General features: G+C 69.9%; 55 protein-coding genes and 1 pseudogene (1 of these 56 running past the window's edge). 26 read left to right on the plus strand and 30 right to left on the minus strand.

Annotation, left to right across the window (positions count from 1 at the left end):
• Nucleotides 1-199: 199 nt before the first annotated feature.
• From ACGFJ2_RS52485 to ACGFJ2_RS52500, 4 genes are all read left to right on the plus strand, one after another.
• Nucleotides 200-1306: an alpha/beta hydrolase gene (locus ACGFJ2_RS52485; protein ID WP_393481730.1), complete on the plus strand. Its 1107-nt coding sequence runs from the start codon at nucleotides 200-202 to the stop codon at nucleotides 1304-1306.
• A 145-nt stretch (nucleotides 1307-1451) separates the two neighbouring features.
• Nucleotides 1452-1676 carry a hypothetical protein gene (locus ACGFJ2_RS52490; RefSeq protein ID WP_225300811.1) on the plus strand — a complete coding sequence of 75 codons (225 nt, stop codon included), beginning with the start codon at nucleotides 1452-1454 and terminating at the stop codon, nucleotides 1674-1676.
• A gap of 366 nt (nucleotides 1677-2042) precedes the next feature.
• A complete protein-coding gene (locus tag ACGFJ2_RS52495) occupies nucleotides 2043-3089 on the plus strand; it encodes an MDR family NADP-dependent oxidoreductase (protein WP_393481733.1) in 1047 nt (348 codons plus the stop codon).
• A gap of 17 nt (nucleotides 3090-3106) precedes the next feature.
• Nucleotides 3107-3475 carry a MerR family transcriptional regulator gene (locus ACGFJ2_RS52500; RefSeq protein ID WP_393481736.1) on the plus strand — a complete coding sequence of 123 codons (369 nt, stop codon included), beginning with the start codon at nucleotides 3107-3109 and terminating at the stop codon, nucleotides 3473-3475.
• A 24-nt stretch (nucleotides 3476-3499) separates the two neighbouring features.
• On the opposite strand, the gene ACGFJ2_RS52505 is transcribed toward ACGFJ2_RS52500, so the two are convergent.
• From ACGFJ2_RS52505 to ACGFJ2_RS52530, 6 genes are all read right to left on the minus strand, one after another.
• A complete protein-coding gene (locus tag ACGFJ2_RS52505) occupies nucleotides 3500-4783 on the minus strand; it encodes a hypothetical protein (protein WP_393481738.1) in 1284 nt (427 codons plus the stop codon).
• Nucleotides 4784-4835: 52 nt separating this feature from the next.
• Entirely contained in the window at nucleotides 4836-6050 is a 1215-nt protein-coding gene (locus tag ACGFJ2_RS52510; protein ID WP_393481741.1) for a glycosyltransferase, read from the minus strand.
• Nucleotides 6051-6196: 146 nt separating this feature from the next.
• Nucleotides 6197-6466 carry a hypothetical protein gene (locus ACGFJ2_RS52515; RefSeq protein ID WP_393481744.1) on the minus strand — a complete coding sequence of 90 codons (270 nt, stop codon included), beginning with the start codon at nucleotides 6464-6466 and terminating at the stop codon, nucleotides 6197-6199.
• On the minus strand, nucleotides 6427-7557 hold the full coding sequence (locus ACGFJ2_RS52520; RefSeq protein WP_393481747.1) for an MFS transporter: 1131 nt from the start codon (nucleotides 7555-7557) through the stop codon (nucleotides 6427-6429). The genes ACGFJ2_RS52515 and ACGFJ2_RS52520 overlap by 40 nt, the downstream gene beginning before the upstream one ends.
• Complete coding sequence (locus tag ACGFJ2_RS52525) at nucleotides 7554-10454, minus strand: MMPL family transporter (protein WP_393481750.1); 2901 nt, start codon at nucleotides 10452-10454, stop codon at nucleotides 7554-7556. The genes ACGFJ2_RS52520 and ACGFJ2_RS52525 overlap by 4 nt, the downstream gene beginning before the upstream one ends.
• Entirely contained in the window at nucleotides 10447-12117 is a 1671-nt protein-coding gene (locus ACGFJ2_RS52530; protein WP_393481753.1) for a fatty acyl-AMP ligase, read from the minus strand. Before ACGFJ2_RS52530 ends, ACGFJ2_RS52525 begins: the two co-directional genes overlap by 8 nt.
• 190 nt (nucleotides 12118-12307) lie before the next feature.
• Between ACGFJ2_RS52530 and ACGFJ2_RS52535 the strand changes: the two genes are divergently transcribed.
• Nucleotides 12308-13558 (plus strand): MFS transporter, encoded by a 1251-nt coding sequence (locus ACGFJ2_RS52535; protein ID WP_357957872.1) that lies wholly within the window; start codon nucleotides 12308-12310, stop codon nucleotides 13556-13558.
• A 6-nt stretch (nucleotides 13559-13564) separates the two neighbouring features.
• Here the strand turns inward: ACGFJ2_RS52535 and ACGFJ2_RS52540 are convergent, their stop codons facing one another.
• Nucleotides 13565-14200: a hypothetical protein gene (locus tag ACGFJ2_RS52540; RefSeq protein WP_393481756.1), complete on the minus strand. Its 636-nt coding sequence runs from the start codon at nucleotides 14198-14200 to the stop codon at nucleotides 13565-13567.
• 80 nt (nucleotides 14201-14280) lie between these two features.
• Here ACGFJ2_RS52540 and ACGFJ2_RS52545 point away from each other — a divergent pair, with 80 nt between their 5' ends.
• The 7 genes from ACGFJ2_RS52545 (at nucleotide 14281) to ACGFJ2_RS52575 (ending at nucleotide 20818) form a co-directional block, all read left to right on the plus strand.
• Nucleotides 14281-14910 carry a helix-turn-helix domain-containing protein gene (locus ACGFJ2_RS52545; protein ID WP_357957876.1) on the plus strand — a complete coding sequence of 210 codons (630 nt, stop codon included), beginning with the start codon at nucleotides 14281-14283 and terminating at the stop codon, nucleotides 14908-14910.
• 78 nt (nucleotides 14911-14988) lie between these two features.
• Nucleotides 14989-16158, plus strand: a complete 1170-nt coding sequence (locus ACGFJ2_RS52550; RefSeq protein ID WP_357957878.1) for a homogentisate 1,2-dioxygenase domain-containing protein — start codon at nucleotides 14989-14991, stop codon at nucleotides 16156-16158.
• The gene (locus ACGFJ2_RS52555) at nucleotides 16155-16910 is read left to right on the plus strand and encodes a hypothetical protein (protein ID WP_393481760.1); all 756 of its coding nucleotides are present in this window, start codon (nucleotides 16155-16157) and stop codon (nucleotides 16908-16910) included. Before ACGFJ2_RS52550 ends, ACGFJ2_RS52555 begins: the two co-directional genes overlap by 4 nt.
• A complete protein-coding gene (gene fahA, locus ACGFJ2_RS52560) occupies nucleotides 16907-18010 on the plus strand; it encodes a fumarylacetoacetase (protein WP_393481763.1) in 1104 nt (367 codons plus the stop codon). Before ACGFJ2_RS52555 ends, fahA begins: the two co-directional genes overlap by 4 nt.
• 70 nt (nucleotides 18011-18080) lie before the next feature.
• The gene (locus ACGFJ2_RS52565; protein WP_393481766.1) at nucleotides 18081-19238 is read left to right on the plus strand and encodes an Ig-like domain-containing protein; all 1158 of its coding nucleotides are present in this window, start codon (nucleotides 18081-18083) and stop codon (nucleotides 19236-19238) included.
• A 72-nt stretch (nucleotides 19239-19310) separates the two neighbouring features.
• Entirely contained in the window at nucleotides 19311-19742 is a 432-nt protein-coding gene (locus ACGFJ2_RS52570; RefSeq protein ID WP_357957886.1) for an NfeD family protein, read from the plus strand.
• Nucleotides 19743-19744: 2 nt separating this feature from the next.
• On the plus strand, nucleotides 19745-20818 hold the full coding sequence (locus ACGFJ2_RS52575; RefSeq protein WP_357957888.1) for an SPFH domain-containing protein: 1074 nt from the start codon (nucleotides 19745-19747) through the stop codon (nucleotides 20816-20818).
• A gap of 177 nt (nucleotides 20819-20995) precedes the next feature.
• Here the strand turns inward: ACGFJ2_RS52575 and ACGFJ2_RS52580 are convergent, their stop codons facing one another.
• Together ACGFJ2_RS52580 and ACGFJ2_RS52585 are read right to left on the minus strand one after the other, a co-directional pair.
• Nucleotides 20996-21610, minus strand: coding sequence for a hypothetical protein (locus ACGFJ2_RS52580; protein ID WP_393481769.1), 615 nt, complete (start codon nucleotides 21608-21610; stop codon nucleotides 20996-20998).
• Complete coding sequence (locus tag ACGFJ2_RS52585) at nucleotides 21607-21861, minus strand: hypothetical protein (protein WP_357957891.1); 255 nt, start codon at nucleotides 21859-21861, stop codon at nucleotides 21607-21609. Before ACGFJ2_RS52585 ends, ACGFJ2_RS52580 begins: the two co-directional genes overlap by 4 nt.
• 200 nt (nucleotides 21862-22061) lie before the next feature.
• Here ACGFJ2_RS52585 and ACGFJ2_RS52590 point away from each other — a divergent pair.
• Together ACGFJ2_RS52590 and ACGFJ2_RS52595 are read left to right on the plus strand one after the other, a co-directional pair.
• Nucleotides 22062-22124 (plus strand): annotated as a pseudogene (locus ACGFJ2_RS52590) (hypothetical protein); the annotation flags it as partial.
• Nucleotides 22125-22376: 252 nt separating this feature from the next.
• On the plus strand, nucleotides 22377-22757 hold the full coding sequence (locus tag ACGFJ2_RS52595) for a hypothetical protein (RefSeq protein ID WP_393481863.1): 381 nt from the start codon (nucleotides 22377-22379) through the stop codon (nucleotides 22755-22757).
• A 327-nt stretch (nucleotides 22758-23084) separates the two neighbouring features.
• On the opposite strand, the gene ACGFJ2_RS52600 is transcribed toward ACGFJ2_RS52595, so the two are convergent.
• Nucleotides 23085-23672: a TetR/AcrR family transcriptional regulator gene (locus ACGFJ2_RS52600; protein ID WP_393481772.1), complete on the minus strand. Its 588-nt coding sequence runs from the start codon at nucleotides 23670-23672 to the stop codon at nucleotides 23085-23087.
• A gap of 178 nt (nucleotides 23673-23850) precedes the next feature.
• Between ACGFJ2_RS52600 and ACGFJ2_RS52605 the strand changes: the two genes are divergently transcribed.
• The 4 genes from ACGFJ2_RS52605 to ACGFJ2_RS52620 all read left to right on the plus strand — a co-directional run bounded on the left by ACGFJ2_RS52605 (nucleotide 23851) and on the right by ACGFJ2_RS52620 (nucleotide 26958).
• Entirely contained in the window at nucleotides 23851-24162 is a 312-nt protein-coding gene (locus ACGFJ2_RS52605) for a hypothetical protein (RefSeq protein WP_393481775.1), read from the plus strand.
• Nucleotides 24163-24611: 449 nt separating this feature from the next.
• Entirely contained in the window at nucleotides 24612-25613 is a 1002-nt protein-coding gene (locus ACGFJ2_RS52610; protein WP_393481778.1) for an NADP-dependent oxidoreductase, read from the plus strand.
• A 127-nt stretch (nucleotides 25614-25740) separates the two neighbouring features.
• Complete coding sequence (locus ACGFJ2_RS52615) at nucleotides 25741-26019, plus strand: alpha/beta hydrolase (protein WP_358182095.1); 279 nt, start codon at nucleotides 25741-25743, stop codon at nucleotides 26017-26019.
• A gap of 240 nt (nucleotides 26020-26259) precedes the next feature.
• A complete protein-coding gene (locus ACGFJ2_RS52620) occupies nucleotides 26260-26958 on the plus strand; it encodes an SDR family oxidoreductase (RefSeq protein WP_357957899.1) in 699 nt (232 codons plus the stop codon).
• Nucleotides 26959-27746: 788 nt separating this feature from the next.
• Here the strand turns inward: ACGFJ2_RS52620 and ACGFJ2_RS52625 are convergent.
• Genes ACGFJ2_RS52625 through ACGFJ2_RS52635 form a run of 3 tightly spaced genes read right to left on the minus strand, consistent with a single transcriptional unit; the run spans nucleotide 27747 to nucleotide 30118 of the window.
• Nucleotides 27747-28310 (minus strand): hypothetical protein, encoded by a 564-nt coding sequence (locus ACGFJ2_RS52625; RefSeq protein ID WP_358182098.1) that lies wholly within the window; start codon nucleotides 28308-28310, stop codon nucleotides 27747-27749.
• Nucleotides 28307-28894: an RNA polymerase sigma factor gene (locus tag ACGFJ2_RS52630; RefSeq protein WP_357957905.1), complete on the minus strand. Its 588-nt coding sequence runs from the start codon at nucleotides 28892-28894 to the stop codon at nucleotides 28307-28309. Before ACGFJ2_RS52630 ends, ACGFJ2_RS52625 begins: the two co-directional genes overlap by 4 nt.
• Nucleotides 28895-28924: 30 nt before the next feature.
• Nucleotides 28925-30118, minus strand: coding sequence for a Gfo/Idh/MocA family oxidoreductase (locus ACGFJ2_RS52635; RefSeq protein WP_358182100.1), 1194 nt, complete (start codon nucleotides 30116-30118; stop codon nucleotides 28925-28927).
• Between the two features lie 203 nt (nucleotides 30119-30321).
• Between ACGFJ2_RS52635 and tdh the strand changes: the two genes are divergently transcribed.
• From tdh to ACGFJ2_RS52655, 4 genes are read left to right on the plus strand one after another with little or no spacing between them, the layout of a single operon-like run.
• Complete coding sequence (gene tdh / locus ACGFJ2_RS52640; protein WP_393481783.1) at nucleotides 30322-31350, plus strand: L-threonine 3-dehydrogenase; 1029 nt, start codon at nucleotides 30322-30324, stop codon at nucleotides 31348-31350.
• Entirely contained in the window at nucleotides 31350-32531 is a 1182-nt protein-coding gene (locus tag ACGFJ2_RS52645) for a glycine C-acetyltransferase (RefSeq protein WP_393481786.1), read from the plus strand. Before tdh ends, ACGFJ2_RS52645 begins: the two co-directional genes overlap by 1 nt.
• 20 nt (nucleotides 32532-32551) lie before the next feature.
• Nucleotides 32552-33466: a LysR family transcriptional regulator gene (locus ACGFJ2_RS52650; RefSeq protein WP_393481789.1), complete on the plus strand. Its 915-nt coding sequence runs from the start codon at nucleotides 32552-32554 to the stop codon at nucleotides 33464-33466.
• Nucleotides 33467-33470: 4 nt separating this feature from the next.
• Entirely contained in the window at nucleotides 33471-34643 is a 1173-nt protein-coding gene (locus tag ACGFJ2_RS52655; RefSeq protein WP_393481791.1) for a hypothetical protein, read from the plus strand.
• A gap of 25 nt (nucleotides 34644-34668) precedes the next feature.
• Here ACGFJ2_RS52655 and ACGFJ2_RS52660 read toward each other — a convergent pair whose 3' ends face one another.
• From ACGFJ2_RS52660 to ACGFJ2_RS52705, 10 genes are all read right to left on the minus strand, one after another.
• Nucleotides 34669-36369, minus strand: a complete 1701-nt coding sequence (locus tag ACGFJ2_RS52660; protein ID WP_393481794.1) for a GTPase — start codon at nucleotides 36367-36369, stop codon at nucleotides 34669-34671.
• Nucleotides 36366-38096, minus strand: coding sequence for an ABC transporter (locus tag ACGFJ2_RS52665; protein ID WP_393481797.1), 1731 nt, complete (start codon nucleotides 38094-38096; stop codon nucleotides 36366-36368). The genes ACGFJ2_RS52660 and ACGFJ2_RS52665 overlap by 4 nt, the downstream gene beginning before the upstream one ends.
• A gap of 9 nt (nucleotides 38097-38105) precedes the next feature.
• Nucleotides 38106-38762, minus strand: coding sequence for a response regulator transcription factor (locus ACGFJ2_RS52670; protein ID WP_357957984.1), 657 nt, complete (start codon nucleotides 38760-38762; stop codon nucleotides 38106-38108).
• A 65-nt stretch (nucleotides 38763-38827) separates the two neighbouring features.
• Nucleotides 38828-40249 carry a HAMP domain-containing sensor histidine kinase gene (locus ACGFJ2_RS52675; RefSeq protein WP_358182121.1) on the minus strand — a complete coding sequence of 474 codons (1422 nt, stop codon included), beginning with the start codon at nucleotides 40247-40249 and terminating at the stop codon, nucleotides 38828-38830.
• Nucleotides 40249-40944 carry a response regulator transcription factor gene (locus ACGFJ2_RS52680; RefSeq protein WP_357957986.1) on the minus strand — a complete coding sequence of 232 codons (696 nt, stop codon included), beginning with the start codon at nucleotides 40942-40944 and terminating at the stop codon, nucleotides 40249-40251. The genes ACGFJ2_RS52675 and ACGFJ2_RS52680 overlap by 1 nt, the downstream gene beginning before the upstream one ends.
• Before the next feature lie 14 nt (nucleotides 40945-40958).
• Entirely contained in the window at nucleotides 40959-42149 is a 1191-nt protein-coding gene (lhgO, locus tag ACGFJ2_RS52685) for an L-2-hydroxyglutarate oxidase (protein WP_393481800.1), read from the minus strand.
• Nucleotides 42146-43135, minus strand: coding sequence for an NAD-dependent epimerase/dehydratase family protein (locus ACGFJ2_RS52690; RefSeq protein ID WP_393481803.1), 990 nt, complete (start codon nucleotides 43133-43135; stop codon nucleotides 42146-42148). Before ACGFJ2_RS52690 ends, lhgO begins: the two co-directional genes overlap by 4 nt.
• Before the next feature lie 45 nt (nucleotides 43136-43180).
• A complete protein-coding gene (locus ACGFJ2_RS52695; protein ID WP_357957927.1) occupies nucleotides 43181-43348 on the minus strand; it encodes a hypothetical protein in 168 nt (55 codons plus the stop codon).
• 36 nt (nucleotides 43349-43384) lie between these two features.
• Entirely contained in the window at nucleotides 43385-43822 is a 438-nt protein-coding gene (locus ACGFJ2_RS52700) for a VOC family protein (RefSeq protein WP_393481860.1), read from the minus strand.
• A gap of 145 nt (nucleotides 43823-43967) precedes the next feature.
• Nucleotides 43968-44873 (minus strand): NAD(P)H-binding protein, encoded by a 906-nt coding sequence (locus ACGFJ2_RS52705; RefSeq protein WP_358182130.1) that lies wholly within the window; start codon nucleotides 44871-44873, stop codon nucleotides 43968-43970.
• An 87-nt stretch (nucleotides 44874-44960) separates the two neighbouring features.
• Between ACGFJ2_RS52705 and ACGFJ2_RS52710 the strand changes: the two genes are divergently transcribed.
• Complete coding sequence (locus tag ACGFJ2_RS52710; RefSeq protein WP_357957930.1) at nucleotides 44961-45332, plus strand: hypothetical protein; 372 nt, start codon at nucleotides 44961-44963, stop codon at nucleotides 45330-45332.
• A gap of 57 nt (nucleotides 45333-45389) precedes the next feature.
• On the opposite strand, the gene ACGFJ2_RS52715 is transcribed toward ACGFJ2_RS52710, so the two are convergent.
• A complete protein-coding gene (locus tag ACGFJ2_RS52715) occupies nucleotides 45390-46397 on the minus strand; it encodes a hypothetical protein (RefSeq protein WP_393481807.1) in 1008 nt (335 codons plus the stop codon).
• 7 nt (nucleotides 46398-46404) lie between these two features.
• A complete protein-coding gene (locus tag ACGFJ2_RS52720; RefSeq protein ID WP_393481810.1) occupies nucleotides 46405-47679 on the minus strand; it encodes an MATE family efflux transporter in 1275 nt (424 codons plus the stop codon).
• Between the two features lie 91 nt (nucleotides 47680-47770).
• Here ACGFJ2_RS52720 and ACGFJ2_RS52725 point away from each other — a divergent pair, with 91 nt between their 5' ends.
• Entirely contained in the window at nucleotides 47771-48739 is a 969-nt protein-coding gene (locus ACGFJ2_RS52725; protein ID WP_357957936.1) for an aldo/keto reductase, read from the plus strand.
• Nucleotides 48740-48834: 95 nt separating this feature from the next.
• Here the strand turns inward: ACGFJ2_RS52725 and thpR are convergent, their stop codons facing one another.
• The 4 genes from thpR to ACGFJ2_RS52745 form a co-directional block, all read right to left on the minus strand.
• Entirely contained in the window at nucleotides 48835-49392 is a 558-nt protein-coding gene (gene thpR, locus ACGFJ2_RS52730; RefSeq protein ID WP_357957937.1) for an RNA 2',3'-cyclic phosphodiesterase, read from the minus strand.
• A gap of 22 nt (nucleotides 49393-49414) precedes the next feature.
• Nucleotides 49415-50641, minus strand: a complete 1227-nt coding sequence (locus ACGFJ2_RS52735; protein ID WP_357957939.1) for an MFS transporter — start codon at nucleotides 50639-50641, stop codon at nucleotides 49415-49417.
• 23 nt (nucleotides 50642-50664) lie between these two features.
• Nucleotides 50665-51117 carry a MarR family transcriptional regulator gene (locus ACGFJ2_RS52740; RefSeq protein WP_357957941.1) on the minus strand — a complete coding sequence of 151 codons (453 nt, stop codon included), beginning with the start codon at nucleotides 51115-51117 and terminating at the stop codon, nucleotides 50665-50667.
• A 115-nt stretch (nucleotides 51118-51232) separates the two neighbouring features.
• Nucleotides 51233-52675: an NCS2 family permease gene (locus ACGFJ2_RS52745; RefSeq protein ID WP_357957943.1), complete on the minus strand. Its 1443-nt coding sequence runs from the start codon at nucleotides 52673-52675 to the stop codon at nucleotides 51233-51235.
• Nucleotides 52676-52757: 82 nt separating this feature from the next.
• On the opposite strand from ACGFJ2_RS52745, the gene ACGFJ2_RS52750 reads away from it, so the two are divergent.
• On the plus strand, nucleotides 52758-52973 hold the full coding sequence (locus ACGFJ2_RS52750; RefSeq protein WP_225300771.1) for a DUF2530 domain-containing protein: 216 nt from the start codon (nucleotides 52758-52760) through the stop codon (nucleotides 52971-52973).
• A gap of 91 nt (nucleotides 52974-53064) precedes the next feature.
• The gene (locus tag ACGFJ2_RS52755; RefSeq protein WP_393481815.1) at nucleotides 53065-54615 is read left to right on the plus strand and encodes an alpha/beta hydrolase; all 1551 of its coding nucleotides are present in this window, start codon (nucleotides 53065-53067) and stop codon (nucleotides 54613-54615) included.
• A 2-nt stretch (nucleotides 54616-54617) separates the two neighbouring features.
• Here ACGFJ2_RS52755 and ACGFJ2_RS52760 read toward each other — a convergent pair whose 3' ends face one another.
• Nucleotides 54618-55606, minus strand: partial view of a sacsin N-terminal ATP-binding-like domain-containing protein gene (locus ACGFJ2_RS52760; RefSeq protein WP_393481818.1) — the 3' portion only. 2059 nt of this gene lie beyond the right edge of the window; the window shows 989 of its 3048 coding nt (coding positions 2060-3048); its start codon lies off the right edge, out of view — the gene reads right to left on this strand; it ends in the stop codon at nucleotides 54618-54620.

A 55606-nucleotide genomic window follows, 5' to 3' on the forward strand; every position in this document is an offset into this window, starting at 1 on the left:
CAACATACCCACACGCCGTGGCACCGGGGCAGGCCCGTACCGAACATTCCTCGGGTCTGATTTGTCACGCCGGTGATAACCCCCGGTTTTGTCCGGCAGAGCGCACCCAACGGCGATATTTCGTTGCGTTGGGGCATAGCTGGACCGGTGCCCGGGCCCCTAGCCTCGCCTCCGGTCTCACTTGCGAAGGGGAGCTCTCATGCGATCCCGCGCCCTACTGGCACTGGCGACGACGGTGCTCCTCGTCGGCTCGAACGCCACCCCCGTGCTCGCCGATCCGGGCTGGTCGCTCGTGCCCGACGGAAAATCGACCACCGCGACGAACTACATGCCCGGCCAGAAAGCCCTCCCCGGCAGTGCCCGCGTCGTGCGGGAGAGGTGGCTGAGCCCTCGCATGCTCGACCTCCTCATCTCCTCACCGTCGATCGGCCTGATGACGCCGGTCCGCCTGCTGCTCCCCAAGGGCTGGTCCAAGCAGGCGAACCGTACCTGGCCCGTCCTGTACCTCCTCCATGGCGGCGCCGACAACTACACCTCCTGGACCCGCATGACCGACATCGCCGACTTCACCGAGAACCTGGACGCCATGGTCGTCATGCCGGAAGCAGGCCGGGCCGGTAACTACTCCGACTGGTACAACGGCGGCAAGGGCGGCACACCGGCGTGGGCCACGTTCCACACGTACGAGGTGCGACGACTGCTGGAGATCGGCTACCGAGCGGGCACCCGGCGAGCCGTGGCCGGCCTGTCGATGGGGGCGTACGGGGCGATGAAGTACGCGGCCCGCTATCCGGGGATGTTCCGCTTCGTCGGCGCGTACAGCGGCATCATGGCCACCGAGATCCCCGGCATCCCAGCGATCATCATGAACGCCCAGGCCAGCGAGAAGCAGGACCCCAAGGCCCTGTGGGGCGACCCCATCCGCGACCGGCAGGTCTGGGCGGCCAACGACCCCGTGGCCCTGGCCCCGAGGCTGAGGGGCGTCTCCATCTACATGTCCAGCGGCACGAACAGCTTCATGGGCCCCCTGGACCCGCCCGGCTCCCCCTGGCACCCGGCCCACCTGGGCGAACCCATCTCCGCCTACACGGTCAAAGCCCTGAGCAAGCGCCTGAACAGCCTGGGCATCCAGCACACCCTGAACCTGTACGGCAACGGCACCCACACCTGGCCGTACTGGATCAGGGAGTTCAAGAACTCGTACCCCATGATCTTGGCCGCGCTGGGCCTGCCGGGCGGCGGCCCGCCCAAGCTGGACACGACGGACCGCCAGGGCGACTGGCAGTTGGCCGATCCCCGGCCCTGAGCATGTCACCGCCTGTCCTCAACGGCTTTCCGGACGCCAATAAAACGGGCATAAGGCCGATGTTCCTGGGTATTCACGCCCGAAAACCGAACCACTGCGGCGAATGTGGCGTTCTAAGATCTCGCGGTGGCGCATACTGGAGTAGATGAAGCCACCCAGCGCCGCGACCCGGCGCCACCTGCCCACCAGCCCCTTCAAGCCCCCGCCTCCGGCGCCGCCGGTCGAGCAGTTCAGCATGCACGACCAGGTGTCCCACGACCGCTACGGTCTCGGTCGGGTCATCGGTGTCGAGGACGAGGCCGTCCTCATCGACTTCGGATCACGACAGGAACGCATCACGACCCCATACGCCAAGCTGATCAAACTCTGAAACCGCCTGGCACCATCTGAAGCGGGCAGCGTTCGCCAGAGGGCGCTGTCGGTGTGTGTTGACGCGTGTTTTCGGGCCCGGCCCTGTAAGTATGGTCACCGCCTTCAGGCGCTCTGCGCCGATGGAGCTCGGGCGGTGACAGTGGGGACATGTCCCCGCACCTCCGGCGAGGTGACCTTCCGGCCCTCGTGCTCCCCGGGCCCAAGCCGTCTGGCCAGTTCGTGCTATCGGAAATCCAGCCTGCGGCGTGTGCCCCAGGGCGGCGAGCCACGACCTCCTCATCGTGCGACTTGCCTTTGACGTATGGGTCAAGGGTTAAGGTCGCGACGCCATAAGGGCCCCTTGCCCACCGCTGAGGAGCGTCGCATGCCTGCCCTGCCCCACACGTCCCGCGAAGCCTTGCCCCGTACGTCCCGCGAAGTCCGGCTCGCCAGTCGCCCCGACGGCCTGCCGAGGCCGGAGCACTTCGAGGTCGTCGAGACGCCACTGCCGGTGCCCGAAGAAGGCCAGGTACTGGTCCGCAACCGCTTCTTCCACGTCTTCGCGGCACTCCGTACCCTGATCGGCGGATCGGTGAAGGGCGCGCCGTTCCCGCCTCTCCTCCCCGGTGACACCCTGTTCGGGGCGGCGATCGGTGAGGTCGTGTCAGCGCCCGCGGACAGCGGGCTGCGCCCCGGCGAGCTGGTCTCGCACTGGCTCGGGTGGCGCGAGTACGCGGCCGTGGCCGCCGCCCAATGCACCCCGCTGGGTGACACACTGCCCGACCCTGTCGCTCATCTGGCACAGGGCTGGACCGCGTACGCCGCGTTGACCCTGGGCGCCGAGGTACGGCCCGGAGACACGGTGTTCGTCTCCGGCGGCGCCGGCGCGGTCGGCTCGCTGGCCGGGCAGATCGCCCGGCTGCTCGGCGCGGGCCAGGTGATCGGCAGCACCGGCTCGCGGGAGAAGGCCGAGCGGCTGGTGTCCGAGCTGGGGTACGACGCCGCCGTGATCCGCGGCGCGGAGCCGATCGACGAGCAGCTGGCCAAGATCGCGCCGGACGGCATCGACGTCCTCCTGGACAACGTCGGCGGCGAACAGCTCCAGGCGGCGGTGGCCGCGGCCCGGCCCGGGGCGCGGTTCGTCCTGGTCGGCGCACTGTCCGGCCAGATGGCGGCGCACGGCACCGGTACGACGGCGCCGGTCGAACTGGACACCTACCAGCTCATCCTCAAGGGCATCGCCATGCGTGGCTTCAGCGCCCCGGACGACGCGCGGGCACGAGCACAGTGGACCGAGCGCTTCGGCGGCTGGCTGCGTTCCGGAGAGATCACGTTTCCGCACGTACGAGTGCCGGGCATCGAGCAGGCTCCCCAGGCGTTGCACGAGATGATCGGCGGCCGGCATCTCGGAGCCGTCGTCGTAGAGCTGTAGTTACCTTTGGAGGGCTGATGCGGATCGGCGACGCGGCGGCAGCGGCGGGCACGACACCTCGGGCACTGCGTTTCTATGAGCAGCGCGGGCTGCTGCCCCCGGCGCCGCGCACGATGACCGGGCAGCGGGAGTACGGGCCCCGTGACGTGACGCTGGTGCGGATCATCCGCGAACTGCTGTCACTGGGGCTGACCGTCGAGGACGTGCGCAGCTGCGCCGAACGCCTCCATCTTCTGGAGGGCGACACGTTGCCGCCGTACGGCAGCACTGGCTGCACTCAGGGCACCGGAGTCGTCCAGCGTCGGCTCACCGCCTTGGACGAGGAGATCTCCCGTCTGACAGCACTGCGGGAACGACTCGCCGCCCGGGTCAGCACGACGACCTGACCCGGGGTCAGCACAGTGACCTGATCAGGCGGTGTGCAGATAAACCTGCCCGAACACCTCGGACAGCTTCTTGAGGTCCGTGGCCGAGTCGACTTCCGGCGCCGACGGGTCGTAGATCGTGGCCAGCCGGGGACGGATCGAGGTCAGCTTCTTCAGCTGGTCCCAGGTGGCGTTCTCGGCCCACTTCTCGCCGTACAGCCTGCTGACCTGTCCCTGGTCGTTCTGCCAGCGGGACCAGAGGTTGACGGTCTCGGCGGCGTCGGCCTGGAGCGGCGTGGCGATGCGGTCGGTGATCGACTTGGTGGCCTGCTCGGCGGTGAGCTGCGGCGAGCCCACGGCGGCGAAGCCCGCGTCTTCCGCAACGATCTGACCGTAGGCGTCCCAGGCGCGGGCCCTGACCTGGATCCACTGGTTGCGCTGGGCCTCGGTGCCGTCGATCTTCCAGGTGGCGTACTCGGTCGCCAGGTGCCCGCCGTCCAGGGCGAGCTGGTCGACGAGGCCCTTGGTGAGCCAGGCGCCGATCCGCTCGGGGTCGAGCAGCGGGTACTTCTTGGTCACCTCGGCCTTGCACGTGTCGTTGGCGCCGCAGCCGAGCACCGGCACCACCGTGTGCACGGCCAGCTTCTTGCCCGGCGCGAGGTTGCGGAGCGTGGTGGTGGCCTCCGTGACGAACTTGTCCATCTCGTCAGCCGTCTCGAACGTCTTGTTGAAGCCGAGCTGCGAGCTGAACCTGATCCCCACGGCGCCCTGCTGCGCCGCGACCGCGGCGACCTTCTTGGCCGCCTCGGCGAGCTTGCCCGCCTTCCAGTCGTCGGCCAGCTCCGCGTCGATCCAGACGCGCATCCCGGCCGCGGCGGCGGCCTTGACGGCCTGGCCACCGGCGGACTTCTCGGCAGCCTGGATCTCGGCCTTGGACAGGCCCTCGGGGTTGACGAAGCACTCCTCGCCGGACTGGCACTCGGGCGAGCCGCCGTCCTCAGCGCCGTCGACATCGGGCGAGTCGACGTCGTGCAGCTCGCCGTCGCCCTCGGAGTCGTTGGCGCACTCGTTGCCGGCTTCGGTGCAGTCGACCAAGATCGGGCTCAGCGGGCCGGCCTCCTGCATGTGCTCGCCGTCGTTGGAGAGCCAGAAGTTGGCGATGTCCCGCGCCTCGTCGGGAGTGGCCATCCAGCGGCACACGACGTACGCCGGGGTGTCGCCGGACATCAGGTCGTTGCAGCTGCGCGGATCGTCCTCCGACCAGGCTGGAACGCCTATGCCCAGCAGTGAGAGTGCCAATCCGATGACGAAAATCTTCCTCAGTCGCATGGCGCCTTACTCCAGGGGGTGATCGCGGACATATCGCACAATATCCGGATGATCAGCTACCTTCAATGAGATCCACTGCGTTCTTCACCCCGTGTTCCACCCGCAGTAGCCCCCCAAGTTGCGCCGCGTTCTCGCGATATTCCGGTACGGCCAGCAATCGCGCCGCCAATGACCGCCCGCTCAGCGCCCGAATAGGCAACGGCGGCGGCCCCGCTCCCAATGCCGCCACCCGGCGGCCCCAGAACGGTTGGTCGGAGAAGAAGGGGCAGACCACGTTCGGCACCCCGGCCGCCAGCCCCGCCGCCGTGGTCCCCGCCCCACCGTGGTGCACGACGGCCGCCGTCCTCGGGAACAGCACCTCGTGCGCCACCTCGCCTACCGGACAGACGTCCGCCGAGGCGGCCACGGGCAACCCCTGCACCACCGCCCGTACCCCGGCCAACCGCAACGCCGTGACCACCTGCTCGGCGACCGCGTCCGGCTTATCGGGCACCATGCTCCCGAACCCGACGAACACGGGCGGCGGTCCATCGTCTAGAAAGGCGGCGACGTCTGGGGGCAGCGGAAGGGCGGTCGGGTCCGGGTGCGGCGGGAGGGCGGTTGCGCTGTCCGGGTCGAGTGGCAGGCGCCAGTAGCCGGTCAGGTGGACGTAGTCGGGCCAGTCGCGCGGCCTGGGCACCACCAGCGGGCTCACCCCGCACAACACCGGCACCCGATCCCGCCGGTCGGCCGCGAACGGGCTCCCCCGCAACGGTCGCAGCCCCAGCACTTGCCCGCGCAGCCGGTTCATCATGCGGCCCAGCATCAGCCAGCCAAGCCGCTCGACCACGGCGAAGCTGGCCCGGTTGCCGACCCTGCCCAGGGTCCGGCACGGGATCAGCGGGTTCGGGAACTCACCGGTCGGCTCGCTGGGCTGGAACTGCAGGATCCCGTACGGCATGCCGTACCTCTCGTGGAGGTGTCTGCCCATGGCGCCGAGCGCGGGCCCGAGGACCAGTTCGGCGTCGGCGCAGGCGTGGTCCACCTGGGCGACGAGCTCCGCGGCGAGGGGTTCGAGAACGGCCCTGAAGCCCCGCACGAACCCCAGCGGCCCGCTGCGCAACCACGCCTGCCCTTCCTCGCTCTCGACGATCGCCACCGGATCCACCCCTAGCGGCACGAACCGCAGGCCCGCTAAACGCTCACCTATGGCCAGATGTCCGAAGCGTTCGGGCGCCACAAGCGTGACTTCGTGCCCACGCGCGGCCAGCCCTTGGGCCAGCGCCACGCATGGCTGAGTGTCCCCCCGCGACCCCAAAGCCAGCACCGCAACCCTCACACCCAGCCCGCCTTCTCGGCCCTGCCCGCCGTCACGCCCAGCCCGCCCTTACGTGCGGGTCACCATCACGTCCAACCAGCTCACGGCCGATCTGCTCACGGCAGTGTCAGCAAGGCGATCAACGCGCCCAGTAGTACGAGGGCCGCCGCGACCAGCAGGCCGAGCGCGTACCCCTGGGAGAAGCTCCCGGCCTCGTGGACGATCACCCCGATGGCCGCGATCCCGAAGAGGCCGGAAATTTCACGACTCACGGAGAAGATGCCACCCGCCACCCCGGCCCGAGACTCCGGCACCGCCCCCAGCACGGCCGACCCCAGCGGCATGGTCAGCGCCGACCCCACCCCGATCGCGCAGACGGCGGGCACCAATCGCCCCCACCCGTCCCCCGCCTCCAGGAACGCCGCCCCCACCATCCCAGCCGCCACCAGCACCAATCCGCAGGCGACCGTCCTCCCACTCCCCAGCCGCCGCTCGACCACCGGCACCAGCGGCGTGACGACCACCACGAGCAACGCCAACGGCACGAACGCCATCCCGGAGGCGGTAGGCGTGAACCCGAGCACCCCTGCAGGAACAGCGCGGTATAGAAGAACACTCCGTTGACCCCGAGCCCCCACAGCACCTGAGCCAGCACCCCACCCGTGAAGCTCCGGCCCGCGAACAGCCCCAACTCCACCATCGGCGCCCGCGCCCCACGCTCCAGTACCAGGAACAGCACCCCGCCACCCACGCACCCGGCCACCGCGATCAGGATGGGCGGCGACCCCCAGCCGTACTCGCCCCCGTGGATCAGCGCGAACGTCCCAGAAGCCAGAAACACCACCGACGCCAGCAACCCAGGCACATCCACCTGACCCCGCCGCCCGACGCTGGGCTCAGCGCGCGTTTCCGATATTGCGACGGTGGCCAGCGCGATGACGGCCGCTCCCATGGGGACGTTGATCAGGAACACCCAGCTCCAATGGGCGTGCTGACTCAGGTACCCGCCCACCACCGGTCCCAATGCGAGAGCACCGGCGCCGGACGCCATCCAGATGGCCACCCCGAGCGACCGGTCGGGCCGCCCTGCCAAGACGGCCAGCGTCGCGGGCAGGATGAGCGCCGCCCCCACCCCCTGGGCCAGGCGCGCGACGACCAGGGGCTCGATCGAGGTGGCCAGACCGGCGCCGAGCGATGCCCCGGTGAAGACGGTGAGCCCGATGAGCAGCACTTTGCGCCGTCCGTACACGTCGGCCAGGCGGCCGCCGGCGATCATGAGGCCGGCGAACGTCAGGATGTATCCGGTAGCGACCCATTCGAGCGCGCTCAGGCGGGTGTGGAGATCGCGCTGGATGCTGGGCAGGGCGACGGTGACCACGGTGTTGTCCAGCGTCGTCACGAACCCGGCCAAGCCGACGACCGTCAGGAGCAGCCGGGATCGGGTGGCGGGCTGTGCAGGGGCGACGGTCAAGGTCACATGTCCACCTCCGCCCAGGTCCAGCCGGGTCCGTTGGGGTTCGCCCTGACGACCCTGGTACGACCGGTGGTGACCTTCTCCCAGGTCGGGCGCCGCGTACCCGCAGCACGCCCGGAACCAGAGGCTCCTGGGTCGTCGGGACCAGACGCGGTGTCGGCGGTATCGGCGCCGGCCGGGCTTTTGGGGGTCGGGCGGGCGGTGACCTGCGGTCGTTTGGAGACTGCGGGCTCGGCGGCGCTGTAGGGGCGCTTTCTGACGGGTGGTGCGGCGGGGCGCGGGACGGGGAGGGCGGCAGGGGGGTCGTGTTCGGCGGATACCGGTATGGGGTCGGTGTCCACACCGAAGATGGCCGGGCGGCCGTTGACGGTCACCGGCGACGCTGTCCCAGGGCCGTCCTCCGCCCAGCACCAGCCGGGGCCGTCCGGATTGGGCTTGATCGCCCTCCCGGGACGCGGGCTGCGCGCCGTATCGGGGCGCCGAGCTCCGCCGCCGTCCGTGCTCGCCGACGCGGCGCCCGGGGACGGCGCTGGCCGGGAAATAGCGTCCGGGGAAAGCGGCCGCCCAGCAGACAGCTGTCCGGTAGACAGCTGTCCGGCAAGCGGCCGTTCAGCGTGCCGCCGTTCAGCAAGCGGCCGTTCAGCAAGCGCGGCAAGCGGGCGTTCAGCGAGCGCCCGCCCAGCAGGCAGCTGAGCCGAACGAAGCCCTCCCGAGGGCGGAGGCCCCTCGCGGAACTCGATCCGTCGATGCACCCCCCGCAACACCCCCGGCAGCCACCAGTTGGCCCCGCCCAGCAACCGCATCGTCGCCGGCACCAGCAGCGCCCGCACCAGCGTCGCGTCCACCACGATCGCCACGAACATGCCCACCCCGAGCAGCTTCACGATCGTGATCCCGGCCGTCGAGAACGCCCCGATCACCACCAGCAGCAACAGTGCCGCACTCGTGATGACGCCGCCGGTCCGCTGCAACCCCGTCGCCACCGCGGCCGTGTTGTCGCCCGTTCGCAGCCACTCCGCCCGTACGCGCGACAGCAAGAAAAGCTCGTAATCCATCGACAGCCCGAAAACCACCGCCAGGATCAGTACCGTCACCGTGGCCTCGATGGTCCCCGTCGAGGTGAAGTGCAGCCAAGTCGCCAGGTGGCCGTCCTGGAAGGCCCAGACGATCACGCCGAACGAGGCGCCGATCGACAGGACGTTCATGAGCAGGGCCTTGAGCGGCAGCACGATGGAGCCGAAGGCGGCGAACAGGAGCAGGAACGTCACCCCGCCCACCACCAGCGCCATCCACGGCAACCTGGACAGGAGGCTCGACAGGAGGTCCATCTGGGCGGCCGTCGGGCCGCCTACGACGAGTCGCCGGATGTTCGGCTCCGGGGTCATGGATCTGATCAGTGTCACCAGGTTCTGGGCCTGGGCCGACATGGGGTCGTAGGAGTAGCGGACCGCCAGCCGTACCGCGCCGTTGGCCTGGGAGAGGCCGGCCAGGTCGACGCCTGTGACGCCGGGCAGCTTGCGCAGGCGGTCGGCGAGGGGCTTGGCGTCGGTGGGGTCGATCGTGGTGACGGCGCTGATCGGGGTGTAGCCCTGGCCGAGGGGGCCGACGGCGGCGGGGCGGGTGGTGAAGGAGCGTTCGATGAGGGCGTGGACGTCGATCGTGGCCATCGAGTTCTTGGCGAAGTCGCGGTCGACGGTCTCGGCGACGCGGCGGCTCTCGGCGGCGGCGGGCAGGACCCGGTGGTCGACGTTGCCGAACCGTACGTGGGCGAACGGCCCGGCCAGCGCGAGCAGTACGGAGGTGACCGCGACCAGGTAGAGCACGGGCCGTTTCATCACGCTTGAGGCGATCGCGTGCCACAGGCCGGCACCCACGCGGGCCGAGCCGAAGTCGGGGGTGATGCGGATGGCGTCCACGCGGGGACCGAGGATGGACAGCGCGGCGGGCAGGACGACCAGCGCCGCGACCATGGCCACCAGCACCACGGCCGCCGCGCCCAGCCCGATCGAGCGCAGGAACATCTGCGGGAACAGCAGCAGCCCCAGCAGCGAGGTCGCCACCGTCAAACCGGAGAAGGCGACGGTACGCCCGGCGGTCGCCATGGTGCGCACCACGGCTTCCTGGGTCGGGGCGCCGGACCTGATCTGCTCCCGGAAGGCGTTCAGCACGAAGAGCGAGTAGTCGACGGCCAGCCCGAGACCGAGCATGGTGACGACGTTCAGCGAGAAGACCGAGACCTCGGTCACCTCGGTCAGCAGCCTGAGCAGCACGAGCGCGCCGAGCACCGCGAAGAGGCCGACGAGCAGCGGGAGCCCGGCGGCCACCACGCTGCCGAACACCACCACGAGCAGCACCAGCAGCACCGGCATCGAGATCGCCTCGGCGCGCGCCAGGTCGGCGGCCGTCTGGTCGTTCAGCTCCTTCAGGAGCGGCACCGAGCCGCCCACCTGGACCTGGAGGTTCGCGACGGGCAGCCGGTCCTTGATCGCCGCGTACGCCGCCTGCTTGGCGCCTTTCAGGGTGATCAGGGCGTAGGTGGCGTGTTCGTCGGTGGACATCAGCTCCTTGGCGCCGGTGGTCCAGTAGGTGGCCAGCTTGCGTACGTACTGGGCGGGCAGGGCGCGCAGGGAGTCGTGTACGGCCTTCTTGAAGCGCGCGTCGCGCACCTTGACCTGCGGGTGCCGGTAGAGGACGACCACGTCGGGCGTGTTGCCGCTGTACCAGGCGTCGTTCCAGCGGGCGGCGGTGGTCGAGTCGGCGGCCGGGTCGGCGAAGCCGCCGTCGGCCATCCGGCCGAACAGCTGCAGCCCGAAGGGCGCGACCAGGACGGCCGCCACCAGGCTCAGGACCAGCAGCGTCCACCGGCCGCGGTGGATCAGGCGCCCCGCCGACTCAAACAAGGGCGCCCTCCAGGTACGCCCGCAGGCAGGCCCGCCGGGCGATCTTGCCGCTGGTCGTCCGGGGTACGGCTCCGGTGCCGGTCAGCACGAAGTCGTGCACGGATAAGTCGTGAAATTTCCGGACCGCTGCCCGTACCCGAGCCGCCACCTCCGCCGGATCGGCCGAAGCACCACCGCGCGACCGCTCGGCCACCACCACGAGCCGCTCGGTCTCCTCCCCCGGCAAGGAGAAGGCCGCCACATGGTCGCGGCGCACGGCCCGGTGCGCCTCCTGGACGGTGACCTCGATGTCCTGGGGATAGTGGTTGCGCCCGTCGACGATGATCAGGTCCTTGATCCGGCCGGTGACGTACAGCAGCCCGCCGTACACCACCCCAAGGTCGCCCGTCCGCAGCCAGGCGCCGTCCGCGCCGTCCAGCGTCGCGCCGAACACCTCGGCCGTACGGAGGGGATCGCGCCAGTAGGCGCGCGCCACGTTCGGGCCCTGGACCCAGATCTCCCCCACGCGCCCGTCCGGCAACTCCTGCCCGCCCGAGCCGACGACGCGCACCCGCTGACCACTGGGCCGTCCGCACGCCACCAGCGTGGTCAGCGCCCCCGACGACCCGCCGCCCGGCACCGCGCGGCCGTCGCGGAGGGCGTCGCGGTCGAAGTCCGTGGCCACCACGGCCTCGTCGGGCCCCATGGCGGAGACGAAGACCGTGGCCTCGGCCAGCCCGTACGCCGGGGTGTGCGCCTCCGGCCGCAGCCCGCACCCGCCGAACGCGGCGTTGAACGCCTCGACGGTGCCGGGCCGTACCGGCTCCGCGCCGTTCAGCATGACCCGCACCCCGGACAGGTCCAGCCCCTCTTTGTCGGCCGCGCCGACCCTGGCCGCCGTGTACTCGAAGGCGAAGTTGGGCCCGCCGGTATAGACGTCGTCGAACTCGCTGAGCAGCCGCAGCCACCGCACCGGATGCATGACGAACGCCACCGGATCCATGAACGCCACCTGGTTGCCCCCCACCATCGGCAGCGCGATCGTCGCGACCAGCCCCATGTCGTGGAAGAGCGGCAGCCACAGAGCCGCGACCGAGGTACGCGGCTTGGCCCGGAACAGCTTCCATAGCTGCGCGGCGTTGGCCTCCAGGTTGCCGTGCGTGATCTCCACACCGGCGGGCGCCCGGGTGGAGCCGGAGGTGTACTGCAGGTAGGCGAGCTCGCCGGGCTCGATCGCCACCGGCTCCCACTCGTCGGCGAGCAGGTCCGAGACCGTGTCGACGGCGATCACCGGAACCCCGGCGGCGAAGGCCCGCACGCCGGGCAGCGCGGCCGTGGTCGTGAGCACGGCGACCGGCTCGGCGTCGGAGTAGGCGCGGGTCAGCCGCTCGGCGTGCCCCGGCAGATCGGGCGCGAACAACGGCACTGCCACGATCCCGGCGTACAGGGCGCCGAGCATCGCCACCACGTACGGCAGCCCTTGGGGAGCGAGGATCGCCACCCGGTCGCCGGGACCCGCGACCTCGCGCAGCCGCACGGCCAGCGCCCGCGCTTTGAGGTCGGCCCGCGCCCAGGTCAAGGTCTCGCGGGAGCCGTCACCCAGGTAATCGACGAAGGTGTAGGCGGGCGCGTCCGGGATCTCCCGCGCCCATCGCGCCACGCGCTCGATCAGTGCCTCGGGCATGCCCGGGTCCCCTCGCCGACTACAGGGACCTAGAAAATTACGGCAGAAAGAGCTTCGATTCTTGCCAAACGCCTGCACATTCCGCTTCCGGTCTTGTCAGCGGCGTGACAAGCACGGAGATATTCAGACGACAGCAGATGCGAAGAACCATCACAATAGTGAGCATTTGGGGGATTAGGGGGCTTACCACGTGCACGGCTATCTTCGCGATCTCGGGCTGCTCCGGGATCGGCGGTTCACGCTGCTGCTGACCGCGCGCACCATCTCGGTACTGGGCACCTCCTTCGCCCCCGTGGCGCTCGCCTTCGGCATCCTCGCCCTGCCCGGCGCGGACGCCACCACGCTGTCCGTGGTGCTCACCGCCGAGGCGCTGCCGATGATCGTGTTCATGCTGTTCGCCGGGGTGATCGCGGACCGGTTCCCCAGGCAGCGGGTGATGATGGTCAGCGAGTTCATCAGCGCGCTGGCCTTCTTCGCCCTGGCCGCGATGATGCTGTCGGGCTGGACCCCGCTGCCCGCGATGGCGACCGCCGCGGCGGCCAGTGGCGTGGCGATAGCGATGCTGTTCCCCTCGCTGACCGGCATCATCCCCGAGGTCGTGCCCGCCGACCGGTTGCAGACCGGCAACGCGCTGCTCGGCCTGGGCGCCAACAGCTCGCGGGTGGCGGGCGCGGTGCTGGGCGGCGGCGCGGTCGTGCTGTTCGGCAGCGGGTGGGCGCTGGCCGTGAGCGGGCTGATGTTCACGGTGGCCGGGGTGCTGATCGCGGCACTGCGGCTCACGCCCGCCGAGCGCGACGCGGCGGCCGAGCATTCGATGCTGGCCGACCTGCGGGACGGGTGGCGCGAGTTCAGCACCCGGCAGTGGATCTGGGTGGTGGTCGCGCAGTTCTCCGTGCTCGTGATGGGGCTCCAGGCGGGTCACGGGGTGCTCGGGCCGCTGATCGCCAAGGAGAGCCTGGGCGGGCCCGCGGCCTGGTCGGCGTTCCTGGCCGGCGAGGCGGCCGGCACGATCGTGGGAGTGATCGTCTCGCTGCGCGTCCGGCCCAGGCGGCCGATCCTGGTCGGGACGCTGCTCTGCCTGCCGACCGCGCTGCCGTACGTGCTGCTGGGCACCGGCGCGCCGCTGTGGGCGATCGTGGCGGGCGCGTTCGTGCTGGGGGTCTGCTTCGACGTGTTCGGAGTGCTGTGGCAGACGACCATGCAGCGGGAGGTGCCGCCGGAGTCGCTGTCGCGGGTCAGCTCGTACGACGCGCTGGGCTCGCTGATGTTCGGCCCGATCGGGCTCATGCTGGCCGGGCCGGTGGCGAGCCTGGTCGGCACCCGGACGGCGCTGCTGGGCTGCGCGGCGCTCGTCGTGCTGTCCACACTCGCCGCGCTGCTGTCTCCCGGGGTGCGGCAACTACGCGCTCCCGCTCCGGTCGCCGAGAGTGTGCCCGGCTGAGCGCGTTCAGACGACGATCAGCGTCACCACGACGCCCGCGCAGTTGCCCGCCACGCAGATGCGGACGGGCACCTCGGACACCCCAGCGGCCTCCGGGATGCCGCCGATGTGCCCGTCGGGGCCGATCGTGACGCCCGCCGGCAGCTTGCCGTGGTCGGTCACGGAGAACGTGGGCGGCACGCCGGTGGGCCCGCCCGAGATCCCGATCTGGTCGTCGTAGCGGTTGCCCACCTTGCCGGGGAAGGCCAGCTCACTCGGCTGCCAGGGCACGTTCCGCAGCACGACGACCGTGACCTGCTGATCGACGCAGTCCTGGCCACGGCACAGGCGGACGGGCGTGGCGAAGGTGCCGGGACGCTGGGGAACTCCGTGCAGCCGGCCCGCGTCGTCCAAGGTCACGCCCGGTGCCAGGGCGGCGCCGCGGATGGTCAGGCCGTCCTGGAACGGCAGCAGGCGATTGGTCACCTCGATGCCCTGCGTGACGTAGAAGACGTCCTCGACGAGCCGCTTGGTCGGGGGGTCCACGTGCTGGGCGGGCAGGTCCCTCGATATGGCCACTGGGTGGAAGTCGGCCGAGGGCAGCGTGGGGAGCAACGCGTACAGACTCAGCCCGGCAACGACAAATGCCCATGTTTGCCGCATCCCACCCCCTGTTCGTCTCCTCGATACGTACCCCACCAGCGCGTAGCGTTACTCCTGGCTCACGCATAGATAATCGGTTCATGGCCGCTGAATCCGCCCAGACCCTGGAACGTGGGCTGCGCCTGCTCAGGCTGCTCGCCGACGGCAAGGGCGGGCGGACGCCCACCGAGCTGAGCACCGAGCTGTCGTTGTCCCGACCGGTGGTCTACCGGCTGGTGACCACGCTGCTGAGCGAGGGGTTCGTCCGCCGTGACGCCGAGGGGCGGGTGCACCTCGGGTTCGGCGTGCTCGTGCTGGCCCAGGCCGTACAACCGCTGCTGCGCGCGGCGGCGCTGCCCACGCTGCGGCGGCTGGCCGAGGACGTGGGCGCGACCGCGCACCTGACCGTGGCCGAGGGCGACGACGGCCTGGCCGTGGCGGTGGTGGAACCGTCGTGGACGGACATGCACGTGGCCTACCGGGAGGGGTCGCGTCACTCCCTGTCGCTGGGCGCCGCCGGGCGGGCGATCCTGGCACTGCGCGAGGGACGGGCCGACTATCTGGTGACGGAGGGGCAGTTGCAGGAGGGCGCGCGGGGGATCGCCGCTCCGGTGTCCGGGCTGCCGTGGCTGGAGGCGTCGGTCGGGGTGGTGACGTTCGGGCCGCTCAGCGAGTCGGCCGGGCCGCGCGTGGTCGAGGCGGCCGCCGAGCTGTCCGGCGCGCTGGGTTGACATCGCTTACCCGATGGCGGACGGTAGTTGCATATAGAGGACACACACGTCCGATAATCGGACGCCCTGGAGGCGAAGATGCCTTACTACCGCGTCGTTGGCGAGGTGCCCAGAAAGCGGCACACGCAGTTCAGGCGGCCCGACGGCGGCCTCTACGCCGAGGAGCTGATGGGCGAGGAAGGCTTCTCGTCGGACTCCTCGCTGCTCTACCACCGCTATCTGCCGACCGCGATCGTCAAGGCCGAGGCCGTCACGCCGCTGACCGACACGCGCCTGGAGCCGAACCTGCCGCTGTCGCCGCGCCACTTCCGCACCCAGGACCTGCGCGGCGCGGGCGACCTGGTGACCGGCCGGATGCAGCTGGCGGGCAACGCCGACGTCCGATTGTCGTACGCCACCAGCGACCAGCCCAGCGAGCTCTACCGCAACTCCATGGGCGACGAGTGCGTGTACGTCCAGGACGGCCGGGCCCGCTTCGAGTCGACGTACGGCGTCATCGAAGCCGGCGCGGGCGACTACATCGTCATCCCGACCGGCACGATCCACCGCTGGGTGCCCGACGGACCGGTCAACGTGCTGGCCATCGAGGCGTCCGGGCACATCAGGCCGCCCAAGCGCTACCTGTCGCAGTACGGGCAGTTCCTGGAGCACGCGCCCTACTGCGAGCGCGACCTGCGCAGCCCGGCGGAGCCGTTCGTCGTCGAGGGCGAGGAGGTCCCGGTGCTGGTCCGCACGCGGGGCGGGCTGACCCGGCTGGTCTACCGCAACCACCCGTTCGACGTGGTCGGCTGGGACGGCTATCTGTATCCGTTCGCGTTCAACATCAATGACTTCGAGCCGATCGTGAAGAAGACGCACGCGCCGCCGCCGGTCCACCAGACGTTCGAGGGACCGGGGTTCGTGATCTGCTCGTTCTGTCCTCGGCCGCTGGACTTCCACCCCGAGTCCGTACCGATCCCCTACAACCACCACAACGTCGACTCCGACGAGTTCATGTTCTACGTGGGCGGCGACTACTCGGCCCGCAAGGGCTCCGGCATCGACGTCGGCTCGATCTCGCTGCACCCGGCCGGCTTCACGCACGGCCCGCAGCCCGGGGCGGTGGAGGCGGTCATCGACGCGGTCAGCCGCGGCATCACGACCACCAGCGAGATGGCCGTGATGATCGACACCTTCCGCCCGCTCGACCTCGGCCAGGCCGCACTGACCTGCGAGGACCCCGGCTATGCCTGGACCTGGGCCCGATGAACCTCTACCTCGCGCTGGTCGACGACGCGGGCCTGTTCCCGCCGACGTCCCTGCACATGTCGGAGGCGCTGGCCCGCCACCAGCGTGACCTGGAGCGGGCCTCCCAGGTGCTCACCCACCGCTTCCTCTGCCCCGCCAGCCGCCTCGACGGGCTGCGCCGCGAGGAGGCCCCGCCGCGCCGGATCGGGCTGATCGTCGACACGCCGGACATCCCGCCGTTCGACGACCTGCCCGTGGACTCGGTCGAGCTGCGCGCGGACGCCCTCGACCAGCTGCCCGGCGACGGCCTGCCACCGGGCGTGCGGCTGTTCGTCGAGGTGCCCGCCGGGAAGTACGTCGCCGACGTGCCCGAGGGCGCCGCGCTCAAGGTGCGCTGCGGCGGCGCGACCGCCGACGCCTTCCCGTCGGTCGAGCATCTCGCGGCGTTCATCCGGTTCTGCGCGGGGCACGACCTCCAGTTCAAGGCCACCGCCGGGCTGCACCACGCCGTACGCCATTTCGACCCCACGCTCGGCGTCGACCGGCACGGCTTCCTCAACCTGCTGCTGGCCGTCTGCGAGGCGGTGGACCAGCGCGACCCCGCGCCCGTGCTGCGCACCACCGACGTGGGCCATCTCGTACGGCTGGCCCGAGCCGTGTCCGAGGAGACGGCCAAGCGGGCCAGGGCGCTGCTGGTGAGCTACGGCTCGTGCAGCACCGGCGCCCCGCTGGACGACCTGCGCGCACTGGGACTGATCGAGGAGAACGCGTGAGCTGGGGAGTGGACAACCTGCCCTATGGGGTGTTCTCCCGGCGCGGCGAGCGGCCACGCGTCGGCGTGCGCTACGGCGACCGGGTGCTCGACCTGGCCGCCGCGCTGCACGACGAGGTGTTCGCGGCGCCCAGCCTGAACCCCTTCATGGCCAGGGGCCGCACCGCCTGGCACGACACCAGGACACTGATCGCCAACAAACTCACCTCCGACCTCGCGATCACCGAGCCGCACCTGATCCCGCTCGACCAGGTGCGGCTGCACATGCCGTTCGAGGTGGCCGACTACGTCGACTTCTACTGCTCGCTGGAGCACGCCACCAACCTCGGCAAGATGTTCCGGCCCGGCACCGAAGGGCTGCTGCCCAACTGGCGGCACCTGCCGGTCGGCTACCACGGCAGGTCGGGCACGATCGTGGTCTCGGGCACCCCGATCGACCGGCCGCACGGCCAGCTCGGAGCCGGGCGGTTCGGGCCGTCCGCCAAGCTCGACCTCGAGGCCGAGCTGGGCTTCGTGGTCGGCGTACCGTCCGAGCTCGGCTCGCCCGCCGGGGCGTTCGAGGACCACGTGTTCGGGGTGACGCTGGTCAACGACTGGAGCGCGCGGGACATCCAGGCTTGGGAGTACGTGCCGCTCGGGCCGTTCCTGGGCAAGTCGTTCGCCACCTCGATCTCGCCGTGGATCACGCCGCTGGAGGCGCTGCCCCGGCTGGCCGGGCGCGTACAGGATCCCGAACCGCTCGACTACCTGCGCAGGACGGACGACTGGGGGCTGGACGTCTCGGTCGAGGTGTCGCTCAACGGCGAGGTCGTGTCCCGCCCGCCGTACTCGGGCATGTACTGGACGCCGGACCAGATGCTCGCCCACATGACGGCGAACGGCGCGTCCCTGCGGACCGGCGACCTGTTCGCGAGCGGCACGATCTCCGGCGAGCAGCGCGACGAACGCGGCTCGCTCATCGAGCTGACCTGGAACGGCAGCGATCCGATCAAGCTCGCCGGCGGCGAGACCAGGACATTCCTGGAGGACGGCGACACCGTGACGATCCGAGCCACGGCCGGCGGCCGGTCATTGGGGGAGGTTTCCGGAACAATCCGATAGGTGACTTGGCGTGCTCACTCGATGACCCTCCGCTAACCTGGATATCCCCTTCCCGGAAAGCAGGATCGAGATGCGGCGCGCCGCGGCCATCTTTCTCGTGGCCCTACTCCTGACCGCGGGCTGCTGCCCGGTGACCGCCGATCGCCCGGCGCCCAAGCCGCCCGTCGTCCAGGTCTCCCCCGCCTTCGACACGCGGCGCGCCCGGACGGACCACGGTCTGGTCGTGCAGGCGCAGGGCGGCAAGCTCAGCCAGGTGATCGCCTACGTGGCGGGTGCGCTGGTGCCGGGCAAGCTGGACGCGTCGCGTACGACCTGGCGCTCCTCCTGGACGCTGGCCCCCGGCGCCGAATACACGGTGACCGCCACCGCGGCGGGCTCGGCCGGCCCGTCGACGGTGGCCATGGGCCGCTTCCGCACCCGCGCCGCCGACCGGTCGTTCCAGATCGCCTCCATCGAGCCGCTGCCCGGCGAGACCGTCGGCGTCGGCATGCCGATCATCATGGACTTCGACACCCCGATCCAGGACAAGGCGGCCGTGGAGCGGGCGCTGGAGATCAAGCCGGCCGTCGAGGGCGCGTGGCGCTGGGTGAGCGACACCCGCGCGATCTACCGCACCCGCGCGTTCTGGGAGCCGGAGCAGCAGGTCACGGTCACGGCCCACCTGACCGGCGTACGCATGGCGCCGGGAGTCTACGGCCTGACCGACCGCACGTTCGCCTTCAAGGTGGGCCGCGAGCAGACGACCTCGATCGACACCCGGACCCACCAGATGGTCGTCAGGCGCGGCGGCCGGGTCGCGCAGCGCATGGCCATCAGCGCGGGCATGGCCACCACTCGCGAATACACCACGACCAGCGGCGTCCACCTGACCATGGACAAGGGCGACCCGGTCCGCATGATCTCCCCCGGCCGCAAGAAGGGCGAGCCCGGCTTCTACGACGTGATGATCGACCACGCCGTACGCATCTCCAACAGCGGCGAATACGTCCACGCCAAGAACAACCTCTGGGCCCAGGGCCACGCGAACGTCAGCCACGGCTGCGTCAATGCCCGCCCCGATCAGGCGGCCTGGTTCTTCGCCAACTCGCTGCGCGGCGACCCGGTGACGATCACCGGCACCTCCCGCGAGCTCGCGTGGGACAACGGCTGGGGATTCTGGCAACTCCCGTGGGACAAGTGGCGCCAGGGCAGTGCCTTGTACGACCCCGCGGCCCTGCCACAGCAATGATTCCAGCATTACGGTAGGAGGGGGGAACCAGGCGAGCACACAGGCCCGTTATTCCGTTAGGAGGGCCGGAGCATGGATGAATGGATCATCTGGATAATCCTGGCAGTCGTCCTCGGCGTGGCGGAGATCTTCACCGTCACCGCGGCGCTCGGACTGCTCGGCGCGGCCGCTCTCCTCACCGCGGCGACCGCCGCCATCGGGCTGCCCGTCCCCCTGCAACTGCTGGTCTTCGCCCTGTCTTCCACGGCCGGTCTGATGGTCGTCCGGCCGATCGCCATGCGCCACATCCGGCAGCCACAACTGCAACGCTTCGGCGTGGAAGCACTGGTCGGCAGGCAGGCGTACGTATTGTCGGAGGTCACCGGCAGGGACGGCAGAGTACGCATCGGCGGCGAGGAGTGGTCCGCGCGCGCCTATGACGAGACCCTGGTGATCCCCACGGGGGCGACCGTCGATGTCATCGAGATCGAGGGCGCCACAGCCCTCGTATATCCCCGGGAGTGACCATGGATCCGCTGTTGGTGGTCGGACTGCTCGTCATCCTCTTCGCGGTGTTCACGGTGCTCAAGGCCGTGCGGATCGTGCCCCAGGCACGCGCCCGCAACGTCGAGCGCCTGGGCCGCTACAACCGTACGCTCAAGCCCGGACTCAACTTCGTCATCCCGTACATCGACCGCGTCTACCCGATGATCGACCTGCGCGAGCAGGTCGTGACCTTCCGCCCGCAGCCGGTCATCACCGAGGACAACCTGGTCGTCGAGATCGACAACGTCATCTACTTCCAGGTCACCGACCCCCGGGCGGCGGCCTACGAGATCGCCAACTACCTCCAGGCCATAGAGCAGCTCACCGTCACCACCATGCGTAACGTCATCGGCGCCATGGACCTGGAGAAGACGCTCACCTCCCGCGACCACATCAACAGCCAGCTGCGCGGCGTGCTCGACGAGGCCACCGGCAAGTGGGGCATCCGCGTCAACCGCGTGGAGGTCAAGGCGATCGACCCGCCGAAGACCATCAAGGACGCGATGGAGAAGCAGATGCGGGCCGAGCGGGACAAGCGAGCGGCCGTCCTCAACGCCGAGGGCCAGCGCCAGTCGCAGATCCTCACCGCCGAGGGCGACAAGCAGAGCGCCATCCTGCGCGCCGAAGGCCAGCGCACCGCCGCCATCCTGCAGGCCGAAGGCCAATCACGGGCTATCGACCAGGTCTTCCAGGCGGTCCACCGCAACGACCCCGACCCCCAGCTGCTCGCCTACCAATATCTGCAGATGCTGCCGCAGCTCGCGCAGAGCCCCGGCAACACCTTCTGGGTGATCCCCAGCGAGGTCACCTCGGCGCTGCAGGGCGTGTCGAAGGCGTTCACCGAAGCGCTGCCCCGGTCGGCGGCGACGCGCGAGGAGGCGCCGGGCAACTCGGCGGCGGACGAGGAAGTCGCCAGGGCGGCGGAGGCGGCTGCGGAGGCCGTGGCCAACGCTCAGGAGGCCGAGAGCCCCACCGGGCCGCGCCAGCTCACGCAGGCGGTCGAGGACCCGTCGGTCGCGTTCGCGGACCTGGAGAAGGAGCACCAGGAACGCTGATCGGCCAAGACGTCCGCCCGCTGGCGGGGGCGTGGCGGCCAGGACGCCTGCTCGACTAACCTGCCCGCCCGGCCAGAGGTGCCAGCGTGGCCCGAGAGGTGCCCGCCACGCTCAGCCCGGCGGGCACCGGTCGGGCGACTCTGGCCTCAGACTCGCCGCCCACCCCAACGGCGCCGGTCAGGCGACCCTGGCCTTGGACTTGGCGCCGGGCTTGGCCTCAGGCTTGGGTTCAGGCTTGGCCTCGGATTTTGGTTCGTTCGGGAGGGGGCGGCAGGCCATTTCCAGCAGGTCCCGCACCTGGGACGTCCGGTGCAGGGAACCTGCTCGGCAGGCCAGCTTGACCGTGGCGTCAGCCAGGATGACGTCCCCGTTCGCCTGCGGAACATCATCGCCCATCTCGGTGCGTAGCCACTCGGAGATCTCCGCCCAGGAGTAGATGCTGACGTTGTCGGCCTCAATGAGCGGAGCCGGGAAGCCACCGGGCCCGCGCTGCCCGCTCGCCAGTTGGCGAAAGCTGGCCTGCGTGCGGCCACCGTGACGCCTGGCCGCGTCGCCGAGCGTCACCGCGTCGTCGTGCCCCACGCCAACGGCCCACAGCTGGTCGACCGTGCTCATCTGGATGAGCACGGACATGATGGCCTCCAGCAGGCTGTCCGCCTCACGATCACACATGAAGTACGGCTGTGCGCCCCCGACCAGCGCACAGTCATCCATGCCCGCCTCGTGGAGCCGGTCGAACTCGGCAGCGTCCGGCTCGCGATTGAGCATGACCTGGAAATCCCAGCTAGTCATGACGTCCCCTCTTGATCGTCGCTTTTGCACTCGAGGTGCCGAGTGAGCCATTGGCGGATCTGCTTGGCATGGACACCTGGATTTCGGGGCGTGCAGTTGATCGTGAACGGCTTTTCTCCGCATTGGCAGGTGATCCAGCCCCAGCGATGCCCGTTGTGGTCCTCCTCGACGGTGAGAGCGCTATTAATCTTGCGGATTGCCTTGAGCACCGCGTTGATCTCGTTGTGTTGATGTCTTCCTCGCCCGACCATGTTCTAACTGTGCAACAGTGTTGCACAGTTAGAACGGCTTTTCCAAGCCAGGGGCACCAACCTGGGGCTCGCAGCCTGGGAGTGGCAGGTCCACCCTGCTGCGCAGGGTCGTGCATAATCTCGAAGACATGGACAGTGCCAGCCGTCTGGGTGAGTTTCTGCGAGCGCGGCGGGAACTGGCCCGGCCCGAATCGCACGGGATGCCCGCGGCCGGGCTCCGCCGAACACCCGGAATGCGCCGGGAAGAGGTCGCGATGCTCGCCGGCGTCAGCACCGACTACTACATCCGCCTGGAGCAGGGCCGGGACAAGCATCCGTCGGCCGCAGGTGCTCGAGGCGCCGGCGGCCGCGTTGACGCTGGAGGAGGACGCCGTCGCGCACCTGCACGAGCTGGCCGCCCTCGGCTGGGTGTCCGGGTCGTGGCGGCGATGGGAGCGTTGATGTCGGGGATGACGGGGCAGACAGCAAAGATCGAATCGCGTTGTGGCAGATGCGAGGGAATCCTTGTCCGTCAGGTGAACCAGTTCATCGACCGCGGGCAGTTGTGTTGGGATGCCGAGGTCGCCTGCGAGTCCTGCTGTACTGGCTGGTGCGAGCAATTCGGTTCAGGCGAGACGCCGGAGGATATCCGCAGTGCCCTGCTGGCGGAGCATGGCCCTAGCCGGCTGCGTTTGGTCGGTCCGGCACCGAGCCCGGTCTCGGTTCTGAAGGTTCTGCGGGAGGTCTGGGAGGTGTCGCTTCCCCGGGCTCGTGAACTCGCCGACGAGCTCACTCACTCCGGCTTGGTCGGGACGCTGGCGGAGATGGAGTTCCTGAACATCCGACTGCGAAGCCGTGGCGTCGCAGCCGAGGTGAGGTCCGATGGCAGCCCGGAGAGTGAGCCGATTCCCTCGTAGCGAGCCTTTGATCAATTCGCCAACAGTGTCTCGGCTTGGCGAGCGGGGCCGAGCGTGCAAGGGCGGGTGCCGCCAGGGTGCCTGTTGCGGGTGAGTGAGTTGTGCTTCAAGATCGGCGACGCGGCGACCTTGGAAGCGTAGGTTGGAGCGCGCGGCCTGGAGACGTTCGTCGAGGTTGTCCCTGGTGAGCCGGCGGACGATGTCCTGCCCATCGCTGCAGGTCAGCGGCGTGCCCGTGGAAATTTCTGCAGTCCGGGACCGGGAGCGACCCGATGGGGCGGGCTCCAGCGGTTCCGCAAGGGTGTCACAGTCTGGTGATGCGGGACGTCAGCTCTGTTGTGTGGCGTCCAGCAGCGTGAGGGCGTTGTGGATGCCTTGCTCGAGGACGGCGTCGGCGAGTTGCCGGTCGGCCAGGGCGCGGGAGAGTTGCAGTGTGCCGATCATTCCGGCGTAGACGGTGAGCACCTTGACGCGTGCCGACTGCGGATCGTGCGGCGCCAGACGCGCGGTTAAGTCGTCGATGATGGCCAGCACGCCGTCGGTGTAGGCCTGCCTGGTCGCGTCCGTGCAGCGGCCGATCTCGTCGAGCAGGGCGGCCGATGGGCAGCCTTCGCCGGGGTTGTCGCGGTGCTCGGGCGACAGGTACGCACACACGATTTGCTCGACTCCGGCGCGTCCGGGCGTCACCGCGCCGAGGTTTTCGCGCTGTTCGCGGAGCTGGTCGGCGACGGTGGTGGCGACCAGGTCTTCCTTGGAGGCGAAGTGGGCGTAGAAGGCGCCGTTGGTCAGTCCCGCGTCCGCCATGAGCGTGGCGACTCCGGAGCCGTCGATGCCGTCTTTTTTGAGCCGGCGGCCGGCCGTCTCGATGATCCGCTGCCTCGTCGCCCGCTTGTGCTCCTGGCTGTACCGAACCATGCGCTCCTCCTCCTGCGGGGAGGGCCCACCTGCCCTCGCCACACGCCATCATCGTACGATCATAATCTAAATCCGGCGAGACCCTTGCGCCTGGACGACGTCTCATCTTATGGTCGTATGGTCATAATCTAAAGATGGCGCACGAGCAGCGTGCGCAGCACTGAGCAGGAGCGTCACCATGGGAGCAAGCCCCCAGGCACAGCAGTTCGCGCAGCTCCTTGAGAGCGTGAGCGCGAAGTCCTCGACGCCGGGCCTCGACGCCGGGCCTCGACGCCGGGCGTCAACCGAGCCGGAAGGCGTCACCTACGACGAAGTGGACGCGAACGGCGTCCCCGCCCTGTGGTGCATCCCCGAGGGCGCCCACCCCGGCCGAGCGCTGCTGCACTTCCACTTCGGCGGGTCGGCCACGCCTCGACGCACTCCGACCGCGAGGCCGCCGGCCACATCGCGAAGGTGGCCGGCGCCCGCTCCCTTGTCAGGATTTCGCTAACGGCTTTCCGTGCTCAGCTCAAGGCCATCCACGCCTGAGGGTTGCAAGCCCCCTTTTACTTGTCGGACATTCAGCAGTCTGTCCTGGCGGTCAACGGCGAAGACAACAGGATGGTGCCCAGCCAGCAATTCTGTCGACCTGGCTCGACGGCTGCCGGACGCCCAACTCGGACTGTACCGTGACGCCGGACACGGCGGCATATTCCAGTATCACCAAGAGTGCGTCAAAGAGGTTCCGGAATTCCTCGCGCCATAATTTCTTGTCGGATCGGATCGGCCGATCAGGTGAGCGCCGCGTACGCCAGACCGCCCAGCCCGCCGTAGACCCCTGGGCGAGTGTGCCCGGCTTGGGCGGTGGCACAGGAACACCATGCCGACCCGGTTGTGCGACATCGAGTCGGCCGCCTCCTTTCATTCTCACTTGGCAAGAAATCAAGGAGAGAAAGCATCATGAAAGCATTCATCCTCGAACGTTACGGAAACAACGAAAAGTTGCGGGCAGGCGTAATGCCGGACCCGGAGGTGCGGGAGAACGATGTACTGGTCCAGATCCACGCCGCGGGCGTGAACCTTCTCGATGCCAAAATCAGGGACGGAGAGTTCAAGCTCATTCTGCCCTATCATCTGCCGGTCGTTCTGGGCAATGATGTGGCCGGTGTCGTTGTCCGGGCCGGGTCTCGCGTGCGGCGATTCAAGCCCGGCGACGAAGTATACGCGCGGCCAGGTCAAGATCGAATCGGTGCTTTCGCTGAACTCATCTCGATAAAAGAAGACGATCTGGCGCTGAAGCCAACACGCCTCACCATGGAAGAAGCAGCCTCCATCCCGCTGGTCGGCTTGACCGCCTGGCAGGCATTGGTTGAAACAGCGAAGCTGAGGAAAGGACAGAAAGTTTTCATCCAAGCGGGTTCCGGCGGTGTAGGAACGTTTGCCATCCAGCTGGCCAAGCATGTCGGCGCAACCGTGGCTACAACGACCAGCACGGCGAACATCGATCTGGTGAAGCGCCTCGGCGCAGATGTCGTGATCGATTACAGGAAAGACGACTTCGAAAAAATCCTGCATGGCTATGATGTGGTTTTGCATAGCCTGGACAACGAGACTCTCAAGAAATCTCTACGAGTGCTGAAGCCCGGCGGCAAGCTCATCTCGATCTCAGGCCCACCTGATCCTGATTTCGCGAAAGAGGTCGGATCGCCGTGGATCTTGCGGCCGGTGATGCGCGCCTTGAGCTACCAAGCCAGGAGAGCGGCAAAACGTCATCACGTCAGCTATTCGTTTCTCTTCATGAAAGCAAGCGGCGATCAGCTGCGCGAGATCAGTTCTCTCATCGAATCGGGGAGTATACGCCCAGTCGTGGATCAAGTCTTTCCGTTCGAATCAACCAAAGAGGCCATGGCTTACCTCGAAACGGGGCGCGCAAAAGGCAAGGTCGTCGTCAAGGTGAGATGAACCCCCGGTCGCGGGCTCTGGAGGTTTGCGTCAGTTTCACGGCGGCCGGCAAAGTGGCGCTCGGGCAGCGTGGTCGTCGACGTACCGGGCGACGGTCTTGAGCGCCGCCCGGAGCTTGGGGTGGCGATTGAGGTCGGTCCGCGGCGACAAGGGCCTGCTCACCGCGGTGGCCAAGCTCCTGGAGCGCCCCTTCGACCAGGCGCGAGCAGAACTGGAAGCCATCAAGCACCCCGTCCGCTACGCCAACGGCGTGCACGACGTGATGCTCCCCGCACATGCTTCCTACGTCGCGGTCCAGCACCTCGACTCGGCCACCCTCATTCTCTACAGCGACGCCGGTCACGCCTTTCTGTTCCAGCACGCCAGAAAGTTCGCCACTGAGGTGACCCACTTCCTCGCCACCTGACCTCGCCTACGCCACCGCCACCCTCACCGGCCTTCGCCGGCCTGGCACTCCGGGCCGAACGCCGACACCAATCGATGGGGATCTTGCCCTTCGATGACCAACAGCCCCCTACGTACTGATCACCACCCTGCCGCCCACGGAATCGGCCCGGGCCACCTGACCCCGCGGCCTGACACGGAACCCCGGCCGGCCCACCAGATGCGATGCAACGCGCCTTTCTCATTTCACCAGGAGCTTTCCATGGACTTGTCCACCAGCACCGTTCTTGTCACCGGAGCCAACCGGGGGTTTGGCCGTGCGCTCGCTGCCGAGTTGCTCAGCCGCGGCGCCTCCGTCTACGCCGGTGCCCGCAACCCCGGGCAGGTCGACCTGCCGGGCGCCACGCCGATCGCGCTCGACATCACCGACCCCGCCTCCGTGGCGGCCGCTGCCCAGGCCACAGGCGATGTGACGGTCCTGATCAACAACGCTGGCTCAGCCACCGGCAGCGACCTGCTCACCGGCGATCCGGACGACATCCGCCTGGAGATGGACACCCACTATTTCGGCACTCTCTCGGTGGTACGCGGCTTCGTACCCCAGATCGCGGCCAACGGCGGCGGCGCGATCCTGAACATCCTGTCCGGCCTGTCCTGGGTGAGTTTCCCGGAGATCGGCGCCTACTGCGCCGCCAAGTCCGCGCAGTGGTCGCTCACCAACGCCCTGCGCGTGCAGCTCGCCGACCAGGGCATCCGTGTGGCCGGCCTGCACGTCGGCTACATGGACACCGACATGGCACGGACGGTCACCGGGGACAAGTCCGACCCCGCCGACATCGCCCGGATCGCCGTCGACGGCATCGCCGCCGGCGCCTACGAAATCCTCGCGGACGACGCCAGCCGCCAGGCGCAGGCCGCGCTGGCCGCAGGCGTCACAGCGCTCTACCCGCAGTTGGCCTGAGGATCAGTCCACGTCGAGCACCTGCGTCCACGAACTCCTCGCCACCAGGACAGTGGCCGACCACGCTGGGCCCTCAACCGGATCAGCACCGACATCGCGCCCGCGCCAAGGACATCGAAGAAACTCGACCCGACCTCATCACGTCGGCGCGATGGCGTCGGCGCGATGGCGTCGGCCAACCCTTGGCCTGGTCGAGCGCGTACGCTCCGGCGCGCCTCTGAACACCCCGCCCCGCCACCTTCTGCGGCGTCGGTGAAGCCGGCTACACCGGCTACCCCCCCACGCCGGCGAGAAGCCGTTGCGTTGGTCCACGTCATGACCATTGCTCATCGAAGGGACTTGATCGTCATGTCCGAGCAGAACCTGCCCACCACCGGGCGCGGATGGCACCTGGAGGCCCGCCCGGAGGGCCCCGTACGAACTGGTCAGGGCCCTCGATGCGGCAGTCGGGGACCCGCATCGAAGACTACTCCGAGACCGCCGGCAAGCGCCGGGAGAACACCCTGGGCACGTACGGGAGCCAGCCCGGCGACCCCAAGCGGGCCGCCGAGGCCATCCTCACCGTGGTGCGGTCGGAGAACCCGCCCCTGCGGCTGCTTCTGGGAGCGGATACCCTGAACGTCGCGAAAGCCAAACTCGACAGACTCCGCACCGACTTCGACGGGTGGAGGGAGCTGATCCTCAGCACCGCCTACCCCGAATGGCTCGCTGGCCGCGAACGGCCGCCTATCCCCCATGACGGTGTACGGCAGGCGCCCCCGTCCAGGCGGCCTGCCGTCCTCGTGGACTCAGTGCGACAGCGGCGCGTCCGTGGTGTCGACCAGCGTGCAGTCGGCGACCGGGCCCTCGGCGACTCGCGCCCAGATGCCCGCCACGACTTTGCCGTTGCCCTCACTGACGCTGAACTCCAGCACTCCGGTCTGTCCCGCCTTGATGACGCTCGGGTCGATGGTGTAACCCTCCTCCTGCGGCGGCCAGACCACGAGTCCCGTCTCCTTCGGCAGGAAATGCGCGGCACGGGGCTGCGGGCTGCACTTCTTGCCCCGGGGGATGTAGTTCACCACCACGTTGATCCCCTTGTCCCGCAGGTCAGCCTGGAGCTTGTCGGCGTCCTTCACCTCGTTGATCTGGATGTTGACGGTGCCGTCGGGGTTGTCAGCGATGGCGTACGCGGGGGTGCCGCCGAACAGCAGCGGGATCGCCACGGCCGCCGCCGCGGCCAGGCCCAGCGCGGGCGCTAGGACGATGGGTCGCAGCAGGCGCCGCTTCGGCTTGTCGATCTCGGTCATCACGAACTCCTTGAGCAGTCGGTGACGGCCCTCGGGAAGATCGCGGTCGTATGGCCAGCTCATCGGATCTCCTCCTTTGTGGGGCCTTGGTCACCTACTACCTGTCGGGGCGCGGGTGGCGGTTCCGCGAGTTGGCCGAGTTTCTGGCGCGCTCGCGACAGCCGGGATCGTACGGTGCCCACGGGGACGCCGAGCGCCTCGGCCGCCTCCGCGTAGCCGAGCCCGGACCAGACGCAGAGCGCGAAGACGTCCTGCTCCTGGCGGCGCAGCGAGTCGTAGGCCGCGCGGACGGCGGCCAGCCGCCCGGCGTCGTCGATCCGGCCCACGATCTCGTCGGCGAAGTCCGGCACGCTCTCGCCTCTGGGCATCCTGGCCAGCGCGTCGTCGTGCCTGCGGGCGGCCCGGCGGGCGTTGCGGGCCACGTTGGTGGCGATGCCGAGCAGCCACGGCCGCAGCGAGCCGCCCTCGGGGTCGATCCGGCCGCGTAACCTCCAGGCTTCGAGAAAGGTCAGCGCCATCACGTCCTCGGCCGCGGACCAGTTCGCGGTCAGGCGGAAGGCATGGTTGTACACGGCCTTCGCGTAGTCGTCGAAGAGCTGCGCGAAGGCCGCCTTATCCCCGGCGCGTATCAGGGCACGTGTCGACATATCCACATAGAGGGACTGTCCGCCCGCGCGTCAGAGTTCCAGCTGTCCCCGGTCGAAGTACGCCACCAGGTCCGGGTCGAGCGGCGGGACGTCGTACGGCATGCCGCCGTCGCGCAGCGACATCGTGGCCATGTAGCCGGCGGCGACGCTCATCCGCGCGGCCACCGGAGAGGTGTCGGTGGCCCCGCCGTCCCGGACGAACCCGCAGAACTCCCGCATGATGTCCGCGTCGGCGCCACCGTGCGAGCCGGTGGCGTCGGGCACCCGGTACGCGATGTCGCCGTCCTCCCGGTAGTCCGATGGCCCGGTGTTCCAGACCTTGACCGTGTCGCCGGGGCCGTCGCCGAAGTTCTCCAACCGGCCCTCCGTGCCGATGACCGTGTAGTTGCGCACGTAGTCGGGGGTGAAGTGGCACTGCTGGTAGGCGGCGATGACGCCGTTGTCGAGGCGCATGTTCATCACCGACACGTCCTCGACGTCAACGACGTGGTTGAGGTCGACGCGACTGGTGGGCGGCCACTCGAACTCGCTCAGCCACCCCTCCGGCCTGGGCGTGCCCGGCTCGCGGCGCGGCAGGTCGCCGTAGAGCATGAGGTCGCCGAGGGCGTTCACGCGGGTCGTATAGCCGCCGGCCAGCCAGTGGATCACGTCGAGGTCGTGCGCGGCCTTCTGCAGGAGCAGGCCCGTGGTCCGGGTGCGGTCGGCGTGCCAGTCCTTGAAGTAGAAGTCGCCGCCGTAGGACACGAAGTGGCGTACCCAGACCGTCTTCGGCTCGCCGATGACGCCCTGCTGGATGATGTCGCGCATCAGCCGGACCACGCCCATGTGGCGCATGTTGTGCCCGACGTACAGCCGGGTCCCGGTACGTCGCGCCGCGCGCAGGACGTTGTCGCAGCCCTCCACGGTGATGGCCAGCGGTTTCTCCAGGTAGACGGCCTTGCCGGCTTCCAGACAGTCGATCGCGACGCGCTCGTGCGTGTCGTCGGGGGTGACGACGATGACCGCGTCGAGGTCGTCGCGGTCGAGCAACCGGCGGTAGTCCTCGGTCAGGAATTCCGCGTCGAAGCGCCCGGCCTGGCTCTTGAGCACCGCGGGGTCGGTGTCGCAGAGCGCGGTCACGACCGAGCCCTGGCCCGGTCGATGGGCGTAGCGGGCCAGGTCCGCGCGCATGCCAAGGCCGATGACTCCGATGCGCAGGTCTTCCACTCCAGTGACGATGTCCACGTCTTGAGAGGCTAGCGCTCGTTTATGCAAATAACCACCGCGGAAAGTGCGAAATCGGGCACGCTCTCGAGTGTCATGGAGGCGGGCGCGAAGCCGGGCGTGAAGGGGAGCTGTGGGGGCACTTAAGAATCCCTCGATGGACACCTCCCTCAGGGAGCGGGCACAGTGCGTTAGGTTCGGGGACACAGGGGAGAGTTGGGGTCATGAAAGCGCTGGTCAAGGATCGAGCCGAGCCCGGATTGCGGCTGGCCGACGTGCCGGAGCCCACACCGGGGCCGGGCGAGGTGCTGATCCGGGTGCTGCGTACCGGCATCTGCGGCACCGACCTCCACATCCGGAAATATGACGACTGGGCGCGGCAAACTCTGAAGCTTCCGCTGATCGTGGGGCATGAGTTCTCCGGGCACGTGGTCGAGGTCGCGCCCGGCGTCGAGGACATCTCCGTCGGCGCCCTGGTGAGCGGCGAAGGACACATCGTCTGCGGCAAGTGCCGCAACTGCATGGCCGGGCGCCGCCATCTGTGCCGCAACACCATCGGGCTCGGCGTCAACAGGGACGGCGCCTTCGCCGAATACGTCACGCTGCCCGCCACCAACGTGTGGGTGCACCGGGTACCGGTCCATCCCGACGTGGCGGCCATCTTCGATCCGTTCGGCAACGCCGTACACACCGCTCTGTCGTTTCCGCTGGTCGGCGAGGACGTGCTGATCACGGGCGCGGGCCCGATCGGGCTGATGGCGGCGGCGGTGGCCACGCACGTGGGCGCGCGCAACGTGGTGATCACCGACGTCAGCGAGGAACGACTGAACCTGGCCGGCAAGGTCGGAGTGTCGCTGGCCCTGAACGTCGCGCGGACCTCGATCGCCGACGGCATCACGCGGCTCGGCATGCGGGAGGGCTTCGACGTCGGGCTGGAGATGTCCGGCAACCCGCGAGCCGTCCGCGACATGATCGCGAACATGACGCACGGCGGGAAGATCGCGATGCTCGGGCTGCCCGCCGAGGAGTTCGCCATCGACTGGGCCACGGTGGTGACCTCGATGCTCACCATCAAGGGCATCTACGGCCGGGAGATGTTCGAGACCTGGTACAACATGTCGGTGCTGCTGGAGAAGGGCCTCGACCTGTCCCCGGTGATCACCGACCGCTACCCGTACGCCGAGTTCGACGCCGCCTTCGACACGGCCGCCAGCGGCCGCACGGGCAAGGTCATCCTGGATTGGAGCGCTTGATGTTCACGAACGTACGCGATCAGCTGCGTGCGACGCTCGACGAGATCACCGAGGCGGGGCTGCACAAGCCCGAGCGGGTGATCACCACGCCGCAGAGCTCGCAGGTGGGCGTGGCCGGGCGACAGGTGCTGAACTTCTGCGCCAACAACTACCTCGGCCTGGCCGACCACCCCGAGGTGGTCGCGGCCGCCAAGGAGGCGCTCGACCGCTGGGGCTTCGGGATGGCCTCGGTACGGTTCATCTGCGGCACCCAGGAAGTGCACAAGGAGCTCGAAGGCCGCCTTGCACACTTCCTCGGCCAGGAGGACTCCGTCCTCTACAGCTCGTGCTTCGACGCGAACGGCGGCGTCTTCGAGACGCTGCTCGACGCCCAGGACGCGGTGATCTCCGACGCCCTCAACCACGCGAGCATCATCGACGGCATCCGGCTGTCGAAGGCCCGCCGCTACCGCTACGCCAACCGCGACATGGCCGAGCTGGAGGCCAGGCTGAAAGAGGCGTCCGACGCGCGGCGGCGGCTGATCGTGACCGACGGCGTGTTCTCCATGGACGGCTACCTGGCGCCGCTGGCCGACATCTGCGACCTGGCCGAACGCTACGACGCGATGGTCATGGTCGACGACTCCCACGCCGTGGGCTTCGTCGGGCCGACCGGACGCGGCACGCCCGAGCTGCACGGCGTCATCGACCGGGTGGACATCATCACCGGCACCCTGGGCAAGGCGCTCGGCGGGGCCAGCGGCGGCTACGTGGCGGCGCGCAAGGAGATCTGCGAGCTGCTGCGCCAGCGCTCCCGCCCGTACCTGTTCTCCAACTCGCTCGCCCCGGTCATCGCCTCGGCCTCGCTGCGCATCCTCGACCTGCTGGAGACCTCCAGCGAGGCGCGCGAGCGGCTGCGCGCCAACACCGCGCGCTTCCGCGCCAAGATGGCCGAGGCCGGGTTCGACATCCTGCCCGGCGACCATCCGATCACCCCGGTGATGATCGGCGACGCCGCCGAGGCCGGGGCCATGGCCGAGCGGCTGCTGGAGCTCGGCGTGTACGTGATCGGCTTCTCCTACCCGGTCGTACCCCACGGAAAGGCCCGGATCCGGGTCCAGCTGTCGGCGGCCCACTCGGCCGAGGACGTGGACCGCGCGGTCGACGCCTTCATCAAGGCCCGCACGCCCCACCCGGTATAGGCACTGAGTATTCTCGCTGCGTGATAGACACGCGGCGGCTGCGTACGCTGCGCGCGGTGGCCGACCATGGCACGGTCACCGCCGCGGCCGCCGCCCTGCACCTCACCCCGTCGGCGGTGTCCCAGCAGCTCCTGGCGCTGGAGCACGAGGTGGGCCACCGGCTGTTCACCCGCGACGCGCGCGGCGTGCGCCTGACCGCCGTCGGCCAGATCATGCTGGCCCACGCCAACGAGGTGCTCGCCCAGCTCGAACGCGCCGAGGCCGAGGTCGCCGCCTACACCACGGGCGCGGCGGGCGAGGTGACGGTCGCCTGCTTCGCCACCGCGATCAGCGCCGTGCTCTCCCCCGCCATCACGGCCCTGCGCACCGGCTCCCCGGGGCTGCGCGTACGGGTGCTCGACGCCGAGGGCGACCACAGCCTGTCCATGCTGCTCGACGATCAGGCCGACCTGGCCATCGCGGTCGAATACCGAGGCGCACCCGACGCGGCCGACCCCCGCCTGCACCGGTCCGCCCTGTACGCGGAGCCGTTCGACCTGGTCCTCCCGCAGGACCACCCCCTGGCGAGCTCCGGCGGCGCCTCGGTGCGGCTCGGCGATCTCGTCGGGGAGACGTGGATCGGCCCCTATCCCGGCAATCCCGTCCACGACGTGATCACGTTCGCCTGCGAGCAGGCCGGCTTCTCGCCGGACTTCGCGCACTGCTCCGACGACTTCCGCGCCGTGGTGGCGCTGGTCGGAGCCGGTGCGGGGGTGGCGCTCGTGCCCAGGCTGGCGCTGCGTGACATGGTGCTGCCCGGGGTGGCGGTACGCCGTACGCCGGGCCCCGAGCGACGCGTCTTCGCGGCCGTACGCCGTGGCGCCGAGACCCACCCTCTTCTCCGGCCGTTGCTCGACACCCTGCACACCATCGCCGGCTCCCTCGGAAACGGGTGACACTGTGGCACCAGGCGTGCCGTACCGGAAGTTATTCGGCCTGCCGGGGGTGACGGCGCAGGCCGTGCTCGGGTTCCTGGCCCAGCTCACCCAGCAGGTCGCGCCGGCGGGGATCGTGCTGGTGGTGCAGGCGTCGAGCGGTTCGCTCGTACTGGCGGGGCTGGCCGCGGCGGCGTTCGGCATCGGCGCGGGGATGGCCCGGCCGGTCCAGGGGCGCCTCATCGACCGGCGAGGGCCGCGCGGGGTGCTGGCGGTCAGCGCGTCAGCGCACGTCACGGCCCTGATCGCGTTGGTGATCGGCGCCGGGTCCGGCTGGCCGGGGTGGACGACCGTGGCGCTGGCGTGGACGGCGGGGGCCGGGCTGCCGCCGATCTCGGTGACGATGCGCATCGAGTGGGGCGGCCGGATGGCCGCGGAGGGACGTACCGCCGCCTACAGCCTGGTGTACCTGGTGCAGGAGCTGGCCATCCTCACCGGCCCGCTGCTGTTCGGGCTGCTGATCGCGCTGGTGTCGGCGTCAGTGGGGCTGGGCGTGGTGGCCGCCGCCGCGGGCGCGGGCACGCTGGCCTTCTCGCGGGTGCTGAAGGTCACCGGTCCCTCGCTGTCGGCGGGCCGGGGCCGGGTGTTCCGGCACGTCGGCATGCGCGTGCTGCTCGGCGTGGTCGTCCTGCTCGGCGGGGCCATCGGCGCGCTGGACGTCGGGGTGCCCGCTCTCGCGGTGGCTCGGGGCATTCCGGCCGCGACGGGCCCGCTGGTGGCGGCGCTGGCGCTGGGCGGCGTCGCCGGAGCGGCCGTCTACGGCGCCCGCCAGTGGGCCGCCGCGCCCGCCCTCAGGCTGAGCGGGCTGCTCCTGGTCTTCGGTCTCGCGTTGGCGCCGCTGGTGCTGGTGTCCTCGCTGCCCTTGTTCTGGGTGGTGCTCTTCGCCGGAGGGCTCATGGTCAACCCCGCGCTGACGACCACGTCCCTGCTGGTGGACGAGTTCGCGCCGGGGGCGCAGGCGGAGGCGTTCGGGTGGGTGTCGACGGCGGTGAGCATGGGGGCCGCGGCGGGGGCGGGGGTGGCGGGGGTGGTGGCGCAGCAGTTCGGGCCGTCGTTGCCGTTCCTGGTGGCCGCCGGTTTCGCCGGTCTGGCCGCGATCCTGTCGAGCCTCCTCCTGGGGCCCATCGGCCGCCCCTGATCGGTCCTGAGCACGTACGGGGCCGTCAGGCGCGGGCTCGGGTGATCGCCTCGGTGAAGCGGGCGTGCCTGGCCAGTTCGCCCTCCACCGGATCAAGTACGTAGTCGGCGCCCACCTGGGCGATGGCCGCCCGCAGCGTCTTCGCCACGCGCCGCGCCCGGCGGTGCCCGCCCGCCCAGGCCGCCAGCCGGGACAGCAGCGCGATGACCACCCCGGCCAGCGCACCCCCACCCAGCAGCACCGTGGGCCACGGCACCACACCCACCGTCGGCAGGGGTGGCTGGGGCAGGCGCAGGTAGTCCATGCCGAACAGCGCCCCCAGCCAGAGCCCACCGGCCACCATGACGGCGAACACCAGCCACTGCAGCACTCCAACCGCCCGCCACCACCTCGGCCGCCGGATCGCCCCGAGCGAGGTCGTCGCCACCGCCCGGTCCACGGCGTCGGCCAGGTCCCCGGCCCGCGACCGCGCCGCCTGCCGCACCGCCGCCGCCCACACCCCCGCCAGGTCGCTCGCCGCCGCCTCGCCGACGTCCCTGAGAGCGGTCTCGACCTGCGCCTTCTGTACGGCCGAAGCAGCCGGAACGGACGTGCGGCCGACGATCTCCCGGTCGGCCGACTTGGCCGCGCTGCTCGTACCGATACGCAGCCTGCGCAACGGATCGGGCCGGAACCGCCGGACCCACTTGGTGACGGGCCAGCCGGTGGCGACCACGGCCCGATGCCGGTGCCCCTTGCTGACGGCCGCCACGACCAGCGGCACCCCGGCGGCCTCGGACAACGCGTTGGTCAGCGGCGCCCCCAAGCCTGCCACCGCACCACCCGGCCTACCCAGCCCCGCCACCGCACCACCCGTACCCGGACCTGCCACCGCGCCACCCGGCGTACCGGCGCCATGGGATGGGTCGGCCAGTCGGTCGGCGGCGGCGGACACGTCGGCGGACAGGCGGGCGGACCAGGAGCGGCGCTCGGCCACCCGCTTGGCCAGCAGCTCGCGCAGGCCGGCCAGGCCCGCGCCGGTGCGCGCGGAGACGCCGAGGATGGGCACCCCGGTCAGCCCGTCGTCGTCCAGGAGGCGGCGCAGGTCGCGCAGGCACCGGTCCACCGCGTGGGGCGGCAGGCGGTCGATCTGGTTGAGCACCACCACCATCACGTCCCGGTGCCCGGACAGCGGGCGCAGGTACCGCTCGTGCACCGCCGCGTCGGCGTACTTCTGCGGGTCCAGCACCCACACCAGCAGATCCACGAGCTCCACCAGCCGGTCGACCTCCAGGCGGTGCGCCAGCCTGATGGAGTCATGGTCGGGGAGGTCTAGCAGGATAAGTCCGGAAAAATCAGCATCGGCAGGCGCAGTGGGCTCGACTGGGGTCTGTGGGGTGTGCCGTTGGGGGATCTCCAGCCAGTCGAGCAGCGGACCCGCGCCCGTCCCGTCCCACAGCGCCGCCTGCGCGGTCGAGGTGGTCGGCCGGGTGACGCCCACGGCCGCCAGCTCATCCCCGGCCAGCGCGTTGAACAGCGACGACTTCCCGCTCCCCGTGGCCCCGGCCAGCGCCGCCACCGTGTGGTCGACCGACAGGCTCCGGCGCGTCCCGGCCCGCTCCGCCACCGCCCGCGCGTTGGACACCAGGTCGGCCGGCAATCTCCCCTCGGCCAGCTCGGCCGCCTCCAGCAGCGCGGCGAGCCGGGAGTCCAGCGAGGGCCCCTCCTTACGGCGCAGCAGCTTCACGACCCCTCGCTTTCGATCGGCGCCGGGCCCGACGGCAGCTCGGCGCGATGCGCCCGGACCGATTGAGCGGCCTCCCGCAGGGCGTCCGCCGCTCCGGCAGGTGGCTCGACCTCCGAGAGCAGCGCGGTGAACCGCCCCGCCTCCTCCTCCAGCAGCACCCGCACCCGCTCCCGCAGATCGTCCCGCGCCTGCACGGTCAGCGTCCGCACCGCCTGATCGCCGAACACCGCCTCCAGCAGCTTCTGCGACAGCACGCTCGTGCCGCCCGCGATCCCCACCTCGATCCCCGTCAGCCCACCCGTGGAGGCGAAAACGGCCAGCATCAACAGCAGCCCGGCCCCGTTCACCCCGAAGGAGGCGATCCTGGCGGTGGTCCGCTTCTCGGCGCCCTCGTGGCGTACGAGGTCGAGAACATACTCCTGCCACCCCCGCACCGCCGCCGACGCCCGCTTGCCCAGGTCGGGCGAGGTCCGGCCGAGCCGGGCCGCGTCCACCGCGCCGACGCGGGCGATGATCCCGGGCCCGCCGGGAGCGGCCGACCAGCCTTCCAGGCTGCGTTCGGCGGCCCCGTCGGCGGCGCCTCTGATCAGTGTCTCGACGCCGCTCTCCAGCGCGTCCCGCAGCGACGCGGCGGGCGCCCGCCCGGTGAAGAATCCGGCGATCCGGTCACGCAGCCAGCCGACTCGGCTCTCCAGCGACCGCATCAGGTCGCCGGTGCCGATGAAGTCCTGCCAGCGGGCCAGCACCTCGCCGCGCAGCAGCGACCCGTCGCGCATGCCCTCGTCGAAGTCGGCCAGCCCGCCCGCGTAGGCCCCCGACACGATGGACCGCAGCCCGTCGAACCCGGCCTGCTGCCGCGTGACGGCGTCGGCCAGCAGCGGCACCCGTGTGACCAGGCTGTCGAGCGCCCCGGACAGCGTCTGCCGGACGACGCGGGACCGTTCGGCCGCGTCGGCGGCCAGCTCGGACAGCCAGGCGGAGATCGGCGAGACCAGCTCGGCGGGCAGCCGCGCCTTCTCCGAGGGCAGCGCCGCCTCGGGCACGGTGAACAGCCGGGTGCCGTCGAGGCCGTTCTCGACCAGCAGGCGTTCGAGGTCGCGGGTGACGGGCTCGACGGCCTCGGCGGGCACGCGGTCGAGCACGAGGGCCAGGGCCGTACTGCGTTCGCGCGCGGAGCGCAGGAAGCTCCACGGCACCTCGTCGGCGTAGCGGGCGGCGGTGGTGACGAACAGCCACAGGTCGGCGGCGGCCAGCAGTTGGGCGGCCAGTTCGCGGTTCGCGGTCACCACCGAGTCGATGTCGGGCGCGTCCAGCAGCGCCAGCCCGGCGCCGAGCGACGAGGAGGTGACCACCCGCAGGGCACCCGCAGCCGATCCGGTGGCGCGGGACAGCCCGGGGAGCACGTTCTGGCCCATGAACCAGTCGCGGTCGGCCGGGCTCACCACCAGCGTCGGCACCAGCGTGGTGGGCCGCAGCACGCCCGGCTCGGCGACGTCGGCCCCGACCAGCGAGTTGACCAGGGTCGACTTCCCCGCCCCGGTGGAGCCGCCGACCACGGCCAGCAGCGGCGCGTCGATGGCCCGCAGCCTGGGCAGCAGGTAGTCGTCGAGCTGCCCGGTCAGCTCCTTGAGCGCGCGACGGTCGTCGGCGGCCGGGCCGATCTCGAGCGGGAACAGCTCGCGATCGAGCCGGTGGCGCAACCCCTCCAACGCGCCCAGCAGATCCATAGGACCACGCTAGCCCGCCGGGGGCTCTCGCAGCACATATCCGACGCTGCGCAGCGTGTGGATGAGCCTGGGCTCGACGTCGTCGACCTTGCGCCGCAGGTAGGAGACGTATGACTCGACCACGCCGGCGTCGCCGCCGAAGTCGTAGTTCCACACGTGGTCGAGGATCTGCGCCTTGGACAGCACCCGCCCGGCGTTGGACATGAAGTAGTGCAGCAGCTTGAACTCGGTGGGCGACAGCCGTACCTGCCGCCCGTTGCGCCAGACCTCGCGGGCCTCCTCGTCCAGCTCCAGGTCGGCGACCTGGAGGCGGCTCGCGGGGGTGTTCTCCCCTCGGGTACGGCGGAGCACCGCGCGGATCCTGGCCTGGACCTCCTCCAGGCTGAACGGCTTGGTCACGTAGTCGTCGCCCACGCCCAGCCCGACGATCTTGTCCTCGGTGTTGTCGCGGGCGGTCAGGAAGAGCACCGGTACGCCGATCCGCCTGGCCACCTCGAACCCATCGAGATCGGGCAGCATGACGTCGAGCACCACCAGGTCAGGAGTGGTCCGCTCGGCCACCTCCACGGCCTCGTAGCCGTCGGCGGCGGTCAGCACCTCGAAGCCGGAGAAGCGCAGACTCGCGGACAGCAGGTCTCGGATGCTGGGCTCGTCGTCCACCACCATGATCAGCGCCTCGGGTCTAGTCACCTACTCAGAGTGACTCAGGAGGCTGAGGAATAGCTGAACGCTCACTCCAAGGCGAGTGGGAGTTCGACCCGGAAGGTGGAGCCTGAGCCCGGCGCGCTGTCCAGCAGCACCGTGCCGCCGTGCGCCTGTACCAGCGCCTGCACGATGGCCAGGCCGAGCCCGCTGCCCCGGTCCTCGCCCGAGCGGTGCCGCGATCTGGCCGAGTCGGCCCGGTAAAACCGCTCGAACACCCGCTCGACCTGCTCGGGCGTGAGGCCGGGCCCCTTGTCTCCCACTTCCAGGAACGCCTTGTCGGCCCCTGCCCCCACGCGCACCGTCACCGGCGTGCCCGGTTCGGTGTGGGTCAGGGCGTTGGTCATGAGGTTGGTGACCACCTGGCGCAGGCGTACCTCGTCACCGGAGACGATCAGGGCCGCGCCGCCGACGACGTCCAGGCTGATCACCCGGTCGGGCGCCAGGATGCGCGCGTCGTGCACAGCGTCGGCGGCCAGCGCCAGCATGTCGACCGGCCGCATGCGCAGCGGGCGCTGCTGGTCGACGCGGGCGAGCAACAGCAGGTCGTCGACGAGCAGGCTCATTCTGCCCGCGGCCTTCTCCACGCGCTGCATCAGCTCGGCGGGGTCGGCCTTCTGGTTCTGTCTGGCGTACTCGGCGAAGCCGCGGATCGAGGTGAGCGGGGTGCGCAGCTCGTGCGAGGCGTCGCCGATGAACTGGCGCATCCGGTCCTCGGAGCGGCGGGCCGCCGCCTCGGACGCGGACCGGGCGGTGAACGCGGCCTCGATCTGCGCGAGCATCCCGTTGAGGGACAGGGCCAGGCGGCCCACCTCCGTACGCGGGTCGCCGGCCGGCACCCGGCGGCCGAGCTCGCCCCCGGCGATGGCCTCGGCCGTGCTCTCGATCTCGGCCAGCGGACGCATGCTCCGCCGGACCATCGCGACGCCCACGACGGCGAGGATGAGCAGGATGCCGCCGCCGCCCAGCAGTTCGATGAGGCCGAGCCGCCGGGTGATGTCCCTGACCTCCCCCAGGTCCGCGGCGATCACGTAGTCGCCCACCACCGTCGAGGTCTGCAGCACCCGCCACTCGCCGTCGCCCCTGACCGCCCGCGTCGTGTAGAGGTTCGCGCCCGGCGCGGTCGACAGCAGGGGCCGCGGCCGCGCGTCGACGTCGCGGTCGCCGAACACCGGCGTGAGCGCCCCGCCCGGCGGCTTCACCAGCACGATCGTGTCGGACTCGATCAGCGCCATCTTGTCGTTGGTCTCTTTGCCCCGGTTGCGCTTCTCCTGGTCGTGCTTGAGCTTGTTCTCCACGCGTACGGCCAGGAGCTGGATCTGGCTGTCGACCCGGTTCATCAGGTAGCCGTGCAGCACGGAGACGCTCACCACGCCGATGAAGGTCAGCCCGACGCCGAGCAGCGCCAGCATCGCGGCGATGAGCTTGATCCTGAGCGGCAGGCCGCGCATCACGGACTCGGCGGCAGCCGCAGGACGTATCCGACACCGCGCAGCGTGTGAATGAGCCGCGGGTTGCGGTTGTCGATCTTACGGCGGAGCACCGACACGTAGGACTCGACGATCCCGACCTCGCCCCTGAAGTCGTAGTCCCAGACGTGGTCGAGGATCTGCGGCTTCGACAGCACCCGGCCCGCGTTCGTCATGAAGTAGCGCAGCAGCTTGAACTCGGTCGGCGACAGCGACACGGCGTTGCCGCCGCGCCACACCTCGTGGCTCTCCTCGTCCAGCTCGATGTCGGCGAACGTCAGCCTGGGCGGCGGCGCCGGCGACTCCCCACTGGTACGGCGGAGCACCGCGTGGATCCTGGCGACCACCTCTTCGAGGCTGAACGGCTTGGTGACGTAGTCGTCGCCGCCGATCGTCAGCCCGCGGATCTTGTCCTCGGTCTCGTCGCGCGCGGTCAGGAAGACCACGGGCACGTGCACACCCCCGCCGCGCAGCCGCCGGACGATCTCGAAACCGTCGAGGTCGGGCAGCATGACGTCAAGAACGACCAGGTCAGGACGGTGCCGCTGGACGGCGGTGACGGCGTCCAGGCCGCTCTTGGCGGTGGACACGTCGAAACCCGCGAACCTCAGGCTCGCGGCGAGGAGTTCGAGGATGTTGGGGTCGTCCTCGACGATCAACAGTCGCGCTTCCATCATCTCCAAGGATGCCCTCACCGAACGAGTGCTGGGACAATTCCGGAGATGTGCCGAGCAATCGCCAGGCTGGAGGTGGCCGCGGGGGACGGCGCGTTGCGTACCAGCACGACTCTGCCTTCCACGTCCACGGCGAAGTCGTCGACCAGCCGGCCGTCCTTCGCCACGGCCTGGGCGCGTACCCCGCCCTCGGTTCGCCGCAGGTCGGAGGCGGTGAGCTCGGGCACGTAGCGGCGCGCGGCCCGGACGAAGGCCCCCTTGACCAGCGAGCCGTGCACCTCCTTGAGCCCGGTGCGCCAGTGCTGCCGGGCCATGCGCATGGTGCCCGGCCAGCGCAGAATCTGCCAGGAATTACGGAGGTTGTAACCCCGGTAGCCCTCGTACGCGAGCGCGAGCACCGCGTTCGGCCCGACCAGGACCTCGCCGTCGATGTGCCTGGTCAGGTGGACGCCGAGGAACGGGTAACGGGGGTCGGGCACCGGGTAGATCAGACCGCGCACGAGATCCCTGGCCGCGCCGTCGAGCGCGTAGTACTCGCCTCTGAACGGCACGATCCTGATGTCGCCCGGCCGGCCCGCCATCCGGGCCACCGCGTCGGTGCCCAGTCCGGCGCAGATCACCAGCCGGTCGAAGGCGAAGCGCCGCCCGGCGGCCAGCACCTCGACGCTCCCGGCGGTCTCCCTGATCGCCCTGACCGGGTGTTCCAGCCGTACCGAACCGCCCAGCTCGGCCACGTCGAGCGCCAGCCGGCGCGCGACGGCGGGGAAGTCGGCGATCGCGGTGTGCGGCGAGTGGACCGCGCCGACGCCGACGGCGTGCGGCTCGATCTCGCGCAGGCCGAGCGCGTCCAGCTCGGTGATGCCGGGCACGCCGTTCGCCCTGGCCCGCTCCGCCAGCGCCGCGAGCCGTGGCCGCTCCGCGCTGGTGGAGGCCACGACCAGCTTCCCGACCTCCTCGTACGGCAGGTGGTGCTGGGCGCAGTACTCCTTGAGCAGCGCCACGCCCTCACGGCAGAGCCTGGCCTTGAGCGAGCCCGGCGGGTAATAGATGCCCGCGTGGACGACGCCGCTGTTGTGTCCGGTCTGGTGCGCGCCGAGGCGGTCCTCCTTCTCGAGGACCGTCACCTCGGCACCCCGCGTGGTGGCGAGCTCGCGGGCGACCGCCAGGCCGACGATGCCGGCCCCGATGACACCGATCTTCTCTGTCACAGCGCCAGTTTGCCGATTCTGGCGGGATCCAGGTGGCCTTCAGCGGTCAACCACCGCAATGTATCCGAAACGGTGTCTTCCACCGGGCGCAGGGTGAGGCCGAGGTCCTTGAGCGCGGGGCCGTCGTCGGTGGGGACCAGGGTGAGCATGAAGTCGGCCGCGTCACGGGTGAGGGGGTAGTCGATGGGCGCCAGCCGCTTGAGCCCGTCGAGCGTCGCGGCTATCCCGCGCAGCAGGCCACCGGGCATCCGGTAGGTCAGGCCCGCCCGTCCCGTCACCTCCGCGCATATGGCGGCCAACTGCCTCCAGGTCAGGAAATGTCCCCCAAGCAGGTAGCGGCGGTCCCGGCGGCCGGGAGTGAAACAGCGGGCCAGCGCGACGGCCAGATCCCGGACGTCCAGCACGCCCACCCCACCTGGCACGATCGGCCAGCCCCACCGCAGGCCCGCGCGGAGCCCCTCGTTGAGCGCGTCGAGCGTCGGCTGGCCCGGCCCGATGATGCCGCCCGGATAGACGATGGTCACGCCGCCGAGCTCCCTGGCGTACCGCTCGCCTTCGACCTTGGACCGGCCGTAGGCGTTCCTGGGGCTGGCCAGCGGGCTGTCGGCGGTGATGAACGGCTCGGTGGGCGGCACGAACACCGCGATCGTGGAGACGTGCACGATCGGATCCAGCCCCAGCTCGGCGGCCTGCCCGAGCACGTTGCGCAGCCCGACGACGTTGGACCCGCGCAGGTCCGCCCCGTGGCCGGTGACCCCCATGTCGGCGGCGGCGTGCAGCACCGCGTCACACCCCTCCAGAGCGGCCCGTACGGCCGGCGCGTCACGAATGTCCCCCTGCCGGATCACCCAGTCCCCGGCACCCAGGACCCGACGTACTTTCTCCGGATTTCTCGCCAGAAGGCATGGCTCATGACCGGCCGCGACCAGGGCCGTGACCGCGTGCGAGCCGACGAACCCCGAGGCACCGCTGACCAGGACGCGCATGCCAAGGAAGCTAGCGCTTACTTGGGCGATCCATCAACCTTCCGGTCAACGGGCGGCGGCGTCCCTGGCCTGCTCGTCGGCCATGTACTGGGCGTACCAGGCCGGCCAGTCGGGGTCGGCGTGCCCGAGCTCCTGCTCGTACTGGCCATGCGCGGCCTCCGCACGGCGCAGGGCATCAGCCACCTCGGCCACCGAGCTATACGTCACCTGCATCTTGGCGCCTCCTTTCGTGAGGCCGGCCATCCGGGCTCAGCGGCCCGGAAGGCGGGTGGTGACCTCCTGGAGTATCCAGCCGTTGCCGTCAGGGTCACTGAAGGAGGTGTAGGAGCCGTAGCTCTGGCGGTCCGGTTCCGGGCCCGGCACCCGTCCCTCGGTCCCGGCGCGGTGGAACACCCCGCCCGCGTCGTGGAACACCTCAGCCACGTCGACCCCGCGCTCGGCGAGCTCGGCCCGTGCCGCCTCGATGTCGTCGACGATCAGATGGAGGCCCTGCGTCGAACCCGGCGCGGCCGAGGTGACCCCGGTGCCGAAGATGATCGAGCACGGCGAGCCGGGCGGGGTCAGCTGCACCACCCGGAAGTCCGCACCGACGGCGACGTCGGCGTCCTCCCGCCACCCGAGCGCCTTGTAGAAGTCCTTGGTCCGGTCGACATCGGCGACCGGCACCACCACGACCTCAAGCTTCATGTCCACAGCGGCGGATCCTCCCCGTTGGCTGCTGTCATGGCATGGGGGGTCGTTCTCTCCACATTCGCGCAGGTCACCGGCTAAGTCCAGGAACGGCAGCGTCAACTATCGGTAAGCGGTCGTCGCTCCCCCGATACGGAACGGCTCAGCCCAGGTAGAAGTCCCTGCGCGCGGCCACGAACGCCTCGATCGTCTCGGCGGGCACGCCCGTAAGGCGTTCGACATCGTCGGACGCGCGGTCATAGCGGTTCTCGCGGTGCAGCCGGGCCATGGTGGCGATGTGCTGCGCGGTGTGCGGCGGCAGGCCCGCCTTCGCGAGCACCTCGGCCCACCACCGCTCCAGGGGCACATCCACATAGGCCACCGGACGCCCCAACGCCCGTGAGAACTCCTCCGCCATCTCCGTCATGTCGACCGTGCGCGGCCCGGTCAGCTCATAGACGTGCCCGACGTGCGGAGCCGGATCGCGGAGCACGGTGGCGACCACCCGGGCGACGTCGGCCACGGCGATCGGCGACGTACGCCCGGTGCCGAACGGCAGCTCGATCGTGCCACGCTCCCGGATCGAACGCGCCGCCAACGTGGTGAACAGCGGATTGTCCAGGAACGCCGTCGGCCGGATGTGCACCACCGGCAGGCCGGACCAGTTCAGCACCTGCTCCGCCAGCCAGTGCAGCCGCTGCTGGTGCGACTGGGCGGTGCTGATGGCGGTCATCTGCGACACCGTCATCTGTGACATGTCGACCAGGCCGGTCAGGTCCCCATACTCCCGCGCCACGGTGGCCACCACGGTCGCCGCCAGCAGATGGTCCGGCGACACGGGCATCCCGAAGTACATCCGTCCGGCACTCTCCAGCGCGGCCGCGACGGTCTCGGGCCGGGTCAGATCGCCGACGACCACCTCCGCGCCGAGCGCACGCAATTCAGCCGCCCGTTCGTCGTCACGACGGACCATCGCCCGCACCGGTACGTCCTGCGCGCGCAGCCGCTCAAGGACCGTGCGGCCCACCCCACCGACCCCGGCGACGAGAACAAGATCACTGGCGACCATCAGTCGTTCCCCTTTCCTACCGCTGCGGCGTTACCCCAGGTAAAGCCACCACTACACTGGCAAATCGAACGTGAGTACGATGGCGTCATGTATCTCCCGCCAGAGTGGCCGCCCGAGGTCCGCCCGCCCAGCGTCCCCGATTGGGAGACCTCGGCAGTGGCCTGGCTGCTCGACGCGGTGCCGCCCGACTACCGCGCCTACGAGGTGCTCCGCCGCCACCCGATCGCGCTGGCCAGGATGGCGAGCCACCACGTCGGCGCGGCGATCGAGGCGGCCCGCGCCGGCTACCGGGGCGCCGCGGTCGACCTCAAGGGCCACCTGCCGCCCCACGCGATCGAGGCGGTCCTGGACGCCTACCGCGAGGAGGGGCCCCGGCTCGTGCGCCTGTCCCGCTCCATCGCGGTGGTCGAACGCGCCCTCCGCGGCGACCTCTTCACCGCCACGATGCGCCGTCCATGACGCGCGCCCACCGGGCAACCACCGACCGCGCCTACAGGATGCGACCGCCGACCGTGCCTACCGAGTGCGGCGGGCGATCGCCGCGATGATGCCGCTGGCGCCCGCGGCGGCGGCCAGCCAGATCAGGACGTCACGCGCGCTGAGCCCCTTGGCCGCCACCGGCCGGGCGGACGGCGTCGCGGTCGTCTTCGGCCGGTGGGACGGCGAACTGGACGGAGTGGCGGCCGGTAACGCGGCCGCGGGCAGCGCCACCTGGTAGACCGGGCTGCGCACGCCCTCCGAGCCGGTCAGCAGGCTCTTGCCATCGCGCGTGTAGGCGATGGACTCGGCCTGTTTCAGCTCCGGCATCGACACCCTGGCGATCGACTCACCCGAGGGCCGGAAGACCGTGGCCGAGAAGTACGTACGGATCACGTACGAGCTGCCATCAGGCGCGTACGCCGCGTCCGTCGCCATGATCGGAGCCGTCCCCACCTTGCGGAGCACGTTGACCCGGTCGCTCCTGAGCTTCTTGGGCGCCTGGTAGACCGACCCGGAGAACTCCTTCGACACCACGAAGAGCCGCCCGGTCACCGGGTTGACCATGATGCCCTCGGCGTTCCTGGCGCCGTCCGCGTAGCGGAACCGGTAGCGGACCGCCGGAAGGGTGGCGTCCCGCAGCGTCTCCGGCTCCATGACCTTGTAGATGGAGACGTCCGGCCAAGCCCCGTCCAGGTTGTCGCCGATGTCGGCGAACCACAGCACCCCACGCCCCGTGGCGGGGTCCTTGCTCGCGGCCATCGCCTCCCAGTCACGGGCCTGCGCCCCCTGGAGCCGGTACGTCGCCCGGGTCCGCCCATCGGAACCCACCGCGTAGAACGTCGGCGCCGCCGAGCTGTCATTGTGCGTGTAGAAGACGCCTTCCTTCGTCGGCGACACGGCCAGCCCGCTCGACTCGGTGATCCGCGCGTCCTTGAACGTGAACAGTTTCTTCTCGCCGTCATCGGCGAAGGCCGCATTTGCCGGAACGAACACGATGAAGGCCGCGATAACCCCGGCGGCCGTACGAATCACAACATCCCCCACCCCGCCATCATGCCCCAACGGACGCCGCGCCCACGGTAGCGCTGTGCCGATGAAATCCGGTGCCCTGCAGCACGACCAGCACCCCGTTGGTCACCGCCATGAGCCACCACAACCCGACGAGCCCCCAGGCGGCGGCCACAGGTGCGGCCACGGCCACCATCACCCCGTAACCGACGGCGAAGTAGATCAGGCTCGCCCCCGACCGCTTGAGCGCGGTGAGCCCGATGCCCTGAACCGCCTGCGCCCCGTCGGCCGTCGAGGCCAGCAGCATCAATGGCAGCAGCGCCGCGACCCGCTCTCGTACGCTCGCGTCATCGCTGAACAGCACCAGCGCCGAGTCGCCGAGCCCGAGCAGCACGGCCGCCACGACGGCCGTCCCCGCCAGGGCGAGCAGGGCCGCGGCCCGGTTGGCCCGGCGCGCCTCCGTCACGTCCCGGGCCCTGGCCACCTCGGGCACCGACGCCTGCGCCACGGAGATCGAGGCCAGCATGATGAACCCGGTGAGCGTGCTCAGCACCGCATGGGCGGCCACGTCACGGGTGCCGGTCGCGCTCGCGGCGAAGGTGACGACCCCGAGACCCCCGAACTTGATCAGAACCGTCCCGGCCAGCGGGATGCTCACCCGGCCGAGCCGGACGATCTCCCTGATCCGCGGCCGACCCTGGCCGACGCGCGTTCCGAGGGCGCGGCGCAGGCAGAGGTTCGAGACGACCACACCCGCGACACCCGACAGCAGCCAGGCGACGCCCACGCCGGTGAGACCCAGCGGCGGCACCAGAGCGACCGTGCCGCCGACCATCGCGGCACTGGCCGCCAGGCTGGACCAGAGGACCTGGCGGCTGCGGCCGAGCGCCACGAGCACGGTGTTGGCCCCACCACCCGAGGCGAACACCAGCAGATAGAGCGCCAGGAGCCAGGGCAGCGGCCCCAGCTCGGCCACGACCTCGGCGGGCGCCCCGGTGGCGCGGGCGAGCAGGGGTACGCACAGCACCGCGAGCGCGCCGGCCGTACCCACGAGCAGGGTGAGCCAGCGTGCGTCACGCAGGATCGGCACGGCCGCCGCGGGCGAGTCCTTGTACGGCGCGACGAACGGCGCGAGCCCGCGGAGCGCGCCCACGACAGCGGCGGAGGCGGGGTTCAGGACTGCCGACATGACCGCGAAGGCGGCCAGCGTGACGGTGGCGTGCCTGCCGAGCACGGAAGTGACCACCAGAGTGCCGACCGTAGTGGTGACCATGGAGAGGAACAGGGGCACCGCCGCGCGAAGCAGGCCCAAGTTCACCCGACCGACCCTACTAGCCTGGAGGGCGCTCCAGGCATTCGTGCGACCCCTACTAGCCTGGAGTGCACTCCAGGTATTTAGGGTGGAGTTCATGGATTATGTGAACCTCGGACGCAGTGGCCTCCGGGTCAGTCCACTCTGCCTGGGCACCATGAACTTCGGCCCGCTGACCACGGAGGAAGACTCCTTCGCGATCATGGACAGGGCCCATGAGCTGGGCATCAACTTCTTCGACACGGCCAACGTGTACGGCTGGAAGCAGGGCGAGGGGATCACCGAGCAGATCGTCGGCCGTTGGTTCGCCAAGGGCGAAGGTCGCCGGGAGAAGACGGTCATCGCGACCAAGCTCTACGGCGCGATGGGCGACTGGCCCAACGAGAACCTGCTGTCCGCGCTGAACATCCGCCGGGCCTGCGACGCCTCGCTCAAGCGCATGCAGACCGACTACATCGACATCTACCAGGCCCACCACGTCGACCGGAACACGCCGTTCGACGAGTTCTGGGAGGCCATGGACGTCCTGAAGCAGCAGGGCAAGATCCTCTACGTGGGATCGTCCAACTTCGCGGGCTGGCACATCGCCAAGGCCCAGGAGTCCGCGGCCCGGCGCAACTCGATCGGGCTCGTCAGCGAGCAGAGCCACTACAACCTGCTCACCCGCGCGGTCGAGCTGGAGGTACTGCCCGCCAGCCAGGAATACGGCCTCGGCGTGATCCCGTGGAGCCCGCTGGCCGGCGGCCTGCTGGGCGGCGTGCTGCGCAAGATCGACAAGGGCCGGTCGGCCGCCGACCGCATGGTCACGGAGCTCGAGAAGCACCGCGACAAGATCGAGCAGTACGAGAAGTTCTGCGACGAACTCGGCGAGGACCCCGCGTACGTGGCGCTGGCCTGGCTCCTGAAGCAGCCCGCGGTCACCGCCCCGATCATCGGCCCGCGCACGCAGGAGCAGCTCAACGGCAGCCTGCGCACGCTGGAGATCGAGCTGGACGAGCAGGCGCTGGCCCGCCTCGACGAGATCTTCCCCGGACACCGTCCGGCGCCGGAGGACTACGCCTGGTAACTCAGGCCAGCAGGGCGCCGATCACGACGATCAGCAGCAGGAGGCCGAGCACGACGGGCAGCAGCCAAGGGCGAGGACGGTCCACATTCTGGAGCCTAATCGCGCCCGATGGGTGCCAGATCCCATTGTGCGAGTGACTCGTACCTCATCTGTGCCCCTTGATGGCTACGTACGAGATGGACGGCTTTCGCCCGCCATGTCGAGCCGCTGAATTCCGACAGCGACTCGACGAGCGGGCGGAGGTCCATCTCCGTCTTCGCCCGCGCGAGCGTCAGATGCGGGTGGAAGTGCTTGTCGTCGGTCTGTACGGCCCCCGCCCGGCGGGCGCCCGCTCTGACCGACTCCGACAGCCGGATCATCGAGTCACCGGAGAGCCCGGCCCAGAACACCCTGGCCCGGCGGGCGGACGAGAACGCCCCGAACCCGGTGAAGGCCAGGTCCAGGCTGGCATGCCGAGCCACGGCGCGGGCCAGCCGTACCTGCAGCTCCGGCAGGACGTGCTCGGGCACCTCGCCGAAGAAGCCCAGCGTGATGTGCCAGGTGGCGCGGTCCGGCCAGCGCAGGCCCGGCACCTGCCCGACATGCGGCGCGATGGCGCGTTCGATCTCGTCGAGCACCTCATCGGGCGGCATCAGTGCGGCGAATAACCTCATGCCACCCGATTCTCCAATGTGCTCAGGCGACCGCCAGCACCGGCTCGCCCACAACACGGGCGCTGATCAGCCTCGTCAGCATCACCGCGACGCCCGTGCCGACCAGCACCAGCAGTCCGGAGAGCATGACGCCCGTCCTGGGTCCGCCCAGCTCCGACAGCCAGCCGACCAGCGGGGCGCCGACGGGCGCGCCACCGGTGAAGACGAGCATGTAGATGCCCATGACGCGGCCGCGCATGTCCGGTGCGGTGGCGAGCTGGACGCTCGCGTTCGCGGCCGTGTTGATCGTGATCAGCGCGATGCCGGTGGGGATCAGCAGCAGCAGGTACACCGGGTAGACCGGGGCCAGCCCGGTGGCGATCTGGAACAGTCCGAACCCGATGGCTCCGGCGATCAGCATGCGGCGTGACGGCCGGGCCCGGCGGGCGGCGAGCAGCGCCCCGCCCAGCGCGCCGACGGCGAACATGCTGGAGGCCAGGCCGAACGACGAGGCGCCGGCCTTGAAGACCTCGCGGGCCATGAGCGCGATCGACATCGAGAACGACTGGGAGAACATCGACACGAACCCGATCAGCAGCACCGGCATCAGCAGCTCTTCGCGATGCAGCACATAGCTCAGCCCTTCGCGGAGCTGGCCCTTGGCTCTCGGCACCGGTACGGAGAGGTTCAGCTCGGATTTCCGCATGAAGATCAGGCTGGAGATCACCGCGGCGAACGTGACCGCGTTGATCAGGAAGAGCGGGCCCGTGCCCCCGAACAGGAAGATCAGCACACCGGCGATCGCCGGTCCCACGACGCGGGCCAGGTTGAAGATGGAGCTGTTGAGCGCGATCGCGTTGGACAGATCCCGGCGGCCCACCATCTCGACCACGAACGCCTGCCTGGTCGGCACCTCGACGCAGGAGATCACACCCAGCGTGAACGCCATCACGTAGACGTGCCACACCTGGGCGCTGCCCGTCACCGTCAGTACGCCGATGACCAGGGCGAGCACGGCCATGAGCGACTGCGCCACGATGAGGATCGGCCGTTTGGGGTAGCGGTCGGCCAGCACGCCGCCGAAGAGCCCGAACAGCAGCATCGGCAGGAACTGCAGCGCGGTCGCCGTGCCTAGGGCCGCCGCGCTGCCATGGGTCAGATCGAGCACCAGCCAGTCTTGGGCGGTGCGTTGCAGCCAGCCGCCGACGTTGGACACCGCGCCACCGGCTGCGAACATGCGGTAGTTACGTACCCTGAGAGACCGGAACATCCCGGTCTTGGGTTCTTCAGGCTCTAGATCCTGCTGAGTTTCTCCAGAATCGGCGCCGCCTGCCTGAGGATCGCCCGCTCCTCCGCGGTCAGATCCCTCAAGCGCTGGCTCAGCCACGCTTCCTTGAGACGTCGTTCCTCCTTCAGCAGTTTCTGCGCGGCCTCGGTCACGGTCACGGTCACCTGTCGCCGGTCGGTCGGGTGCGGTGTGCGCGACACCAGACCGCGTTCCTCTAGCGCGGCGATCACGCGAGTCATCGAGGGGGGTTGCACCTTCTCGAGCTCGGCCAATTCGCCGGGGGTTATCGCGGAATGCCGTTCCACCGCGGCGAGGGTCGCGAACTGCGTGGGAGTCAGCGAGTGCGCCGCCGCTTGTCGTCGTAGCCGCCTGGTCAGCCGCGCCAGCGACACGCGCAGGGCTGTGGCCAGGCCTGCGTCGCTGCGCAGGTTTATCTGGGACTGGTTCTTGGTTAGCATGAGTCATTACCTTTGCTAACTATAGGGCATTCCACGTTATTTCCCTACCTCACTTCTCGTCTCACTCCTTGATACCCGGAGGCCGCCTCCCATGCGCAGACGGCCTCACCAGGCATCAGACCCCGAAAAGTACCCTGATCGGGCCGAGCGCGAAGTAGATCACGAACAGGCCCATGACTACCCACAGCAGAGGGTGGATCTCCCGTACCTTGCCACGGACGATCTTGATCAGCACGTAGCTGATGAAGCCGGCGCCGATGCCGTTCGAGATCGAGTACGTGAACGGCATGACCACGATGGTGAGGAACGCCGGGATGGCGATCTCGTAGTCCGTGAAATCGATCTCACGGATCGAGGTCATCATCAGGAAGCCCACCACGATCAGCGCGGGCGCGGCCGCCTCGTACGGCACGACCGTGACCAGCGGCGCGAAGAAGATCGCCACCAGGAAGAGCAGGCCGGTGACCACGCTGGCCAGGCCCGTCCGCGCGCCCTCGCCGACCCCCGCGGCCGACTCGATGTAGGTGGTGTTCGACGAGACCGAGCCCGCGCCACCGGCCGCCGCGCCGAGCGAGTCGACGAGCAGGATCTCCCGGGTGCGCGGCAGCATCCCGCTGGCGTCGACCAGACCGGCCTGGCGGCCGACCCCGACGATCGTGCCCATCGTGTCGAAGAAGTCGGTGATGAGCAGCGTGAAGACGAACAGCACCGCCAGGATCACCGAGACCCGGCTGAACGCGCCGAACGGGTCGAACTCCTTGAACAGCACCAGCGGGTTGTGGAAGCCGATGATCTGGTCCGGCAGTGTGGGCACGTTCAGCATCCAGCCGCCGGGGTTCTTGTCGGAGACCTGGCCGGCCTTCGCGATCGACTCCACGATGATCGCCAGCACCGTGGTGCCTATGATGCCGATCAGGATCGCGCCCTTGACCTTGCGGGCCACCAGTGCCGCCGTCACGAGCAACCCGACGACGAAGACGAAGATCGGCCAGGAGGTCAGGGTGTTGTGGATGCCCATCTCCAGCGGCGGCCCCGCGGGCACCCGGCGCACGAAGCCGGCGTCCACGAAGCCGATCAGCGCGATGAACAACCCGATGCCGACGCTGATGGCGGTCTTGATCTGGGCCGGGATGGCGTTGAACACCGCCACCCGGAAACCAGTCAACACCAGGATGCCGATGATGACGCCCTCCAGGAAGACCAGCCCCATGGCCTCTTCCCAGCTCATCACCGAGGCGATGTTGAAGGTCACGAAGGCGTTGAGCCCCAACCCGGCCGCCATGGCGAAGGGCACCCGGCCGATCACCCCCATGAGGATGGTCAGCACGCCCGCCACGAACGCCGTGCCCGCCGCCACGAGGGGCAGGTTGGGCGACGAGCCGTCGCCGATGAACTGCTCCTGGACATCCTTGCCGTTGGCGATGATGATCGGGTTCAGCACGACGATGTAGGCCATCGTGAAGAACGTGGCCAGCCCGCCGCGGATCTCACGGGAGATCGTCGAGCCTCGTGCGGAGATTGCGAAGAACCTGTCGATACCGCTACTTGTGTCACTCACGGGCGAACAGTGACAGTTTGCGTCATCTGCGAAAAGTGGCGGTGATCGGATCGAGACCCGATTGGAAGCTAGGCTGGATCCCGTGAAGCAGGAATGGCGTCCCGACCCGGAGCCGATCGAGACCAACGACGTCGCGGCGGTCGCCGTGGGCACGGTCGCGTGGGCGCTCGCGCTGGTCGCGCTACTGATCTTCCGCCCGGCCGCCGAGCAGTCGTGGTGGATCTGGACCTGCGTCGCCGGAGTCGGGCTCGGGCTGCTCGGCCTCTGGTACGTGCACAGGCGAGCGTCCCGGAGCTGACATTCGTCACCTCCGGCCGATCCCCGAAGTCATTGGAAAGTGCTGTTTTACCCCACTACCTGGGAAAAAGCCGGCTGATCATGCTTGAGGCATGAAGAAGACGTCATTTCCCTCGCTCTTGTGCGCGGTGACCCTCGCGAGCGCCACCCTCGCGGGCTGCTCCGCCGCCAAGCCCACCAGCGGGTCGGCGGAACAGCCGACGACGAGCACCGCCATGAAGCCGGACCAGGCGAGCACCGCCGCCACGAAGCCTGCCCAGACGGCGAAGGGCTCCGGCAGCGTCGCCTGGAGCCCGTGCACCGACCTGACCGGCCCCGACGGCAAACCCGCCGCGCCCGACCCGGCCGTCGAGTGCGGCAAGCTCGCGGTGCCGCTCGACTACGCCAAGCAGGACGGCGAGCAGATCGACCTGGCGCTGATCCGCGTCAAGGCCTCCGGCGACCGGCTCGGCTCGCTGGTGTTCAACTTCGGCGGCCCCGGCGGCTCGGGAGTCGATCTGTTGCCCATGACCGCCAAGATCTTCGCCGGCCTGGGCGCGAGCTATGACCTGGTCAGCTTCGACCCGCGCGGCGTCGAGCGCAGCGCGCCCGTCAAGTGCGGCACCGTCGAGAAGTGGATCTCCCTGGACCCCGCGAGCGACGAGATGGACCAGGCCGCCAAGGAGTTCGGGGCCTCCTGCGCCAAGGACTCCGGCAAGCTCCTGCCCCACGTCGGCACCGTGAACGCCGCGCGCGACCTCGACCGCATCCGCGCCGCGCTGGGCGACGAACGGCTCAACTACTTCGGCATGTCGTACGGCACCCACCTCGGCGCCGTGTACGCCACCCAGTACCCCAAGAACGTCGGCCGGTTCGTCCTCGACGGCGCCCTCGACCCGACCGTCAGCTTCGCCGAGCGCGCGAAGACGCAGACGGCCGGCTTCAAGCAGGCGTTCGAGGCGTTCGCCGCCGACTGCGTGAAGCAGGGCTGCGACCTGGGCGCCGACCCCGCGGCCGTACGGAAGAGCGTCGAGACGCTGCTGTCCGGCCTGCGCGACAAGCCCCTCAAGGTGGCCGACCGGGAGCTCACGAAGGGCCTGGCGACCACCGGCGTCCTGGCCGCCCTCTACGCCAAGCTCAGCTGGCCGATGCTGGAGCAGGCGGCCACCGCCGCGACCAAGGGAGACGGCACGCAGCTGCTCGCCCTGGCCGACTCCTACAACGGCCGCAAGGCCGACGGGACGTACTCGACGCTGATGACCAGCGTCCTGGCGATCGACTGCGTGGACAGCGCCGAACGGCCGAGCCCCGCCGAGATCGACCAGGTCGAACGCGAGACCGCCAAGATCTTCCCGCTCATGCGCTCCGGGGGTCTCGGCGCGATCTGCGCGCACTGGCCGGCGGCCGGCAGCGACGAGTCCAAGAAGATCGACGCCACCGGCTCCGCCCCCATCCTCGTGATCGGCGGCAAGGGCGATCCCGCCACGCCGTACGCGTGGGCGCCCAAGCTCGCCGCCCAGCTCAAGACCGGGGTCCTGGTCACGTACGAGGGCGAGGGGCACGGCGCCTACCTGAGCGGCAGCAGCTGCGTCAGCCGCCTGGTCGACGCCTACTTCCTCACCGGCAAGTCCCCCGGCGCGAACGCCACCTGCCCGGCGGCGTGAACCTACGACAGGTCGGCTTCGGCCAGGAGGAGCGGCACGGCCGTGGGGTCGTGCAGCAGCGCGGCCACCGCGAGCCGGTCGTTCCACTGGCCGGTCGCCCAGGCCAGGCCGCGTGCCAGGCCGTCGAGACCGGTGCAGTGCACGGAGCCCTCGAAGAAGCGCCACGTGCAGGCGACGCCGTCGACCAGCAGCTTCTCGTGCTCGACGTAGGTCTCGGGAGCCGTCGGGAGCAGGGAGCGCACCTCTGGCGGCACGGGGCGGGTCTCGCCTCCGGACGTGACCTCGCCCTGGGCCAGCTCGCCGGCCAGCGGCAGGTCGAGCAGCTCGGACAGCGACTCGGCCAGATCGTAGGGGGCCAGCACCAGCGGCCGGTCAGTGACGAGCTGGAGCAGGTCGGGGGCCTCCACCACGACGGCGTCGTCGGCCGCGGCCACCACGATGTCGCCACCGAGCACGGCCCGCACCCGCGAAGGTGGGGCCACCCGCGCCGGCTCGACGGCCGCCAGCGCGATCCACAGGGCCCGCAACTGGGCCCGGTCGACCTCGATGGACTCGTCGGCCATCAGGTCGAGCAGCTCTTCGGGACCGCCGTGGCCGGCCAGCAGCTCGGCCAGCGTGGTGCGTACGCCGAGCATCCCCAGCGCCACCGGGTCGAGCCCGCCGGGCGCGTCACCATAGAGGCCCTGGAGCAGCGGGTCGGCACCGGGCAGCCGCAGCTCCCGTGGCCGTCGCCCGTCCAGCACGGGGTGGTTGGCCAGCCACCACGCCGTGTAGGACGGCACCTCGACGCCCTCTACCCGCAGCGGATGCAGCGCGGCCCGCAGCGGCGGTCTGGTCAGCAACGCCAGCGCGGCGGGCCAGTCGGCGACCAGCTCCAGGTCACGCACCGCGGCGAAGTCCGGCACCACGGGCGGCAGGTCCAGCTCAGGCAGCAGGTCGAGCACGTGGTCGAGCCAGTCGTCCTCGCCGTCGAGGTCGTGGTCGCAGTCGT

Source organism: Nonomuraea sp. NPDC049028 (assembly GCF_043197735.1).
Taxonomy (GTDB): Bacteria; Actinomycetota; Actinomycetes; order Streptosporangiales; family Streptosporangiaceae; genus Nonomuraea.

Excerpts from the sequence above, each read along its gene's own strand:
- ACGFJ2_RS52485 (WP_393481730.1), top strand. The coding sequence starts at position 200 with ATGCGATCCCGCGCCCTACTGGCACTGGCGACGACGGTGCTCCTCGTC.
- ACGFJ2_RS52490 (WP_225300811.1), top strand. The coding sequence starts at position 1,452 with ATGAAGCCACCCAGCGCCGCGACCCGGCGCCACCTGCCCACCAGCCCC.
- ACGFJ2_RS52495 (WP_393481733.1), top strand. The coding sequence starts at position 2,043 with ATGCCTGCCCTGCCCCACACGTCCCGCGAAGCCTTGCCCCGTACGTCC.
- ACGFJ2_RS52500 (WP_393481736.1), top strand. The coding sequence starts at position 3,107 with ATGCGGATCGGCGACGCGGCGGCAGCGGCGGGCACGACACCTCGGGCA.
- ACGFJ2_RS52505 (WP_393481738.1), bottom strand. The coding sequence starts at position 4,783 with ATGCGACTGAGGAAGATTTTCGTCATCGGATTGGCACTCTCACTGCTG.
- ACGFJ2_RS52530 (WP_393481753.1), bottom strand. The coding sequence starts at position 12,117 with ATGCCCGAGGCACTGATCGAGCGCGTGGCGCGATGGGCGCGGGAGATC.
- ACGFJ2_RS52540 (WP_393481756.1), bottom strand. The coding sequence starts at position 14,200 with ATGCGGCAAACATGGGCATTTGTCGTTGCCGGGCTGAGTCTGTACGCG.
- ACGFJ2_RS52545 (WP_357957876.1), top strand. The coding sequence starts at position 14,281 with ATGGCCGCTGAATCCGCCCAGACCCTGGAACGTGGGCTGCGCCTGCTC.
- ACGFJ2_RS52550 (WP_357957878.1), top strand. The coding sequence starts at position 14,989 with ATGCCTTACTACCGCGTCGTTGGCGAGGTGCCCAGAAAGCGGCACACG.
- ACGFJ2_RS52555 (WP_393481760.1), top strand. The coding sequence starts at position 16,155 with ATGAACCTCTACCTCGCGCTGGTCGACGACGCGGGCCTGTTCCCGCCG.
- ACGFJ2_RS52565 (WP_393481766.1), top strand. The coding sequence starts at position 18,081 with ATGCGGCGCGCCGCGGCCATCTTTCTCGTGGCCCTACTCCTGACCGCG.
- ACGFJ2_RS52570 (WP_357957886.1), top strand. The coding sequence starts at position 19,311 with ATGGATGAATGGATCATCTGGATAATCCTGGCAGTCGTCCTCGGCGTG.
- ACGFJ2_RS52575 (WP_357957888.1), top strand. The coding sequence starts at position 19,745 with ATGGATCCGCTGTTGGTGGTCGGACTGCTCGTCATCCTCTTCGCGGTG.
- ACGFJ2_RS52580 (WP_393481769.1), bottom strand. The coding sequence starts at position 21,610 with ATGACTAGCTGGGATTTCCAGGTCATGCTCAATCGCGAGCCGGACGCT.
- ACGFJ2_RS52585 (WP_357957891.1), bottom strand. The coding sequence starts at position 21,861 with ATGGTCGGGCGAGGAAGACATCAACACAACGAGATCAACGCGGTGCTC.
- ACGFJ2_RS52600 (WP_393481772.1), bottom strand. The coding sequence starts at position 23,672 with ATGGTTCGGTACAGCCAGGAGCACAAGCGGGCGACGAGGCAGCGGATC.
- ACGFJ2_RS52605 (WP_393481775.1), top strand. The coding sequence starts at position 23,851 with ATGGGAGCAAGCCCCCAGGCACAGCAGTTCGCGCAGCTCCTTGAGAGC.
- ACGFJ2_RS52610 (WP_393481778.1), top strand. The coding sequence starts at position 24,612 with ATGAAAGCATTCATCCTCGAACGTTACGGAAACAACGAAAAGTTGCGG.
- ACGFJ2_RS52620 (WP_357957899.1), top strand. The coding sequence starts at position 26,260 with ATGGACTTGTCCACCAGCACCGTTCTTGTCACCGGAGCCAACCGGGGG.
- ACGFJ2_RS52625 (WP_358182098.1), bottom strand. The coding sequence starts at position 28,310 with ATGAGCTGGCCATACGACCGCGATCTTCCCGAGGGCCGTCACCGACTG.
- ACGFJ2_RS52630 (WP_357957905.1), bottom strand. The coding sequence starts at position 28,894 with ATGTCGACACGTGCCCTGATACGCGCCGGGGATAAGGCGGCCTTCGCG.
- tdh (WP_393481783.1), top strand. The coding sequence starts at position 30,322 with ATGAAAGCGCTGGTCAAGGATCGAGCCGAGCCCGGATTGCGGCTGGCC.
- ACGFJ2_RS52645 (WP_393481786.1), top strand. The coding sequence starts at position 31,350 with ATGTTCACGAACGTACGCGATCAGCTGCGTGCGACGCTCGACGAGATC.
- ACGFJ2_RS52665 (WP_393481797.1), bottom strand. The coding sequence starts at position 38,096 with ATGGATCTGCTGGGCGCGTTGGAGGGGTTGCGCCACCGGCTCGATCGC.
- ACGFJ2_RS52670 (WP_357957984.1), bottom strand. The coding sequence starts at position 38,762 with ATGGTGGTGGACGACGAGCCCAGCATCCGAGACCTGCTGTCCGCGAGT.
- ACGFJ2_RS52675 (WP_358182121.1), bottom strand. The coding sequence starts at position 40,249 with ATGCGCGGCCTGCCGCTCAGGATCAAGCTCATCGCCGCGATGCTGGCG.
- ACGFJ2_RS52680 (WP_357957986.1), bottom strand. The coding sequence starts at position 40,944 with ATGATGGAAGCGCGACTGTTGATCGTCGAGGACGACCCCAACATCCTC.
- ACGFJ2_RS52690 (WP_393481803.1), bottom strand. The coding sequence starts at position 43,135 with ATGCGCGTCCTGGTCAGCGGTGCCTCGGGGTTCGTCGGCTCGCACGCG.
- ACGFJ2_RS52695 (WP_357957927.1), bottom strand. The coding sequence starts at position 43,348 with ATGCAGGTGACGTATAGCTCGGTGGCCGAGGTGGCTGATGCCCTGCGC.
- ACGFJ2_RS52700 (WP_393481860.1), bottom strand. The coding sequence starts at position 43,822 with ATGAAGCTTGAGGTCGTGGTGGTGCCGGTCGCCGATGTCGACCGGACC.
- ACGFJ2_RS52705 (WP_358182130.1), bottom strand. The coding sequence starts at position 44,873 with ATGGTCGCCAGTGATCTTGTTCTCGTCGCCGGGGTCGGTGGGGTGGGC.
- ACGFJ2_RS52710 (WP_357957930.1), top strand. The coding sequence starts at position 44,961 with ATGTATCTCCCGCCAGAGTGGCCGCCCGAGGTCCGCCCGCCCAGCGTC.
- ACGFJ2_RS52725 (WP_357957936.1), top strand. The coding sequence starts at position 47,771 with ATGGATTATGTGAACCTCGGACGCAGTGGCCTCCGGGTCAGTCCACTC.
- thpR (WP_357957937.1), bottom strand. The coding sequence starts at position 49,392 with ATGAGGTTATTCGCCGCACTGATGCCGCCCGATGAGGTGCTCGACGAG.
- ACGFJ2_RS52735 (WP_357957939.1), bottom strand. The coding sequence starts at position 50,641 with ATGTTCCGGTCTCTCAGGGTACGTAACTACCGCATGTTCGCAGCCGGT.
- ACGFJ2_RS52740 (WP_357957941.1), bottom strand. The coding sequence starts at position 51,117 with ATGCTAACCAAGAACCAGTCCCAGATAAACCTGCGCAGCGACGCAGGC.
- ACGFJ2_RS52755 (WP_393481815.1), top strand. The coding sequence starts at position 53,065 with ATGAAGAAGACGTCATTTCCCTCGCTCTTGTGCGCGGTGACCCTCGCG.